53 protein-coding genes and 7 pseudogenes (1 of these 60 running past the window's edge) are annotated in these 56,423 nt (G+C 68.1%); 31 read left to right on the top strand and 29 right to left on the bottom strand.

The genetic code is table 11. The features are described 5' to 3' along the window. Positions 1–296 precede the first annotated feature (296 nt). From G6048_RS13880 to G6048_RS49485, 4 genes are all read right to left on the bottom strand, one after another. Positions 297–800 carry a GNAT family N-acetyltransferase gene (locus tag G6048_RS13880; RefSeq protein WP_165339867.1) on the bottom strand — a complete coding sequence of 168 codons (504 nt, stop codon included), beginning with the start codon at positions 798–800 and terminating at the stop codon, positions 297–299. 14 nt (positions 801–814) lie between these two features. Next, positions 815–1,216 carry a RidA family protein gene (locus G6048_RS13885; protein WP_235989740.1) on the bottom strand — a complete coding sequence of 134 codons (402 nt, stop codon included), beginning with the start codon at positions 1,214–1,216 and terminating at the stop codon, positions 815–817. 73 nt (positions 1,217–1,289) lie between these two features. After that, entirely contained in the window at positions 1,290–2,879 is a 1,590-nt protein-coding gene (locus tag G6048_RS13890) for an alpha/beta hydrolase (RefSeq protein WP_165339832.1), read from the bottom strand. 105 nt (positions 2,880–2,984) lie between these two features. After that, a complete protein-coding gene (locus tag G6048_RS49485) occupies positions 2,985–3,383 on the bottom strand; it encodes a transposase (RefSeq protein ID WP_235989747.1) in 399 nt (132 codons plus the stop codon). Between the two features lie 275 nt (positions 3,384–3,658). Between G6048_RS49485 and G6048_RS13900 the strand changes: the two genes are divergently transcribed. The 3 genes from G6048_RS13900 to G6048_RS13910 all read left to right on the top strand — a co-directional run bounded on the left by G6048_RS13900 (position 3,659) and on the right by G6048_RS13910 (position 5,873). Further along, the gene (locus G6048_RS13900; protein WP_165339833.1) at positions 3,659–4,360 is read left to right on the top strand and encodes a flavodoxin family protein; all 702 of its coding nucleotides are present in this window, start codon (positions 3,659–3,661) and stop codon (positions 4,358–4,360) included. Between the two features lie 30 nt (positions 4,361–4,390). After that, a complete protein-coding gene (locus G6048_RS13905; protein WP_165339834.1) occupies positions 4,391–5,227 on the top strand; it encodes a hypothetical protein in 837 nt (278 codons plus the stop codon). Positions 5,228–5,366: 139 nt separating this feature from the next. Then, positions 5,367–5,873 carry a DM13 domain-containing protein gene (locus G6048_RS13910; RefSeq protein WP_165339835.1) on the top strand — a complete coding sequence of 169 codons (507 nt, stop codon included), beginning with the start codon at positions 5,367–5,369 and terminating at the stop codon, positions 5,871–5,873. Positions 5,874–5,945: 72 nt separating this feature from the next. Here the strand turns inward: G6048_RS13910 and G6048_RS48670 are convergent, their stop codons facing one another. From G6048_RS48670 to G6048_RS13935, 5 genes are all read right to left on the bottom strand, one after another. After that, positions 5,946–7,289 (bottom strand): hypothetical protein, encoded by a 1,344-nt coding sequence (locus G6048_RS48670; protein ID WP_206341576.1) that lies wholly within the window; start codon positions 7,287–7,289, stop codon positions 5,946–5,948. Then, positions 7,282–8,916, bottom strand: a complete 1,635-nt coding sequence (locus G6048_RS13920; RefSeq protein WP_165339836.1) for an NAD(P)/FAD-dependent oxidoreductase — start codon at positions 8,914–8,916, stop codon at positions 7,282–7,284. Before G6048_RS13920 ends, G6048_RS48670 begins: the two co-directional genes overlap by 8 nt. Positions 8,917–9,406: 490 nt before the next feature. Further along, complete coding sequence (locus tag G6048_RS13925) at positions 9,407–9,634, bottom strand: anti-sigma factor family protein (RefSeq protein ID WP_165339837.1); 228 nt, start codon at positions 9,632–9,634, stop codon at positions 9,407–9,409. Beyond that, complete coding sequence (locus G6048_RS13930) at positions 9,631–10,302, bottom strand: RNA polymerase sigma factor (protein WP_165339838.1); 672 nt, start codon at positions 10,300–10,302, stop codon at positions 9,631–9,633. Before G6048_RS13930 ends, G6048_RS13925 begins: the two co-directional genes overlap by 4 nt. A gap of 134 nt (positions 10,303–10,436) precedes the next feature. Beyond that, the gene (locus G6048_RS13935) at positions 10,437–10,667 is read right to left on the bottom strand and encodes an anti-sigma factor family protein (RefSeq protein WP_165339839.1); all 231 of its coding nucleotides are present in this window, start codon (positions 10,665–10,667) and stop codon (positions 10,437–10,439) included. Positions 10,668–11,052: 385 nt separating this feature from the next. On the opposite strand from G6048_RS13935, the gene G6048_RS13940 reads away from it, so the two are divergent. From G6048_RS13940 to G6048_RS13960, 5 genes are all read left to right on the top strand, one after another. Beyond that, on the top strand, positions 11,053–11,316 hold the full coding sequence (locus G6048_RS13940) for a hypothetical protein (protein ID WP_165339840.1): 264 nt from the start codon (positions 11,053–11,055) through the stop codon (positions 11,314–11,316). Between the two features lie 733 nt (positions 11,317–12,049). Further along, positions 12,050–12,334 (top strand): hypothetical protein, encoded by a 285-nt coding sequence (locus G6048_RS13945; RefSeq protein WP_165339831.1) that lies wholly within the window; start codon positions 12,050–12,052, stop codon positions 12,332–12,334. Beyond that, positions 12,304–12,738, top strand: a complete 435-nt coding sequence (locus G6048_RS13950) for an ANL family adenylate-forming protein (RefSeq protein ID WP_328825898.1) — start codon at positions 12,304–12,306, stop codon at positions 12,736–12,738. Before G6048_RS13945 ends, G6048_RS13950 begins: the two co-directional genes overlap by 31 nt. Continuing rightward, positions 12,735–12,908, top strand: a complete 174-nt coding sequence (locus G6048_RS13955) for a hypothetical protein (protein ID WP_165339841.1) — start codon at positions 12,735–12,737, stop codon at positions 12,906–12,908. The genes G6048_RS13950 and G6048_RS13955 overlap by 4 nt, the downstream gene beginning before the upstream one ends. Continuing rightward, positions 12,880–14,205, top strand: coding sequence for a 3-deoxy-7-phosphoheptulonate synthase (locus G6048_RS13960; RefSeq protein ID WP_165339842.1), 1,326 nt, complete (start codon positions 12,880–12,882; stop codon positions 14,203–14,205). Before G6048_RS13955 ends, G6048_RS13960 begins: the two co-directional genes overlap by 29 nt. A 93-nt stretch (positions 14,206–14,298) precedes the next feature. On the opposite strand, the pseudogene G6048_RS13965 reads toward G6048_RS13960, so the two are convergent. From G6048_RS13965 to G6048_RS13980, 3 pseudogenes are all read right to left on the bottom strand, one after another. Continuing rightward, positions 14,299–14,580, bottom strand: a pseudogene (locus G6048_RS13965) (transposase); the annotation flags it as partial. 1 nt (position 14,581) lies between these two features. Further along, a pseudogene (locus G6048_RS13970) lies at positions 14,582–15,674 on the bottom strand (IS110 family RNA-guided transposase). Positions 15,675–15,889: 215 nt separating this feature from the next. Next, a pseudogene (locus G6048_RS13980) lies at positions 15,890–16,704 on the bottom strand (IS630 family transposase); the annotation flags it as partial. A gap of 611 nt (positions 16,705–17,315) precedes the next feature. Here G6048_RS13980 and G6048_RS13985 point away from each other — a divergent pair. Further along, positions 17,316–18,254 (top strand): polyprenyl synthetase family protein, encoded by a 939-nt coding sequence (locus G6048_RS13985; protein WP_328825903.1) that lies wholly within the window; start codon positions 17,316–17,318, stop codon positions 18,252–18,254. Positions 18,255–18,300: 46 nt separating this feature from the next. After that, positions 18,301–19,179, top strand: a complete 879-nt coding sequence (locus G6048_RS13990) for an SAM-dependent methyltransferase (protein ID WP_165339844.1) — start codon at positions 18,301–18,303, stop codon at positions 19,177–19,179. A 49-nt stretch (positions 19,180–19,228) separates the two neighbouring features. Here G6048_RS13990 and G6048_RS50920 read toward each other — a convergent pair whose 3' ends face one another. Beyond that, a complete protein-coding gene (locus G6048_RS50920; RefSeq protein ID WP_268978755.1) occupies positions 19,229–19,351 on the bottom strand; it encodes a hypothetical protein in 123 nt (40 codons plus the stop codon). Positions 19,352–19,452: 101 nt separating this feature from the next. Between G6048_RS50920 and G6048_RS13995 the strand changes: the two genes are divergently transcribed. The 10 genes from G6048_RS13995 (at position 19,453) to G6048_RS14040 (ending at position 32,405) form a co-directional block, all read left to right on the top strand. Further along, positions 19,453–20,622, top strand: a complete 1,170-nt coding sequence (locus G6048_RS13995) for a cytochrome P450 (protein WP_165339845.1) — start codon at positions 19,453–19,455, stop codon at positions 20,620–20,622. 5 nt (positions 20,623–20,627) lie between these two features. Beyond that, on the top strand, positions 20,628–21,557 hold the full coding sequence (locus G6048_RS14000; protein ID WP_235989784.1) for a 4-hydroxybenzoate octaprenyltransferase: 930 nt from the start codon (positions 20,628–20,630) through the stop codon (positions 21,555–21,557). Between the two features lie 43 nt (positions 21,558–21,600). After that, a complete protein-coding gene (locus G6048_RS14005; RefSeq protein ID WP_165339846.1) occupies positions 21,601–22,524 on the top strand; it encodes an arylamine N-acetyltransferase family protein in 924 nt (307 codons plus the stop codon). Beyond that, positions 22,505–23,527, top strand: coding sequence for a diiron oxygenase (locus G6048_RS14010; protein WP_235989766.1), 1,023 nt, complete (start codon positions 22,505–22,507; stop codon positions 23,525–23,527). Before G6048_RS14005 ends, G6048_RS14010 begins: the two co-directional genes overlap by 20 nt. Before the next feature lie 91 nt (positions 23,528–23,618). Then, positions 23,619–25,733 (top strand): aminodeoxychorismate synthase component I, encoded by a 2,115-nt coding sequence (gene pabB, locus G6048_RS14015; RefSeq protein ID WP_165339847.1) that lies wholly within the window; start codon positions 23,619–23,621, stop codon positions 25,731–25,733. 275 nt (positions 25,734–26,008) lie between these two features. Beyond that, the gene (locus G6048_RS14020; RefSeq protein ID WP_165339848.1) at positions 26,009–27,883 is read left to right on the top strand and encodes a 1-deoxy-D-xylulose-5-phosphate synthase; all 1,875 of its coding nucleotides are present in this window, start codon (positions 26,009–26,011) and stop codon (positions 27,881–27,883) included. Further along, entirely contained in the window at positions 27,880–29,019 is a 1,140-nt protein-coding gene (gene ispG / locus G6048_RS14025; RefSeq protein ID WP_165339849.1) for a flavodoxin-dependent (E)-4-hydroxy-3-methylbut-2-enyl-diphosphate synthase, read from the top strand. The genes G6048_RS14020 and ispG overlap by 4 nt, the downstream gene beginning before the upstream one ends. Before the next feature lie 129 nt (positions 29,020–29,148). After that, positions 29,149–30,126: a 4-hydroxy-3-methylbut-2-enyl diphosphate reductase gene (locus G6048_RS14030; RefSeq protein WP_165339850.1), complete on the top strand. Its 978-nt coding sequence runs from the start codon at positions 29,149–29,151 to the stop codon at positions 30,124–30,126. Positions 30,127–30,433: 307 nt separating this feature from the next. Then, entirely contained in the window at positions 30,434–31,573 is a 1,140-nt protein-coding gene (locus G6048_RS14035; RefSeq protein ID WP_165339851.1) for an AAA family ATPase, read from the top strand. Positions 31,574–31,877: 304 nt separating this feature from the next. Then, positions 31,878–32,405, top strand: a complete 528-nt coding sequence (locus G6048_RS14040; protein WP_165339852.1) for a hypothetical protein — start codon at positions 31,878–31,880, stop codon at positions 32,403–32,405. Between the two features lie 17 nt (positions 32,406–32,422). Here G6048_RS14040 and G6048_RS14045 read toward each other — a convergent pair whose 3' ends face one another. The 4 genes and pseudogenes from G6048_RS14045 to G6048_RS48675 all read right to left on the bottom strand — a co-directional run. After that, entirely contained in the window at positions 32,423–32,623 is a 201-nt protein-coding gene (locus G6048_RS14045; protein ID WP_165339853.1) for an integrase core domain-containing protein, read from the bottom strand. Positions 32,624–33,026: 403 nt separating this feature from the next. After that, positions 33,027–33,950 (bottom strand): sensor histidine kinase, encoded by a 924-nt coding sequence (locus G6048_RS14050; RefSeq protein WP_165339854.1) that lies wholly within the window; start codon positions 33,948–33,950, stop codon positions 33,027–33,029. Between the two features lie 251 nt (positions 33,951–34,201). Beyond that, a pseudogene (locus tag G6048_RS14055) lies at positions 34,202–34,351 on the bottom strand (IS1380 family transposase); the annotation flags it as partial. A 519-nt stretch (positions 34,352–34,870) separates the two neighbouring features. Then, positions 34,871–35,035, bottom strand: a pseudogene (locus G6048_RS48675) (IS5/IS1182 family transposase); the annotation flags it as partial. Here G6048_RS48675 and G6048_RS14060 point away from each other — a divergent pair. After that, positions 35,034–35,376 (top strand): annotated as a pseudogene (locus G6048_RS14060) (LysR family transcriptional regulator); the annotation flags it as partial. The pseudogenes G6048_RS48675 and G6048_RS14060 overlap by 2 nt on opposite strands. 85 nt (positions 35,377–35,461) lie before the next feature. On the opposite strand, the gene G6048_RS14065 reads toward G6048_RS14060, so the two are convergent. The 5 genes from G6048_RS14065 to G6048_RS14085 all read right to left on the bottom strand — a co-directional run bounded on the left by G6048_RS14065 (position 35,462) and on the right by G6048_RS14085 (position 40,818). Then, the gene (locus G6048_RS14065; RefSeq protein ID WP_165339855.1) at positions 35,462–36,970 is read right to left on the bottom strand and encodes a phytoene desaturase family protein; all 1,509 of its coding nucleotides are present in this window, start codon (positions 36,968–36,970) and stop codon (positions 35,462–35,464) included. Positions 36,971–37,031: 61 nt separating this feature from the next. Continuing rightward, the gene (locus G6048_RS14070; protein WP_165339872.1) at positions 37,032–37,583 is read right to left on the bottom strand and encodes a hypothetical protein; all 552 of its coding nucleotides are present in this window, start codon (positions 37,581–37,583) and stop codon (positions 37,032–37,034) included. 22 nt (positions 37,584–37,605) lie between these two features. Next, positions 37,606–39,459 carry an alpha/beta fold hydrolase gene (locus tag G6048_RS14075; RefSeq protein WP_165339856.1) on the bottom strand — a complete coding sequence of 618 codons (1,854 nt, stop codon included), beginning with the start codon at positions 39,457–39,459 and terminating at the stop codon, positions 37,606–37,608. A gap of 104 nt (positions 39,460–39,563) precedes the next feature. Beyond that, positions 39,564–39,863 (bottom strand): hypothetical protein, encoded by a 300-nt coding sequence (locus G6048_RS14080; RefSeq protein ID WP_165339857.1) that lies wholly within the window; start codon positions 39,861–39,863, stop codon positions 39,564–39,566. Between the two features lie 157 nt (positions 39,864–40,020). After that, positions 40,021–40,818, bottom strand: a complete 798-nt coding sequence (locus tag G6048_RS14085) for a class I SAM-dependent methyltransferase (protein WP_206341577.1) — start codon at positions 40,816–40,818, stop codon at positions 40,021–40,023. A gap of 248 nt (positions 40,819–41,066) precedes the next feature. On the opposite strand from G6048_RS14085, the gene G6048_RS14090 reads away from it, so the two are divergent. Together G6048_RS14090 and G6048_RS14095 are read left to right on the top strand one after the other, a co-directional pair. After that, positions 41,067–42,845: an ABC transporter ATP-binding protein gene (locus G6048_RS14090; protein WP_165339874.1), complete on the top strand. Its 1,779-nt coding sequence runs from the start codon at positions 41,067–41,069 to the stop codon at positions 42,843–42,845. A 180-nt stretch (positions 42,846–43,025) separates the two neighbouring features. Further along, entirely contained in the window at positions 43,026–43,310 is a 285-nt protein-coding gene (locus G6048_RS14095) for a hypothetical protein (RefSeq protein ID WP_165339858.1), read from the top strand. Between the two features lie 72 nt (positions 43,311–43,382). Here the strand turns inward: G6048_RS14095 and G6048_RS49490 are convergent, their stop codons facing one another. After that, a complete protein-coding gene (locus G6048_RS49490) occupies positions 43,383–43,553 on the bottom strand; it encodes a helix-turn-helix domain-containing protein (RefSeq protein WP_328825912.1) in 171 nt (56 codons plus the stop codon). Positions 43,554–43,557: 4 nt separating this feature from the next. Continuing rightward, positions 43,558–43,848: a hypothetical protein gene (locus G6048_RS49495; protein ID WP_235989769.1), complete on the bottom strand. Its 291-nt coding sequence runs from the start codon at positions 43,846–43,848 to the stop codon at positions 43,558–43,560. A gap of 681 nt (positions 43,849–44,529) precedes the next feature. Here G6048_RS49495 and G6048_RS14105 point away from each other — a divergent pair. From G6048_RS14105 to G6048_RS14130, 6 genes are all read left to right on the top strand, one after another. Continuing rightward, on the top strand, positions 44,530–45,219 hold the full coding sequence (locus tag G6048_RS14105) for a response regulator transcription factor (protein WP_328825914.1): 690 nt from the start codon (positions 44,530–44,532) through the stop codon (positions 45,217–45,219). Between the two features lie 30 nt (positions 45,220–45,249). Next, a complete protein-coding gene (locus tag G6048_RS14110) occupies positions 45,250–45,951 on the top strand; it encodes a flavodoxin family protein (protein WP_165339833.1) in 702 nt (233 codons plus the stop codon). 24 nt (positions 45,952–45,975) lie between these two features. Continuing rightward, positions 45,976–47,256 carry a molybdopterin-dependent oxidoreductase gene (locus G6048_RS14115; protein WP_165339859.1) on the top strand — a complete coding sequence of 427 codons (1,281 nt, stop codon included), beginning with the start codon at positions 45,976–45,978 and terminating at the stop codon, positions 47,254–47,256. Then, positions 47,253–47,726 (top strand): hypothetical protein, encoded by a 474-nt coding sequence (locus tag G6048_RS14120; protein ID WP_328825916.1) that lies wholly within the window; start codon positions 47,253–47,255, stop codon positions 47,724–47,726. Before G6048_RS14115 ends, G6048_RS14120 begins: the two co-directional genes overlap by 4 nt. Positions 47,727–47,941: 215 nt before the next feature. Then, positions 47,942–48,643: a PAS domain-containing protein gene (locus tag G6048_RS14125; RefSeq protein WP_206341578.1), complete on the top strand. Its 702-nt coding sequence runs from the start codon at positions 47,942–47,944 to the stop codon at positions 48,641–48,643. Between the two features lie 379 nt (positions 48,644–49,022). Further along, on the top strand, positions 49,023–49,487 hold the full coding sequence (locus G6048_RS14130; protein ID WP_206341579.1) for a GMC oxidoreductase: 465 nt from the start codon (positions 49,023–49,025) through the stop codon (positions 49,485–49,487). A 47-nt stretch (positions 49,488–49,534) separates the two neighbouring features. Here G6048_RS14130 and G6048_RS14135 read toward each other — a convergent pair whose 3' ends face one another. Then, positions 49,535–49,741 carry a hypothetical protein gene (locus tag G6048_RS14135; protein WP_165339861.1) on the bottom strand — a complete coding sequence of 69 codons (207 nt, stop codon included), beginning with the start codon at positions 49,739–49,741 and terminating at the stop codon, positions 49,535–49,537. A gap of 26 nt (positions 49,742–49,767) precedes the next feature. Beyond that, a pseudogene (locus tag G6048_RS14140) lies at positions 49,768–50,007 on the bottom strand (Rv2578c family radical SAM protein); the annotation flags it as partial. 184 nt (positions 50,008–50,191) lie between these two features. On the opposite strand from G6048_RS14140, the gene G6048_RS14145 reads away from it, so the two are divergent. Together G6048_RS14145 and G6048_RS14150 are read left to right on the top strand one after the other, a co-directional pair. Next, a complete protein-coding gene (locus tag G6048_RS14145; protein WP_165339862.1) occupies positions 50,192–50,635 on the top strand; it encodes an SRPBCC family protein in 444 nt (147 codons plus the stop codon). A 185-nt stretch (positions 50,636–50,820) separates the two neighbouring features. Beyond that, positions 50,821–53,358 (top strand): ATP-binding SpoIIE family protein phosphatase, encoded by a 2,538-nt coding sequence (locus G6048_RS14150; RefSeq protein ID WP_165339863.1) that lies wholly within the window; start codon positions 50,821–50,823, stop codon positions 53,356–53,358. 105 nt (positions 53,359–53,463) lie between these two features. On the opposite strand, the gene G6048_RS14155 is transcribed toward G6048_RS14150, so the two are convergent. The 3 genes from G6048_RS14155 to G6048_RS14165 form a co-directional block, all read right to left on the bottom strand. Continuing rightward, the gene (locus G6048_RS14155; protein WP_165339864.1) at positions 53,464–55,356 is read right to left on the bottom strand and encodes a S9 family peptidase; all 1,893 of its coding nucleotides are present in this window, start codon (positions 55,354–55,356) and stop codon (positions 53,464–53,466) included. A gap of 83 nt (positions 55,357–55,439) precedes the next feature. Further along, positions 55,440–55,628, bottom strand: a complete 189-nt coding sequence (locus tag G6048_RS14160; RefSeq protein ID WP_235989777.1) for a hypothetical protein — start codon at positions 55,626–55,628, stop codon at positions 55,440–55,442. 40 nt (positions 55,629–55,668) lie between these two features. Beyond that, a protein-coding gene (locus tag G6048_RS14165) for an MDR family MFS transporter (RefSeq protein WP_165339878.1) crosses the window boundary here: on the bottom strand, positions 55,669–56,423 show its 3' portion. Its footprint extends 928 nt past the window's final position; 755 of the gene's 1,683 nt are visible here — the last part of the coding sequence; the start codon falls outside the window, past its right edge — the gene reads right to left on this strand; its stop codon occupies positions 55,669–55,671.

Genomic DNA, 56,423 nt, shown 5'->3' on the forward strand with positions numbered 1-56,423 from the left:
GGCGAGGAACGGGTGCGCCAGCCTGCTACTGCACGGACGGATCGACACCCGCTCATATCAGCGACGAATGAGCGGCCTCACCCACGGCCGACGCTCGGGCGATTTTGAACGAGGCGTTGGCGCATCCGCTGTTGGCGGAGGCGGCTGCGGGGGCGCTTAAGCGGTTGCCTGTTCAGCGGGCTGGTCGGTAGCGGGGGGTGCGCAGGGCGGGGTTTTCGCCTCCTCCGCCCCTACCCATTCCCGTCCACCTGGGGCTCCGCCCCTAGCCCCGGGCCCGGCGCGCTGGCCCTGTCGCGTCAGCTGTCGCCCAGCGTCCTGACGTAGCGCACCTCCGGGACCGTCGCGCCGCCGACCTCCCACGGCTCCTCCGTGCCGTCCGGGGTGAAGCCCGTTTGTTCGTAGAAGTGGCGGGCTCGGGTGTTTTCCTTGAGCACCCACAGGAGCATTCGGGGGTGGCCTGCGGTGGTGCAGCGGGTCGTGGACTCTTGTAGCAGTGCGCGGCCCACGCCCTGGGAGAGGTGTCCCGGGTGGACGTAGATCGCGTACAACTCGGCCTCTCGTGTGGGGAGTTCGGCGTCTCGGTACGGGCCGTGGCAGGACCAGCCGACTAGCTTGCCGGATCTCTCCGCTACCAGGTTCACCACGCCATCGCCTGCCTGCTCGAAGTGGGAACGGCGGCGGGCTGTCTCGGTCGTGAGGTCGAGGTCGTCGAGGTAGGCCTGGGGGATCAGGCCCTTGTAGGAGTGTTGCCAGCCGCGTATGCGGATCTCGGCTACTTGCTCGCAGTCGGCGAGGGTCATTTCGCGGATGTGGATCACTCGGGAAGTATCGCGTACGCCTCTATCTCCATCAGCAACTCCGGGCGTACCAGACCTACGACCTGTACGGCCGTGGACGCCGGGAGGTGGTCGGAAGGTATGTGGGCGTCGCGGGCCGCTCGGACTGCCGGCATGTGGGCCATGTCCGTGACGTAGTAGGTCAGTTTGATGACGTCGTCGAACGTAGCCCCTGCGGCGGACAGGCAGCGGCGCAGGTTCTCGAAGGTTTGGCGGGCCTGGGCCTCAGGGTCGTTCTCGCCGACCAGCTTGCCGTTCTCGTCCAGCGCCACCTGGCCCGAGATCGCCACGAAGCGGCCCCTGCCCATGACGACATGGGCGTACGAGGAGGCGGGGGCGACCCCGTCGGGGGCGGGAATGCGGGTCAGTTCGGTCCTCATGGGTCCATCGTGGACCATGGCACTGACATCGCCCCCGACGGGCAGCCGCTGTCTACGGTTCACATGCCGAGGCTCAGCCTCGGAATCCGAGCAGGCCGTGCAGTTTCGCGCCGCGCGCCGCCGAGTCGTCCTGTGCTGTCAGCGGCTTGGGGTCCGGCAGGGCCTCGCATACCGCGTCGGCCTCGCCGTCGCTGCGCGGGACGTTGCCGGTGGACAGGTAGGTCGCCAGGTGCTTGTCCAGGCAGGTGTTCCCGGCGAGTGTGATGCCGTGGTTTCCGCCGTCCTGCTCGACCACCAGGCTTGAGTCGCGCAGCAGGTGGTGGACCGTGACACCGCCCTCGTACGGGGTGGCCGCGTCGTCGGTCGCCTGGAACAGCAGCGCCGGCGGCAGCGAGTCGTTGGCGACGTCGACCGGGTCGAGCGAATCCGTCGGCCAGAACGCGCACGGCGCGTTGTACCAGGCGTTGCTCCACGTCATGAACGGCGCCTTCCTGTGTACCTTCCAGTGGTCGTGACGCCACTCGTTCCAGTCCCGCGGCCAGGGCGCGTCACGGCACTCCACAGCGGCGTAGATGCTGTAGCCGTTGTCGCCCGCCGCGTCGACGGCGGCGAAGTTCTGGTACGCCTCGACCAGCGGGTCATCGTTCTTGTCGTTCACATAGGCCGCGAACGCCTCGGCGAGATACGGCCAGTAGCCGTTGTAGTAGCCGCCGGGGAGGTACGTGTCCTCGAGTTCGGAGGCGCCCACCTTGCCGTCCGCGGGCTTCTTCGCCAGTGCCGCCCGCATCGCGTACCACTTGGCCTCGATCTTGTCCGGATCGGTGCCGAGCTTGTACGTCGCGTTGTACTTGGCGACCCATGCCATGAACGCCTTGTGGCGGCTGTCGAAGGCGTAGTCCTGGTTGATGTTGTCGTCGTACCAGACACCGGTGGGGTCGACGACGGAGTCGAGCACCAGGCGTCGTACGCGCTCCGGGTAGAGCTTCGCGTAGACGGCGCCCAGGTAGGTGCCGTACGAGTAACCGAAGTAGTTGATCTTCTTCGCGCCGAGCGCACGCCGGATGGCGTCCATGTCACGGACCGCGCTCACCGTGTCGATGTACGGCAGCACGTCCGCGTACTTCTTGCCGCACTCCTCGGCGAAGGCCTGTGCCCGGGCGAGGTTGGCCTTCTCGAGGGCGGGGGTGCGCGGCACGGAGTCGGGGCGTACGGGCGCGAAGTGCCCGGGCCGGCAGTCCAGCGCGGGCTTGCTGTCGCCGACGCCGCGCGGGTCGAAGCCGATGACGTCGTACTGCGCCGCCACCTCCTTCGGCAGCGAGGAGGCGACGAACCCGGCGAGGGTGAGACCGCTGCCGCCGGGGCCGCCCGGGTTGACGAGGAGCGGCCCTTGGTACGTCTTGGAGGTGTGGGGGATGCGTGACAGCGCGATCGTGATGCGTTCGCTGTATGGGTTCGAGTGGTCGAGCCGCACTTTGAGGGACGCGCACTGGAGCGTCGGATAGTCCTCGGTGCCGCACTTCTTCCAGGTGAGCTTGGCCGCGTCGGCGGACCGGGTGGTGCGCTCTGCGGTCGTGGCACCCGCCTTCGCGTCGGCCGGAACCGCGGTCATCAACCCGGCCAGCACGGCGGCGGCACCGCACAGAGCGGTTGCTCTCTTCTTCATCAAGGCCTCCCAGGATGGAGGAGTTCGAGCCGTGCGCATCACGGCCCGCCCCGCATCGTCCCGGAATTGACCCTCCAGAAGGACAGGTTCTGTAAAGAGTTGACACTATTGGGCAGCGCGATGCCGCCGGATGCCGGGCAAAGGTGCTGGTCGGAGCAGGGATCGGAGCAGGGAAACGCCGGTCAGAGCAGAGTGAGTTGAGTGGGCGTCGGTATGGCCGGCTCCGGCTCGGGCTGCGGTTCGGGTCTCCCTGGCCTCGGCCCGCAGCCCGTCCAGCTCCGCGCGCTCACTCTCCCGCAGCCGACCACCGGGCGACGCCTCGGCCACCGGCCGGTCCGACGACGGTGACCCGTTACGCCTCGCCCGCGACACCCAGCTGTGCAGTGTCCCGGAATGGATGCCCAGATCCGCGGCCACCTCCGGGATCGACTTTCCGGTCTCCAACACGATCCGTACCGCCCCCTCGCGGAACTCCGCATCGTAGAGGCGCTTCTTGGATGCCATGACCCCAACTATCCCTCCGGTCACGGTCTCCACAGTAGGAGGGGAACCTCAAGGTCTCCTTCACCCAGCAGGTAGCGGCTTCTTCGCTGCACGTCAGTGCACGCCTCGACCGGCACGCGTTGGCTGAGCCCGTGCCGGAGCAACACCTCAAGGTGGGTGGCCAACCCGTGGCCAGGATCGGGAAGGGCTTCGGCAGGCTGCGCAGACCTGCCGTCACCGCACTCAACTGCCGGGCCTACTTGTAACGTTCGGCGGGCTGGCCGCACTGAGGGGGTATGAGCCATGACGACCTGCGTGCACTGTTTCTCAACTGCACGCTGAAGAAGAGCCCGGAACGCAGCCACACGCAGGGCCTGATCGACCTCAGCTCGCGGATCATGGAGAAGCAGGGCGTGCAGGTCGAGCACTTGCGGCCGATCGACCATGAGATCGCCACCGGTGTGTGGCCGGACATGACCGAGCACGGCTGGGAACGCGACGCGTGGCCGTCGGTCTACCAGCAGGTGATGGCCGCGGACATTCTCGTCATCGCCGGGCCGATCTGGCTGGGTGACAACAGCTCGGTCGCCAAGCAGGTCATCGAGCGGCTCTACGCCTGCTCCGGTCTGCTCAACGACGCCGGTCAGTACGCCTACTACGGGCGGGTGGGCGGCTGCCTGATCACCGGCAACGAGGACGGCGCCAAGCACTGCGCCATGAACGTCCTCTACAGCCTGCAGCACCTGGGATACACGATCCCGCCGCAGGCGGACGCGGGCTGGATCGGGGAGGCCGGGCCCGGCCCTTCCTATCTCGATCCGGGCTCCGGCGGTCCCGGCAACGACTTCACCAACAGGAACACCACGTTCATGACGTGGAACCTGCTGCATCTGGCCCGGCTGCTCAAGGACGCCGGTGGCGTTCCGGCGCACGGGAACCAGCGGTCGCAGTGGGACGCCGGGTGCCGGTTCGACTTCGAGAACCCCGAATACCGCTAAACCAGCCAAGTCAGCAACGAAAGGCCGAAAATGACCTCCGAGACCGTCCCGACCTGTGCCTATCCCGGCTGCACCAATGCGCCCGAGCCACCCGCACCCGGTGCGCAGGGTCCGGCGCCCCGCTATTGCCGGCACCCCGAGCACAACGCGCTCGGGGCGTTCAGGAAGTTCCGCGCCAAGCGGACACAGCGCAAGGAGGACAAGCGCTCGGTAGCCGCAGCCAAGAAGGCGGCCAAGGAAGAAGCGAAGAGTGCCCAGGCGCCGGTCGCCGAGCATTCGTCGCCCGCCTCCTTCGGGCAGGCGCCCGCCGCCGACGTCGTGTCCACGGACTTCGGACAGGCTCCCGCCGCCGATGCGTTGGAGGCGGCGCCGATGGCAGCCGTATCTGACGAACTCGCAATGGCGGGCGTCGACAGCACCTCTGCCGCGCAGTCACGCGACGCCCTCGTCGCGCTCATCAACCAGCTCGCCACCGACCTGCCCGCCTACATCGAAGAGTTGGCGATCATCACGGACTCCGCGGCAGCCGAGGCCCGGATCGAGACCGTCTCCCGCGCCTCCGCGCAGCGCATCCTGGCCGCCGAGCAGCGCGCCACGCTCGCTGAGGAGGCGGGCGACATGGCCGTCGCCGAACTCGACGCCGCAGAGCAGAAGTTCGCTGAGGAGACCGCTGCGATCCGCGCGGACACGGCCCGCCAGGTGGCAGACGCCGAATTCGTCCGGGCCGAGCTGGAGCGCTACCGCGAGCGGGTCGGCATGCTCGAGGTCAGGTTCGACGGCATCCGCGACGAGGCCGATGAGCTGCGCCGCGAGAAGACCACGCTCTCCATCGAACTCGAGCGCCTGCGCCCCGCGAAGCAGGACTGACGGGTCAGCCTTCGGCACACCGGGGCAGGGTCTGCGGCCGGCCGACTTCGGCACACGCTCCTGCTCGATCCGGCCTTCGCCTTTACCACCCGGTGAAGGCGGAGGCCCAGCTCATTGACTTACTGAAACGGAAATCCTCATGTGCCGAACCAAGCGCCCCGTCCTCTGGATCACCGCCGCTGTGGTCGTCGTGGCAGCTTTCGGGCTTTACCTCTTCCAGCCCTGGCGGCTGCTTACCACGAACCGCGTGGATGAGGCGGCTCCAGTGGCCACTGGCCGGCAAGGGGCCGCGGTGGCCGAGCAGTTGGCGAACGGTGACTTCATCTCCCACGAGCACGACACCAGCGGCTCAGTGGAGATCCTGCAGCTCGCGGACGGGAACACGACGCTGCGTCTGGCGGACCTGCGCACCTCCGACGGCCCGGCCCTGCACGTATGGCTCAGCGACCAGCCGGTCAAGCAGGACGGCGGCGGCAACCTCGACGACGGCCGGCACGTCGACCTCGGAGACCTCAAGGGCAACGAGGGCAACCAGAACTACGCGATCCCGGCGGGCACCGACCTGAACACGTTCTCCACGGTCACGGTCTGGTGCGAACGCTTCAGCGTGTCGTTCGGGGCGGCCGAGCTCACGCAAGCCACCTGACGGAGAAAGCGGAGGAAGCGGAGCGGGTGGCCATCGCCACCCGCTCCACGGCTTTCCAGATCCGGACAGGACTCACGACACCAGAATGGGAATGAGCAGGGCCACGCAAGTGATCAGGCTCCACAAAGCGGGCGCCGCGCTCAGCGTCTGCTCCTGACGCGCGGCCGCCCGGACCGCGGTCGCCTTACTGCGGGTCAGGTGCCACGGGCTGACCCGCTCCTCCAGCCGCTGGTACACCAGGCCGAGCACGGCGCCATATGCGAGGTGACCGACCAGGGAGGGGAAGGACAGGGCCAGCGCGACGTCGCTCCACTGGGGTGCGACGCCGAGCAGCACGGGAAGCAGCGTCAGATTCCCCAGGAACCACCAGAGGAAACCGTAGGACACACCCCAGCCGATCCCGGACGCCGGATCGAAGCTGCGGCGGCGGAAGAAGATCGCGTAGGTGACTCCGACGACCTGGGAGATCAGCAGGTGGATGACGAGGCCCACGACCGCGGACTCCGAGCCGATCAGGGCGGCAACAACCGGCAGGAATCCAACGGCGACCATGACACCGGTGAAGATCACGCCGCCGGCCAGCCCGGCGATGACGCCGTGCCAGATCGAGATCACCCGCCCACCGGCGAGGCGTGCGTCCTGGGCGTGCCGTACATCGTCGGAGAACACCGCCCGCGACAGGCCGCCCAGCCAGCAGGTGAGCAGGGCCGTACCGGCACCGAGCAGCACATAGCCGGGCAGCGACTCCACGGCGTCGCGCACCGCGGCCGGCGCCCAGTCCAGCCGGCGGCCGTCCAGCAGCGGCGGGATCGTCACCGCCGCGAGCACCCACCAGGCGAAGCCGAAGGCGGTGCCGCGGATCAGGGCGGGGCCGCTGCCCTCGTCGCGGTCGCCGAAGACCACCGCGTAGGAGGCGCCGACCAGCGCGCCGACGATCAGCCCGTTCCAGCCGAGGCCGAGCACCGGGGAGACGAGCAGCCCGGCGGCCGAGGCACGCACCACGAGACCGGGTCTGAACTGCCGCTCCCCGCCCGACAGCAGGGCCAGAACGGCGGCCGTGACCGCTCCGTAGGCCAGGTGACCGAGCAGGCTGGGGACCAGTTCCTGCGCCGTTGCCACGTCCCAGGCCACCGGCCTGCCCAGCAGAACAGGCAACAGCGTCAGCGGCCCGAGGAACCACCACAGCACGCCGTACGCCAGCCCCCAGAACAGCAACTCGCGCTGCCGACACACGAGCACACCGAAGATGCTCCCGATGATCGCCGCGATCAGCAGGTGGACGGCGAAGCCCACGGCGGACGAGTCGGTCCTGACGAGCGCCGCGACGGTGGGCAGGTACCCGATCAGCGTCATCACCCAGCCGAAGACCAGCCCTCCCGCGAGGCCGGCGAGGGCTCCGAAGCCGGCGTTACGCATGACGGTCATCCTTGGTCGAGAGGGCGATGTCCCTGGGGAAGACCAGGTCGAGGGTCCAGTCGGCGAGTACGCGCAGCCGTTTCTCCGCACTGGGCAGCTTGCTCAGGTAGACCGAGCGCCACAGCACCCAGGCGAGGAAACCGGAGATCTGCCGGCCGCCGATCTCGCCGGCCGCCGTGCGGTGCCCGAGCGAGACCAGCACGCCGAGCCCGCCGAAGCGGAACGGGACCGGACGGCGTCCGACGAGGACCGCGGCGATGTTCTTGGCCACCGCCTTGCCCTCGCGGATCGCGTGCTGCGCGGTCGGAGGGTGGAACCCGCTCACCGGATCGGGAATCCTCGCGCAGTCGCCCAGCGCCCACAGGCCGGGCATACCCGGGACCTGAAGGGTGGGATCCACGACGAGAGGCGCCTGCGTGATCTGCTGGACCAGCGGGTTCGGCCGGTTGCCCGCCGTCCAGGCCAGGGTGCGGGTGGGGATGGACTCGCCGGAGTCGAGCGTGATGTCCTCGGCGGTGGCCTTGGTCACCCGGGCGCCGAGGCGGAACTCTATGCCGCGTCCGTCGAGCTTGCGCTGCGCGTACAGACCGAGCTTCGGCGACAGCTCCGGCAGCAGCCGCTCACCCGCGTGCACGATCACGAACCTCGGCCGCAGCCCGTGCAGACGCGGATAGAAGTGGAGCACGTCGTGCACCAGGTCGAACAGTTCGGCGACCAGTTCCGTCCCGGCGAATCCGCCGCCTGCCACCACGAACGTCAGCAGTCTGGCCTGCTCGGCCGGGTCCGGCTCGAGGTCGGCCCGCTCCAGCGCGCGAAGCACCTGGTTACGGAGTCCGGTGGCGTCCTCGACGGACTTCATCGGGAAGGCGTGCTCGCCAACTCCCGGCAGGTCGAAGAAGTGCGGCACCGCGCCGACTGCCAGGACCAGCTCGTCGTACGGCACGCGGACCATCCCCTCCTGGCCGGCGGAGACGTACGCATTGCGCGTCCGCGTGTCGATCGAGACCACCCGCCCGTGGAGAAAGGAGGCCTGGTTGAGCCCGGCCCGCACCGGGGCGCTGACGTGCCTGGCCTCCACCGTGCTGGAGGCGACGCCGACCAGCAGGGGGGTGAACAGCAGGAAGTTCGAGTCGCTGATCAGCGTCACATGGGCATCGAGCCCGCGGGCGAGGCGTCGGTCCAGTTCGCGCGCGGCCCCCACCCCGCCGAAACCACCACCGACGATCACCACGTGGGGTTTGGCCCGCTGGGACACCGGCCGAGGGGGGCTCAAGGCCGACAGGACGTGGAAGGCGAGCCCGGCGAGCGCGCCGAACAGGGCGGCGCCCACGAGCTCGGGGAAGCGCGACACTGCCACCTCGATCGTCCACGACGGCGTCTTCCCCTCCATCGCGGGAGCGAGGGTGAGTGTCCAGGTCACCCAGTCGAGCAGGCCGATGAGCAGACCCACCGAGAAGGCCGAGCCGTTGCTCTGCCTGTGGTCGCCGATGAGGAGGCCGAGCACCGCTCCCAGCACCACCATGTGCGCCGCCCACGGGATCCACGACGGGTTCGTCACGACCCCCACGAGCGCGCCGGCGGGCAGTGCGGCGATGATGCCGAACAAGAGTCTTCTGAGGAGAGTCATAGATGTCTCCGGTAGTCACATCACCTCCGCCCAGGGGAGAGGGCGAAGGCCATACGAGATTCGGGGGGCTCCAACGCCCACTTCAGACGTTCAGAGCAGGCGGACCGCTCGAGCGTTACAAGACCACCGGTGAGAGACGCGACTGCGAGGATCGTCCACACATGGCGTGGATCCCGCGTGCCGGACGGCTGGCTGACCGGCCGTCCGGCACGGACCGGCCGGCTTGTCGCGGCCGAGGTCGCCCACGAGGGGTGGGGGCTACGCGCTGCGGCATCAGCGACAAGCGGAACGGGTTGGAGAGCCGGTGTGGTGAAGGCCGGATGCCAGCCCGGTAGGGAACGTTGACAAGCCTGGCGGGTCAAGCCCTTGGGGTTCTTGCCTGTGGAGTCGGCAGGTGGGTGTCGACGTATGGTGTGCGTGCCCTGCCACGGCCGCTGGGAGACGCTGTCCGGGAGTGGGCAAGCCGTCAACGGCTCCCCATACGGGCGTACTACCGCTGCCAGTCCCGGAAAGCGGTGAGCAGTTGCTGCCTGGCCTCCGGTGAGATGTCGTCCGGGGTCAGTTCGCCGGTCGTGGCGATCGTCTGACGGAACTGATCGAGGTAGCTCTCGCACCCGGAGCATTCCGGCAGGTGCTCGATGAAGCGCCGCTCGTCCTCTTCGGGGAGGGCGCCCTCGAGGAACTCGGTCACCAGCTCTACGAAGTCATCGCAGTTCACGCTCGTCCCCTCCCGCCCGCGACATGATGGGTACCGGACAAGTACTCCTCCAGCTTACGGCGTAACAAGGCCCTGGCCCGATGGAGGAGGACGCGTTGGTTTCCAGGCGAGATCTCCAGCAGGGAACACACTTCCTCCGAGCCGTACCCGGCGACATCGCGAAGGGTGATCACCGTGCGGAGGCGGGGTGGGAGTTCGTCGATCGCCTCCGTGATCACCTCGCGGACTTCGCCGCGCAGCACATGGTCCTCGGGAATGTGCCAGGGACGCGGTTCCTGCCCGACGGCCCAGTGTCCGGCGTATTCCTCGCCGGGGGCGCGGAACCGTGAGGCGTCCACCGTCGGCCCTTCTTCCTCCGGCAACAGGCTGGCGAAGGGAACGGTCCTGCTCTCCTTTGTGCCGCGCGCCTTGGCCGTGTTGACCAGGATCCGGTACACCCAGGTCTTCAGGGTTGAACGGCCTTCGAAGTCGCTGATCCCCCTGATGACCGCCAGCCATGTGTCCTGGACGGCCTCCTCCGCGGAGGCCTTGGTCGACACGAACGACATGGCCAGCCTGAGCATGCTGCCTGACCAGGCGTTTAGCACCAGAGCGAACGTCTCCTCGTCACCGTCACGCAGCCGCTGGACCAGGACCTGATCCGGGGGCAGTTCGCGTGCGCCCGCCATTCGTCTCTCCTTGCCGACTGTCAACTGGGAGCGTCAGCCTAGAGCAGTTCAGTGAGTGCGATTCGTATGTAGCGCGTTTGTTCATGTCCCGGTAAGGACATTCGCGGCCAGGAGACTGGGCGGCAGCGGGTCTGTCAGTCTCGCCGCAAGGCGCGGAACGCGCCGAGCAGTTGGTCGCGCGCTTCGGTGGGCAGGCTCTGGCCTGGCAGCGCATCCAGGATCGCGATGGTCTGCCTGAACTGGTCGAGATAGGTCTCGCAGCCGTCGCATTCCGTCAGGTGCACGAGGCAACGCAGCTCGGTCGGCTCATGCATGGAGCCATCGAGGAAGGTGGTCACCAGCTCAACGAACTCATCGCAGTTCATGAAACCTGCCTGTTCTCGCTCAGTGGACGGACGGTCGACTCCTCAGCCGGGCATCCCACCGAGCGGCCAGGTAGGCGCCCGGGTCGGGGACGGCAAGCCGTGCCGGGTGCGCCGCTCTGGACGAGAGGGAGGCAACTCGCAGGTGCGCAACGGGCGCTGCTGGTCGAGTACGATCAGGGGCGCAGAAACGATACCGCGTCGGACGGCGACCGGCCCGAGCGGCTTGCCGAACTCGCGTCGAGGCCGTAGCCCGAGACTACCCGCTCCCGTCACGACAGTGGACAGGACGTCCTCGGCGAGCCGGGATGGGCCGGCCTTCTCACGCCCGCCGACCGGCGGGGCCTGACCCTCGCTGTTCTGGTCCCACATCCGCCCCTACGGGGAGGTGAACCTCGACTTGGACGTCCGCCTGAACCTCACCGCGGTCACCGTGCGGACGGCATCGGCGTCCGGTCGGCCAAACCTGGAGGATGACCAGCTGGAGTTCACTGAGGGGGCGCTCGTCAATGCGTACAGCGACACCCGCCAGGTCCTGTGGGACGCCGGGCGTCCGCCCAACCCCGCGACCGTGGTGCGGGAGGTCGACACGGTCGCCCGCTTCGCGCCGGCCGCGCCTCGAAGCGGTGCACCGCATGGGCCGCGCCTGTGAACGGCATAGACGGCATACACCTGTTCACCTTCAAACCGATCAAGAGCGGTGTGCTCGCCACCTGTGCGACATTCCGCGAGTTCCTCTGAGCCCTGCTGAGTCCTTGTCTACGTGGCCAGGGTGTTCTGTCCCCTTGGGGTGTTCTTTAAGGCGGCGGGACCGCCCGTTCGGAGCCCGCGTTGAGCATCTGGAGAATCCGCCGCGACTGCCGTCTGAAACGCGACGGCGTTCACCGCTCCGTGCTCGGCATCGCCCGCCTGCCCAACCTCTGCCAGCGCCCCTGGGTGCCGGGCTCGAAATGCATCGGTCCCTAGTGATTTCCCTAGTTCCCATTGCCGCATCGTTGACACGACTGGGCCAGATCACCCAGACTCAAATCCGGTGCCGCCACTGAATCCCTGGATAACTCTGGATTCCGGGTTATGTGAAACTCGGGAATAGCATACCGGTGGCTTGCAGGGATGCTGGGTGATCACGGGCTTTTACATAAGTCTCAGCTTTTGCGCAAGCCTCCCAGCGTCGAGATTTCACTGCAGGCGAAGTGAAGCAGAAGGGTCATAAATCGTTGATCTCCGGCCGACAGTGCCGTCGCGGCTAGCGAAGTCCGTATTTTCTGATCCGGGCTGTCCCGCCACTCATGTCGATCCGAATGAGCGCGAAATCCGCGAAATCGAATTCCGAGCACGGTGACGCCCGCACCAGTCCTTTGCCGTCCACCGAGAAGAAGCTATCCGTGACCACCCTGCCCGACGTCGTACGGTCCGCGACAAGCACAGTCGCGCACGAACTCACCACAGATACGCTGCTCCAGCTGGCCAACCGAGAGATCGCCGCGATTCACGTGCGCAGCTATTACGCGATCGAGATCGCGGCCGAGGCCGCCAAGAAAGCAATCAATCTGCGGAGATACGAATCCGCGACGTGGACGACGATCGTGACGTCCCGCCCGGCCAGATCGGCTAGGTGTGCGTGCGGAGCCCGTCCACCATGCTCGGCTACTGCCGCGAACCGGAGTTGACCGCCGTGACCATCCGCGACGGCTGGGTGCACACCGGCGACCTCGGTTCCCTCGACGAGAACGGCTGTCTGCGCCTGCACGGCCGGATGGGCGAGGTGATGAAGACCAACGGCATCAAGGTCCATCCCACGGATGTGGAGAACGCGCTGCTGACCCATCCGGAGGTCGCCCAGGCCGCGGTGTACCGCGTGGTCGACGACGACCGCGTGGAGCACATCCACGCCGCCGTCGTGGTGCGGCCGGGCAGCACCGCCGATTCCGGGACGCTGGTCGGTCACGTCGCTGCCGAGCTGTCCCCGAAGCACGTACCGGCCGTGGTGACGTTCTACGACACGCTCCCCCTCACCGGTGCCGGCAAGCCGGACAAACAGAGGCTGGCCACGCGGCACAGCGGTGCGGCATGACACTCACCGCCGCGCCCGTACTGGCCGACTCCGCCGAGCGACGCCCCGACCACCCCGCACTTCCCGATGGCGTACTGCGGGGTGTTGGCAGGCCCGACTGCGTCACCCCGGCCGGAACCGAGGACGTGGACTCGCTCGTCGATGCGAAAAGCCGTGACCGACATGCGTAAGCCGGCTCTGCAGCAACCTGACTGGGACGACCCGTCACAGGTACGGCGCATCCGGGAGGTACTGGCCGCACGCCCGCCGCTGGTCAAGGTGGAGGACGTGCGCGTGCTGCGGACGCTGCTGGCCCAGGTGGCCCGGGGCGAAGCCCTGGTGGTGCAGGCCGGGGACTGCGCCGAGAACCCGGATGAGTGCGACGCCGAGTTCGTGTCGCGCAAATCCGCGGTGGTCGACCTGCTCGCCGCGACGCTGAAGACGGTCACCTACAAGCCGGTCGTACGGGTCGGACGCATCGCGGGCCAGTTCGCCAAGCCGCGGTCCAGGCCCTTCGAACGGATCGGAGATCTGGAACTGCCGGTCTACCGGGGCCACATGATCAACGGTCCGGAGCATGACCCGGAAAGCCGTCGGCACGACCCGATGCGCCTGCTGACCTCGTACATGACGGCCTGCGACGTCATGGAGCACCTGGGCTGGCGCGGGCCCGCGGCCCTGGGGCACCAGCCCCTGATCGAGCCCCGGTTGTGGACGAGCCATGAGGCCCTCGTCCTCGACTACGAAGTGCCCATGATCCGTGAGCTGGGTGACGGGCGCCGCTGGCTCGGCTCCACGCACTGGCCGTGGATCGGCGAGCGGACCCGCCAACTGGACGGCGCTCACCTGGACCTCGTCACCGGCATCGTCAACCCGGTCGCCGTGAAAGTCGGTCCGACCGCCACCCTGGAGGAGATCACCCTCCTGTGCGAACGGCTCGATCCGCTGCGGGAACCGGGCCGGCTCACCCTCATCGCACGGATGGGCGCCGAGACGGTCGCCGACCGGCTGCCCGCGCTCGTGGAGGCGGTCCGGATGGCCGGTCATCCCGTGATCTGGCTCAGCGACCCCATGCACGGCAACACCGTGGTCGGCCCTGACGGACACAAGACCCGCCTGTTGGAGACCATGGCACGGGAGATCCGGGGATTCCTCCGGGCCGTGACCGACGTCGGCGGCACGGCGGGCGGACTGCACCTTGAGACCACCCCCGATGACGTCCTCGAATGCGCCGAGGACGTCTCCGTGTACGAGGGGAAGGCCGTCCGCCGTACCAGCCTGTGCGACCCCCGGCTCAATCCGGAACAGGCTGTTTCGCTGGTCTCCGCCTGGTCCGACGGGGACGTCCGGCTCACCGCGTCGGGAGACGGGTCACGGATGGACCGGGAAGCGCAGACAATGCCGGGCGGACGGTCGCTGCCTGGCGGGCCGGAGTACAAGGAGTCCAAGGCCCGGAACCGCTCCGCATTGCGGCTCAACCAGACCTAGGGTGACCGTCCCATCGCTAGGGCGAGATCGACCGCCGCAAGCGGGCGTGGGCGGCCTGCGAAGTGCTGGGGACGGCGATTACTGAGCTTGAACTCATGGAGTCGTTGGGGTGAGGGATAGTCCGGTTCCGGCGAGGCATCCGTCGATGAGGTGGGGGCGGTACTGGATCTTCCTCATCCCGTGTCGGATGGTCTGGATGAGGTGTTCGGGGGTGGTGAAGGCGGTGTTGGACAGCCAGCCGCGTCGCAGCAGGGACCAGATGCCCTCGACGGGGTTGAGGTCGGGTGCGTAGGAGGGCAGCTGGTAGACGGTCAGCCAGTCCTGTCGGGCGATGAACTGCCGTATGCCGTAAGTGAGATGGACGTTGAGGATGTCCCTATGTTGCGTCAAGTGGCCGAAGACGAGGCCACAAGGCCGACGTCGCCTGGATCTGACGGTAGAGCTCGCGAGCGACGTAGCGTTTGAGGCAGCGGATGATCTCGCGTTTCGACATGCCCTGTTTCGTGCGTCGTTCGAGGTAGAGACGTGTGCGGGCATCACAACGGAGGCGGGTCACGACGATGCGGTAGAGGGCGGCGTTGGCCTGCCGGTTGCCCCGCGGTTCAGCCTGCGACGCTGAGTCTTTCCGGAGGACTGCTCGACCGGGTTGACGCCGCACAGTGCGGCGAACGATGCCTCGTTCACCAGCCGTTCCGGGTTGTCGCCGGCGGCGATCAGCAGGGCAGCGGCACTGTCGGGCCCGACTCCGATGATGTCCAGAAGCTGCGGATGGCAGCGACGGACGGCGTTGGTGAGCCGGCGGGCGAGTTCCTTCACCTCGGCGGTCAGCTGCTGGATGCGGCGGGCCAGCAGCCGGAGCGTGAAGACGGCAGCGTCGCCAGCGTAGGGAAGGTCGGCGCACTCGGCGATCAGGGCCGCGTTGCTCAGCTTGGAAAGCGCTTCGCGCAGCGTGGGATCGACTCCGAGGAGCACGGCCTTGAGCTGGTTCTTTGCCTGCGTGCGGGCCTTAACGGCCGACTCCTTCGCCAGCCGCAGCACGCGCATGTCGGCCGCCGGGCCCTCGCCGGTCTTGGGCGTGACGTCAGCGTGTCCGGACAGCACCGCGCGGGCGGCGGCCTCCGCATCGACGGCGTCAGTCTTGCCGCGCTTGCGTCGCATGGCGCGGTCGGGCTGATTCACTTCGACGACCTGGGTCTTCTCCCGGCTCAGGAAACGTGCCAGGGCAGCCCCGTAGGATCCGGTGCACTCCTCTCCGGCTCGGCGCAGGGCACCGAAAGAGCATGCCCAGGCTAGGAGTTGGCGGTATCCGGCGCCGGTGGCCGGGAACTCCTGATGGGCCAGGACCGACCCGAGCACAGTGATCGCGGCGGCGACGTGCACGTCCTTGTGGGTGTCCACCTCAAGATCACGTCCTCTGCCAGCGGTTCTTCCGGCTGTGCGGGCAGAGTCGGTTGGGGCATGCTGGTGATGGTCACGCGGCTCCTCGATCGGCAGCACGGGGCTGTGGCCGACGCCGGGCCGGTAGGCGGTCAGAACTGTGATGGTGCCTTGTGCGGCAAGGCCCCTATCGGGACACGCCCGCCGGTCCGGCGGCAGTAAGCGCCGCCCGGGACCTGGGTCGACAGATCCTCAACAAGGCAGCCTGGGCCAGTTGTCCCACGGGTCAGGCCCTGGCCCCGGACGGCGCCCCATGAGTCTCACAGTTGTCCCAGACGAGGACGATCGGGCCGCCGAGCTGGGTGTGGGCGGTGATGAGCAGGTCGCGGTAGTCGGTCCAGGCGAAGCTCTTGCGTCCGTCGCGCCGGCCGTCGTCGCGACGGGGCCGGTAGATCAGACGGGAGCGTTCGCCCGGCTTGTAGCAGGTCAGTGCGGCGATCGACATGCGGCGGCGGGAGCGGCCCCGGACCCGGATCACGGACGTCTTCCCGCGCCTGGCCCACGTGCGCGCAATCGGCGGCGTCATCGAGAAGCCGGACTCGTCCTCGAAGACGATCCACGCGTCAAGTGCCGCCGCGGTCCTTCCACCTGCGGCCAGGTCTCCTTCACCCAGCCGGTGACCTGATCCTCGTCGCGTTCGACGGCCCGTCTGGCCGGCACATGGCAGGAGAACCCGTGCCGGATCAGCATCTTGCGCACCCCCTGCAGGGTGTAGCTCTTGTGGAACCGACGGCCGATCACGGTCTTGACCCGGGAGAGCGTCCACCGCTGGTCCGGCCAGCCGTGTGCGACCGGCCCCTTCGCCAACTCCTGCTCCAGCTGGGCGAACTGGGCGTCGCTCAACCGGGGCAGAGAAGCAGATCCCGCTGAACGCAGGGCCCGCGGACCGCCCTTGTCCCATCACCTGCGCCACCGCTGGATGGACCGGATGCTGACCCGTAACTCCTTCGCGATCGCCGAGCTGGGCTCACCAGCAGCGAACCGTTCGGCGGCCATCATGCGAATGCCCTCGCGGAACTGCCGGCGTTCGTCCGACAGTCCGCCGCCCTGCGCGTACCTCATGACAACGGCGTACCGCGGGATCAAGGCCTGTCAGCGGCTACGACAACCCAAGTTCAAGCTCAGTAAGCCAGAATCCAAAAGGGAGCACAATCGATCGGGCGCGGATGGTGCCCGAATAAGGCGGTGGGCCCGCCCGTTCGGTGCCCGAGTTGAGCATCTGGAAAAGCTAGATTGTCGACAGCGGATCTCGAGCGGGTGGAACATCTGCCGGCGCTCCTGGGTGCCGGGCTCGAAATACATCGTTCCCTAGTGATTTCCCTAGTCCCCATTGCTGCATCGTTGACACGACTGGGAGAGACCACCCAGACTCAAATCCGGTGCCGCCACTGAATCCCTGGGTAACTCTCGATTCCGATCATGCGAAACTCGGGATTTCACTGCAGAGCGAAGAGAAGCAGGAGGTGAAGAGGTGTGATGGCGTGTATGCGGCATGTTCACCGCATTGACGAGTGTTTAGCGGTTCAATTCGCGAACGACCTGTGCCTTACTCGCGCGGCTGGAGGAGAATCGCGATGAGTACACACGTCGCCTCGGCTACCGGGTCCCAAGCCCTACTATCGCCGAGGGTAGTGCGATCCGCGGTATTGCCCGTCATTCAGCAGCAGATTTCTGTGTTGGAGCCGTCCCTGGCCCGGATATGCGGTTACCACCTGGGCTTCATCGACGAACACGGTGACCCCAGCAGGGGAGGGGACGGCAAACTCACCCGCGCCAGCCTCATGATGGCGGTGGCCGATGGAGTCGGCCTGCGGCCGGAGGACGTGCAGTCCCAGGCGGCAGCCGTGGAGTTGCTGCACAACGCGACCTTGCTCCACGACGACATCGCCGACACGGACGAGCTGCGTCGCAGCCGCCCAGCCGCGTGGAAGGTATTCGGCGCGAGTCTGGCCATACACGCCGGGAACGCGCTACAGATTCTTGGGCTGCGGATAGTCGTGGATGACTCCGGCCCCGGCCACAAGGAAATCGCCAGCTCGTTCACCGAGGCCATCGGTCTGGTTCACGCGGGCCAGGCTCGCGAGCTCACCCTCCAGCCGGGTTCGGACGCCGGCATTGCGGCGTACGAGCAAATGGTGAAGGAGAAGGCTTCAGCACTGCTGGAGTGCTCGCTGGGAACGCCTGCCATGCGGGCGGGCAAACCAGAGCATGTCCTGGCCGCCCTGCGCGGCGCGGGTCGGCACTTGGGCATCGCCTTGCAGATCTCCAATGACGTGGAGGACATCTGGGGCGATCCCGCGGTGACCGGCAAGCCCATCCGCGGCGACATCGAGCGGCGCAACCTGACCTTCCCTGTGCTGGTCGCCCTGTCCGCCGACAGCCCGGCCGGCGATCGACTGAGCCGGTTGTGGCACGCCGACAGCGTCACGGCGGAGCACCTCCAGGCCTTGGCCGACCTCATCGACGAGGCCGGCGGCCGCCACACGGCCCAGCGGCTGTCCCGCAGCCACCTGGACTCGGCCGTAGAACACCTCGGACGAGCCGGACTGTCCCCGACCGCGACCGCCGAACTGACCACCTTGTTCGACCGCATCGTCAATCGCGCAGCATGACCGGCGCCGCCCGACAGGGGCGGCATATGAATGGGAGTCCACCATCATGACCACCACCCACGACACACCGGCCCCCCCTGTCGTCCGCACCGAATTCGAGCGCCGGGCGCAGGCCCACTACGAAACCAAGACCCAGGACCCGATCAACCTGCTGCTGGGCGAAGAAGACGGGCTGTACCACCACCACTACGCCGTCGGCCCCTACGACAAGTCCGTGCTGGAGGTACCCGAGCCCGAGCGGGACGCGGCGATCCTCGCGGAAATGGCCCGCATGGAAAACGAGCAGGTCGAACTGGTGCTGCGAGGGCTGGCCCCGCTCTCGCCCGACGCGAGGGTCATGGATGGCGGATCGGGCCGCGGCGGCACGTCCTTCCTCGTCAACCGGCGGTTCGGGTGCGAGGTGGTCGGGGTCAATTTCTGCGCCCACCACATCGAGTTCGCCGAGCGCCTCGCCAAGGAGAAGCACGGCTGCGACGACAAGGTCTCCTTCGAATTCGCCAACATGTGCGACACCGGTCTGCCCGCTGGATCGTTCGACGCCGTGTACACCAACGAGACCACCATGTACGTCGACCCCGCGGAGGCATTCGTGGAGTTCGCCCGGCTGCTGCGCCCGGGAGGCCGCTACGTCTGCGTCACCTGGTGCGCCAACGACGCCGTGTCGACCACCAGCGAGGCGGTGAAGGCCATCGACGACCACTACGACTGCCACATCAACAACCGCAGCGACTACTTCAAGGCACTCGCTGACAACCACCTCGTGCCCTCGCAGGTCTGGGACCTGACCCAAGAGGCCATCCCGCACTGGGAGCTGCGATCCCAGTGGGGACTGCGCACCGGCGTGGAGCAGCCGTTCCTCGACGGGCACAGGAGCAACGAGCTCAACTACATAGTCGTGGTCGCCGAATACACCCCGCCGGAGTAGAGCAACCGCTCCTCGACGCACACCAGGAGCAACGAACTCGAATGCCTGGTCACTGCCGCCGGGCCAGGCTGGAGTTGCCCTCACCGCCCTCCGTGGCCGCACGGCGGGTGCCCTCGAGAAGACGCCCGGTGCTCGAGTGGTGCCCGCCGCGGTTGGCCACCTGGGTGGCCAAGGCCGCAAAGACGGTAGCCGGCCGGATTCTTCCGGGGCCTGATTGCAGGGCGCCGGCTCCGACGGAGGTTGTCACGGGTCATAACGACGTGGAGGTTGTCAGTGAACGCCCCAGCTCAATTGCCCTTCGAGCAGACGCATCTGCTGCAAGTCGCGCCACTGCTGCGCACGCTCCAGTCCCAGGGCACGGTCCATCGGGTCCGTACCCCCGAGGGGGACGAAGCATGGCTGGTCACCGGTCATGCTCAGGTGCAGCAGTTGCTGGACGATGACCGGCTCAGCCGCTCCAATCCCGAACCGGGGGCAGCTCGTGACAGCGGTTCCGCGCTTCTCGATAGCCTGCTGGGCAGCTTCGCCAACGACCACGCCAGGTTGCGTTCGCTGCTGGAGCCGCACTTCTCACCCAAGCTCATGCTGGCGCTGCGATCCCACGTCGAAACACTGACCGAGCAACTGCTGGACGAGATGGCCGGGCAGACGCCACCGGTGGATCTACGCCTGGCACTGGCACTACCCCTGCCGATTCTGGTGATGTGCGAGTGGCTCGGCGTGCCCCATCAGGACAAGGACCAGTTCGGCGCTTGGACCCAGGACGCCGCCAACGTACAGGACCGGGTCCGATCCAAGCAGGGGATGGCCGAGTTGTTCGGCTATTGCCAGCAACTCATAGCTGACAAGCGGCAAAATCCCGGCGACGACGTGATCTCCAGGATCGGCGCGACCGAAGGCATCAACGACCAAGAAGTCGTGGGGCTGACCGCGTTGTTGCTGTTCGGCGGCTATGAGACCACCGTGGCCCGAATCGGTACGGGCGCATTGCTGTTGCTGGCCAACCCTGAGCAACGGCAGGCATTGCTGGACGACCCGAGCCTCATCCCGAGCGGGGTGGAGGAAATCCTGCGGATGTCGATGCCGAACCCACACAACGGCGGAATGCCCCGTTATGCGTTGACGGATCTGGAGATCGACGGAACCACCATCCGAGCCGGCGACCTCGTGCTGCTGAATATCATCGCGGCCAACCACGACCAGACGGTCTTCACCGACCCCGAGCGGGTCGATGTCACTCGCCAAACCGCAGGCAGCCTCACCTTCGGGCACGGCACGCACTACTGCGTCGGCGCGCCGCTGGCCCGGATGCAGCTGCAAGTGGCGATTGCCCGACTCGTTGCGCGATTCCCGACCATGCGCCTGGCCGTCGACGTGAAGGAACTGAAACTGCGTCACGACACGTTGCTCGGCGGGCTGGTCGAACTTCCGGTGACGTGGTGACCGGCATGCCGGTGGCAGCGGGCCGCGACAATTCCCCGATGCTGCAACGAATATCTCATTGCCTGGTCCAGAAGAGCCCTGACTCCATCCGCGCCTATCTCATACTGATGCGACTGCACGCACCCACGGGTATCGTGCTCTACCTTCTTCCAGGGCTGTGGAGTCTTTCCCTCGCCTCCGGACGACGACCAGACCTGCCGGCGGTGGTGTTGCTCGCCCTTGCGGCCGCACTGGTGCGCGGCGCAAGCTGCGCAGTCAACGACGTCGTCGACAAAGACATCGATGCCCGAGTTGCCCGCACGGCGTCGCGTCCTGTCGCAGCGGGGACGATCAGCGTGGGGAAGGCACTCCTGTTCGGCGCCGTACAGGCTGTGGCTTCACTGGTGATTCTGGCGATGGTGAACAAGGAAACAGCCCTGGTCGTCGGGGCCTCGTACCCGCTCCTTGTCGCGTACCCCTACATGAAGCGCGTATTTCCGTGGCCCTCGGCATGGCTGGCGTTGGTGATCAGCGTTTATGCGCTGGCCGGCTGGACGGCGGTGACCGGGAGCATCGACTACCCACCGGCTGTGTTCGGCCTGTACGCATGCAATTTCTTCTGGACCCTGTTTCACGACACGGTCTATTCCCACCAGGACAAGGAGTACGACCGGAGCATCGGTGTCAGGTCCTCTGCTCTGATGTTCGGCAAGTCCAGCAAGGCGTGGCTGGCCCTCTTCATCGCGCTGAGCGTCGCCGGCGCCTTGTGGGCCGGCGTCGAGGCGGGAACGGGTTGGGCATTCTACGTGCTCGTCGTGTTCGCGGGGTTCCTGCTGTCATATCAGGTCGTACGCGTGAACCTGGATGATCCGAAATCCTGCTGGGACGCCTTCGTTGCCAACCGCTACTTCGGCTGGATCATTCTCGCGGCGACGGTAGCTGGACAGTTCACATAACAGAGCCGCGGCCCAGTCGGGCGGAGTGAAGGATGGGATACGAATGACGGATTCGATATGGCAGGGTTCTGGCGTAGACCTGGACGCCTATCTGGCTCGCGTGGGATACCTGGCCGACGTGGCTCCGGATCTCGCTACGTTGCGGGGCCTGCATGCCGCCCACGTTGAGGCGATCGCCTTCGAGAACATTGACGCGGTGCTCGGGCGGGCCGTGCCGTTGGACCTGGATAGTGTCCAGGAGAAGATCGTGCGACGTGGCCGTGGCGGCTTGTGTCTGGAACAGGTCGTCCTGATCGCAGCCGTGCTGGACCGAATCGGGTTTACCTTCTCGGCACTCGCGGCCAGATCCCGGATCCGCACCGGGAACAAGACGGGTCCCGCCGTCCATGTAGCTCTGTGCGTCGAGTTGGACGACAAACGTTGGCTCTTCGACGTGAGCTTTGGTGGATACGGGCTGCATGAGCCGATCCGCCTCGCTGAGGGCTCGCTACTGGACGGCGATTGGTCCTTCGACATGGTGCGGGAACCGCACGGCGAACACGTACTGCGATTCCTGCGGGCCGAGGGAGCGGCGGAACTCTACGGGTTCACCACGGACGCGCGCTATCCGGCGGACTTCGAGGTCCTCAACCACTACTGCCTGACCCACCCTCGCTCACCGTTCAACCACCGGATCATCCTCCAGCGCACACAGTCCACAGTGAGGCACGTCCTCATCGGCAACACGCTCACGGAAATGCGGCCCGGAGAGCCGGCAACCCATCGGGAACTCGACGAGGGCGAGGCGCTCTCTGCTCCCGAGAAGATCTTCGGGATCACGTTGGAACCGGGTGATGTCCAGTCCCTCAAGGGCCATGGCCGGCACGGCGCAGGTCGATCGGAACTGACCTGGACCGAGCGTCCGCCCGGCCCGTCCATCGGCAATAGGCGAGATCGTAAGGATCAATATGGACGAGATGCTCAATGAACCGGAATTCGGAGCATTACCCGTGGTGGAACGGCTGCGGTCGCTCCCGGAGCACGATCCGAATGATGCAGTGGAGAACGCCATCCTTAACAGGCTCGCCGACAACTGGTACCGGCGTGCCACGGTCAAGCGGCGCGAGGAGAGTCTGGATGACGTGTTCGAGCGGGACAGGCCGGACTTTCCCGTAGCCCTGCTGCCTTTCCGGAATCACCCTACGTATCTCGGTCTCGACGACGAGGTCAAGGCCAAGCTCCTTGCGTGGGGCTGGGTGGCGTTCAACAAGAACGTCATGGACATCGAGCAGCACGTGGTCAACCCGGGGTTCAGCTTGGTCGCCAAAGGCGCCTTCGACACAGGGCTGGGCGGTGAGACGATGGCAATCGCGGTTACTCAAGCCATGGTTGATGAGCAATACCACACGTTGATGCACCTGAACGCCAGCGCCGTAACGCGTCGGCAACGCGGCTGGCGAATGCCCGAGACCGCACTTCCACTCGGATACAAAGCACGCAAGCAAGCGCACCGGCTCGCCATCGCCAAGACACCTGAGCATCAGGCTCTGGTCTCACTCGCCTTCACCACAGTCGCGGAAATCTCAGTAAACGCCCACCTGGACCTCATCGCCGAGGATCACGAGATCCAGCCCGTCAACCGCATGACGGCCGTCCTGCACAACCGCGACGAATACTGCCACGCCTCAATCGCGGACACCGTCGCTCAGGAGGCATGGAAACGCTTCACTGACGAACAACGCGACTACTTCCTCACCGCGTTGGCCGACGGCATGGAGGCGTTCGCCGCCCACGACTTCACGACCTGGGCGAGGGTCATGGAACTTGTCGGAGTGCAGGGGGGCGGTCAGATGCTGCGAGACATCAAGAACACCTCAGGCGGTGGCCGGCTCCTTCAGGACTTCAGCGGCTTGCGGCACCTGTGCCAAGAGCTGGATGTCCTCGACTCCCTCCCCTTCGACTGGTCGACGGTGACGGCCGACGCCCCCTGACGATCACCGACCGCGCTGCCCCGATGTCTAAGCCAAGTACGCCAAGCAGCGATCCAACGGACCGCTTCCGACAACCATTTGGTGCTGACCCATGCGCGTCCTACTCATTGACAATTACGATTCCTACACCTACAACCTGTACCAACTCCTAGCAAAGGTGTATGGCATCACGCCCGTCGTCGTACGGAACGACGCCGCAGCCTGGGACCACCTCGATCTGAACGGCTTCGATGCTGCAGTCATCTCGCCGGGACCGGGGCACCCGGCTATCTCTCGCGACTTCGGCCGTTCCCGCGACGTCCTGGAGCACTCCCGGCTTCCGGTCCTGGGCGTGTGCCTCGGGCACCAGGGCATGGGACTCCTGTCGGCCGCGCGGGTCATCCCCGCCCCGCAGCCCCGGCACGGACACCTGTCCACGATCCGGCACAGCGCTGACGGACTCTTCGCCGGCATCCCGCAAGAGTTCACTGCCGTGCGCTACCACTCACTGAGCATCGCCGAACCTGGGCCCGCCCACCTTCAGATCACTGCGCGCGCCGAGGACGGAGTGGTCATGGGCCTGGCCCACCGCGATCGTCCCTGGTGGGGGGTGCAATTCCACCCCGAGTCCATCTGCACGGAGCACGGTGCCCGTCTCGTGGCGAACTTCCGTGACCTGGCACTCGCCTCCGGCTCACGCCAGGGCAGTACCAGCATCCGCGGCCGCCGAATCAGCACCGGCACCAATGGGATGACCGCGTCTGTCGCACCGTCGACTCCGCACCCACACCCCGCACAACTCCAGGCGCAATTCAGCATCCTGGACAGTGCCGTCGACACCGAGGCTGCGTTCCTGGCCCTGTACGGTGCCGGCGCACGCTCCTTCTGGCTCGACAGCTCGCACGTCGAGCCGGGCCTGGCCCGCTTTTCCTTCCTCGGCTCCGCGGAAGCGCCCGGAGCCGAGACGCTGACCTACCGGGTGGAGGACCAGCATGTCGTCGTGGAACCCACGGGAGGTACTTCTCGTCTGGAAGACGGCACCATCTTCGACGCTCTCAACCGCCGCACCGGCCGCGTGGTCGCTGGTGCCGAGGAGTTGCCCTTCGATTTCGTCGGCGGCTACGTCGGCTACTTCGGTTACGAGTTGAAGGCCGATCTCGGCGCCCATCGCACCCACCCGTCAAAGACCCCGGACGCCGTGTGGCTTCAAGCCGACCGCTTCATCGCTGTGGACCACGCCGAGAACCGTACCTATGTCGTCGCCGTGTGCCAGCAGCAGGACTCGGACGCCGCCCAGAAGTGGATCAGCATAGTAGTCCCCACATTGGCCGACCTGCCCACAGCACAGCCTGAAACGTCTCCGCCACCCCGAGCTGAGAACCATGACGCGTCGAGATGGCTGGCCCGCTCACGCACCCAGTACCTGGCCGACATCCGTGAGTGCGATCGACGCCTCCGTGAGGGGGTGAGCTACGAAATATGCCTCACCAACAAACTCCGCCTGCCCGCGCCGGCGAACGATGTCGCCTACTACCAGCGCCTACGCCGGCTGAACCCCGCTCCTTACGCCGCGCTTCTGCGCCTCAACGACGTCACGGTTTTCAGCTCGTCACCCGAGCGATTCCTCAAGGTGGACCCCGCTCGCACAGTAGAGACCAAACCGATCAAAGGAACAGCGCCCCGCCACCCGGACCCGCGAACCGACGACGAGAGACGGCGCTCCCTGAAGATGGATCCCAAGACGCGCGCGGAGAATCTCATGATCGTGGATCTGCTCCGCAATGACCTCGGACGGATCTGCGAGATCGACAGCGTCGCTGTCCCCTCCCTCATGGCGACGGAGTCGTACGCCACCGTGCACCAGTTGGTCTCCACGGTCACCGGGACACTGCGCGATGACACGTCCGCCGTGGACGCGATACGGGCATGCTTTCCCGGCGGATCCATGACGGGAGCGCCGAAGTTACGCACTATGGAGATCATCGACACTTTGGAGGGTGAAGCCCGCGGAGTTTACTCAGGAGCCCTCGGCTTTATTGGATACACCGGAACTGCCGATCTCAGCATCACCATCCGCACCGCTGTAAGCCACGATGGTGAATTGACCATCGGTGCGGGCGGCGCCATCGTACTCGACTCGGACCCCGACGCAGAGTACGAGGAGATGCTGCTCAAGGCCCAAGCGACCCTGCGGGCACTGCCGAAGGAGAGGGTCGTGGGCTCGTAGATGCCCCAGTGTGCCCGCAGCTGCGGTGCTGACACATCCCGAACGGGGGCACCTGAAGAAGCCTCACCCCCATAACAGCTACGCGGCCACAACGGTCCTTGCGACTCCTGCTGCGCTTGTCTGCGGCGGAAGGATGCTCATGTCCCCCTACAACTGTCCTGCCACGACACCCACTCAGCACCGCCCGCGCTCTCTACGCGGAGCTGCCGCCTTCGAAGCCCGGAACCGAACAGGCAGGCATACCGTACGCGGCGCTGCCCGGACCGGGAGGCATCATGACTGAGCTCTCCGAGGCTGTCGCCGGCGTGCAGCCCACCGCACCCGAGGGCGCACACCTGACCACGCTCCGCGGCCCGCACGACGTGCGTGCCCTGCCGACCGGACGGCTCGCGGCCCTGGCCCAGGACATCCGCACGTTCCTGATCGAGAAGGTCTGCGCATCGGGCGGCCATCTGGGTCCCAACCTGGGCGTCGTGGAACTGACCATCGCCCTGCACCGCGTCTTCGACTCGCCCCGCGATGCAATTCTCTTCGACACCGGCCACCAGGCCTACGTTCACAAGATCCTGACCGGACGCGCCGCGGACTTCGACCGGCTGCGTCAGGCCGGAGGACTGTCCGGCTACCCCTCGCACGCCGAGTCGGTACACGACTGGAGCGAGAACTCTCACGCCTCCGCCTCCCTCTCCTATGCCGACGGCCTGGCCAAAGCCAACGAACTGCGCGGATACCGGGACCGGTCGGTGGTCGCCGTCATCGGCGACGGAGCCATGACCGGCGGCATGGCCTGGGAAGCGCTGAACAACATCGGCGCGAGCGAGCGTCCGGTGGTCGTGGTCCTCAACGACAACGGTCGCTCCTACGCCCCCACCACCGGGGCCCTCACCAACCAGCTGCACGCCCTGAGGCAATCCGGCGCCCGCACAGCCGTATCGGACCAGGCCAGTGCGAATCTGTTCACCCAGACCGGCTTCACCTACCTGGGTCCCGTCGACGGCCACGACACCGAAGCCCTGCAGGCTGTCCTGGAGCAGGCCCGCATCCTGCGGCGGCCTGTACTCGTGCACGCGGTGACCGTCAAAGGCTGGGGATTCGGGCCTGCCGAGGGCGATGAGGCGGACTGCCTGCACGCGGTGGGCACCGTGGACGCGGTCACCGGCCGGCCCGCCCCCACCTCCGGTCCGCCCGCGGTGTCGTGGACCAGCCTGTTCGGCCAGGCCCTGCTCGAGTTGGCCGCTGAACGCGAGAACCTGGTGGCCATCACCGCCTCCATGCTCCGCCCCACCGGCCTGTATCCGATGGCGGTGAGGTACCCCGAGCGGGTCTTCGACGTCGGAATCGCCGAGCAGCATGCCGTCACCTCCGCGGCCGGTCTGGCCATGGGGGGCTTCCACCCCGTCGTCGCCCTCTACTCCACCTTCCTCACCCGGGCCGCGGACCAGGTCCTCATGGACGTGGCCCTGCACCGGCTGCCGGTCACCTTCGTCCTGGACCGGGCGGGCATCACCGGCCCCGACGGCGCCTCACACCACGGCATGTGGGACGCCTCCCTCCTCGGCATCGTGCCCGGCCTGCGGTTGGCGGTGCCCCGCGACGGCGGCCAACTGCGGTCGCTGCTGCGTGAAGCCACCGCGCACGAGGGACCCACCGCTCTTCGCTTCCCCAAAGGAACAGCCGAGCAGGGCCTGGAAGCCGTACGCCGCGCCGGGAGTGTGGATGTCCTGTCGGAGTCCGGGATCCGGGACGTCCTCCTGGTCTCCTACGGACCGATGGCCCATAGGTGCCTGCAGGCCGCCACCCAGCTCACCGAGAAGGGGATCGGAGCGACCGTCGCCGACCCCCGCTGGGCGATACCCGTCGCACCCGAACTGCTCGACATGACCGCCCGGCACCGGATGGTCATCACCGTGGAGGACAACTCCCGCACCGGAGGCCTCGGCAGCACCCTCGCCCAGACCTTGCGGGACAACGCGATCACCACCCCCGTCCACAATCTGGGGCTGCCGCGCGCCTTCCTCACGCACGGCCCCCGCGAACAACTGCTGGCCGATGCCGGCCTGTCGGCCGAGCAGATCGCCTACGCGGTCCTGCGCGCCCGTGCCGGAAAACCTCTCCAGCCCACTGCCACCACCGCCGGGAGCCCTCAATGACCGCCGTCGGCCTCCCCCTTCCCACCATTCCCCCTGCTCCGGTGCGCCGCCGCAGTCGGCAGATCCACGTCGCCGATGTCCCCGTAGGCGGCGGCGCACCGGTCTCCGTCCAGTCCATGACCACCACCCCCACCGCGAACGTGGACGCGACGCTGCAGCAGATCGCCGAACTGACCGCGGCCGGATGCGAGATCGTACGCGTCGCGGTGCCCTCCCAGGACGACGCCGACGCCCTGCCCGCGATCGCCGCGAAGTCGAAGATCCCCGTCATCGCCGACATCCACTTCCAGCCCCGCTACGTCTTCGCCGCCCTGAACGCCGGCTGCGCCGCGGTGCGGGTCAACCCCGGCAACATCAAAGCCTTCGACGACAAGGTCAAAGAGATAGCGAAGGCTGCCACCGCGGCCGGGGTGCCGATCCGCATCGGTGTCAACGCCGGCAGTCTGGACCGGCGGCTGCTGGCCAAGTACGGCAAAGCCACCCCCGAGGCACTGACGGAGTCCGCGCTGTGGGAGTGCTCCCTGTTCGAGGAGCACGGCTTCACCGACCTGAAGATCTCCGTCAAGCACCACGACCCCATGACCATGGTCGCTGCCTACCGCCACCTCGCCGCCGCCTGCGACTATCCCCTGCACCTGGGCGTCACCGAAGCCGGTCCGCCACCCCAGGGCACCGTCAAATCCGCGACCGCCTTCGCGATCCTCCTCAACGAGGGCATCGGTGACACGATCCGCGTCTCCCTGACCGCACCCCCCGTCGAAGAGGTCAAGACCGGCCAGCAGATCCTGCAATCGCTGGGCTTGCGCGCCCGCCAGCTGGAGATCGTCTCGTGTCCCTCGTGCGGCCGCGCCCAGGTCGACGTCTACGCCCTCACCGAACGCGTCACCGCTGCCCTGGACGGATTCCCCTACCCGCTGCGCGTGGCGGTCATGGGCTGCGTCGTCAACGGGCCGGGCGAAGCACGCGAAGCCGACCTCGGCGTCGCCTCCGGCAACGGCAAGGGCCAGATCTTCGTCAAGGGCGAGGTCGTCAAGACCGTCCCCGAGTCGAAGATCGTCGACGTCCTCGTCGAGGAAGCGATGCGGTTGGGCGAACAACTGGCCCTGGAAACCGTGGAGGTGGAGAGCCAGGCGTGAGTGCACAGGCCCCGGCCCTCGTCTTCGACCCTCTGGACGACCCCGGAAGGCAAAGTCACCGTCCATCCTCATCGACACCATCACGGCCGTATTGCGTTCCCTGGCCTTCACCACAACGTCGAGGACCACATGACCAACCCGCCCGCAGTACCCGAACCGGCCGCACGCCCCCGCCGCGTTCTGCTCGCCTCTCCCCGCGGCTGGTGCGCGGGCGTGGACCGCGCCGTGCTGGCCGTCGAGAAGGCCCTGGAACAGTACGGGCCGCCCATCTACGTCCGCCACGAGATCGTGCACAACAAACACGTCGTGCAGACCCTGGAGAAGAAGGGCGCCGTCTTCGTCGAACGCACGGACGAGGTACCCGAGGGAGCCATCGTTCTGCTGTCCGCCCACGGCGTCGCCCCAACTGTCCACGCCGAAGCCGCCGCGCGCAACCTCGCGACCATCGACGCGACCTGCCCGCTGGTCACCAAAGTCCACAGGGAAGCCGTCCGGTACGCACAGCAGGACTACGACATCCTCCTGATCGGCCACGAAGGCCACGAAGAGGTCATCGGCACCAGCGGCGAAGCCCCCGACCACATCACCGTGGTCGACGGCCCCCAGGACGTCGCGAACCTCTCGGTACGCGACGAATCCAAGGTCGTCTGGCTCTCCCAGACCACCCTGTCCGTCGACGAAACCATGGAAACCGTCAACGCCCTCAAGACGCGTTTCCCGAACCTGACCTCCCCGCCCAGCGACGACATTTGCTACGCCACGCAGAACCGCCAGACCGCGGTGAAGAAGCTCGCCGAGGACGCCGAAGTCATCATCGTCGTCGGCTCCAAGAACTCCTCCAACTCCGTCCGCATGGTCGAGGTCGCCCTCGACGCCGGCGCGCCCGCCGCCCACCTGGTCGACTTCGCCCACGAGATCGACGAAGCCTGGCTGGAGGGCATCACCACTGTGGGCCTGACCTCCGGCGCCTCCGCCCCCGACGTCCTGGTCGACGGCGTACTGCAATGGCTCGCCGAGCGCGGCTACGACCATGTCGATACCGTGACGACCGCCGACGAGTCCATCACCTTTGCCCTCCCACACGAACTCCGTCGCAATCTGCGATGACACCACGACTACCCCGGGAGCATGGACCGCGCGCTCCCCCTTCGGCGGGCACGCCGATCAGCTCGTGCAGGATGATCGGCGAGTACGGCAGCGCGAAGTTCCGGTGCAGATCGGCGGGTTGTTCCAGGCCGACGAAGTCCCCGGTGAGTGCCCGCGACTGCCGTCCCCGCGACCCACATGTGCCGCGACGGGACCGCGCACAATCGAGGAACGCCCCTGTTGATGCGTATGATCGGACAAGGCTTGGTTGGTCGATTCGCGCATTCCGCCAACTCCTCTGCGTGGCGGGGCGGTAACAGGAGGAGCGGTGGCCTTAACCCCGGGCCTGAAGGCGGAGGACGAGGAGACCACGCTCGTCGGCCGAGATCTTGAACTCGCTCTGATCAGCGAGCATCTGCGCGGCACGGGCGACGGGCGCGCGGTCCTGCTCCGCGGAGCCGCCGGCATCGGAAAGACCCGGCTGATGTCCGCCGAATTGGGCGCCGGCGCCCGCGTCCTCACCGTCAAGTGCCAGGAGAGCGGTGGCGCCGCCTACGAGGCCGTGCGCGGACTGTTCGCCCCGCTCGGCCTCACCGACGGCGACCCCGCGAGCCACCCCCTGCTCGCCGGGAGCGCCACACTCGCCCACAGTGCCACACTAGCCCTCCCGGCGGACGGCGCCCCCGACGGCCAACCGGCCGACATGTACGGCGTCATGCACGGCCGTTACTGGCTCACCGCCTCCCTTGCCGCCGAACGGCCCCTGATCCTCGCCGTCGACGACCTCCAGTGGTGCGACGAGGCATCGCTGCGCTGGTTCGGCTTCCTGCTTCGCCGGGCCGAGGGCCTGCCCGTCGCCCTGCTCCTCACCCTGCGCTCCGAGGTCGAGCACGCGCGTCCCGACATGCTGGACGAGATGGCGGACGTCGCCTCCTGCCTCACCGTCGACGTCGAGCCGCTCACGGACGACCCCGTACACGACATGCTCGCCGAGGCCCTCGCCAGCACGCCCGGCCCGTCCCTCGTCGAACGCTGCATGGAGCTCACCGGCGGCACCCCGTTCCTGGTCCGGTTCGTGGTGCACGAGCTGAGGGAGTCCGCTCCGGTCGCCGGACTCAGCGCCGCCGCGCTCGGAGACGGCCTCGGGCACGGCGCGGTGGCCCGCTTCCACCTCGACCGACTCACTCCCGAACGGCTTGCCATGGCGAAGGCCCTCGCCGTACTGGAGTCCGACGACATCGAAGCCGCAGCCCTCGCCGGCCCCGCCGCCGGCCCCGCCGCCGGCGCCGTCGACGCCCTGCGCGCCGCCGGACTGCTGCGCCCGACACCCTCGCCTACCGCCACGACCTCATGCGCCAGGCCGTCCTCGACTCCACACCCGCCGAGGAACGTCTCGCGCTGCGCGAGCGCGCCGCCCGCCTGCTCAACGACTCCGGGCGCCCCAGCGACCAGGTCGCCGTCCAGCTGATGCACCTGCCCGAGGTGCCCGAGCCCTGGATGGTCACCGCCTGCGCTCCGCCGCCCTCGGCGCCGAGCAGCGCGGCGCCCCCGCCGGCCAGTACCACTCCCGCGCCCTGCGGCACGACCCCGACGACATCGAACTGCTGACCGACTCGGCCCGGATCCTCGCCCACACCGACCACCCCACCGCGCTCAGCCGGCTGGAGCACGCGCTGTCCCTCGCCACCGACCCACGTCTGCGCTGCCGCCTCGTCCTGCAGTACGTCATCACCTCGCTCGGCGCCCAGAACTCACTGCGCGCCTTCGAGTTGGTGGGCGAGACGCTGCCCATGGTCGAGTCCGCCCTCGGCGACTCCCCCGGGGAACAGGTGCTGCGCACCCTCGTCGAGGCGATAGCACTGGTCTCCGGGCTCGACGAGAAGTCCACCGTGCGCCGCGTCAGGGAGCGCTTCCGCGACCGTGTGCCGCCGCCCGGCGAGACCGCCGAGGAGCGCCTGCTGCTCGGCATGCTGTGCGCGCTCGGCACCCTGGAGGGCCGCCCCGCCGCCGAGCTAGTCCCGATGGCCGAGCAGGTCCTGCGAGTCGGCGAGGTCTCGCTGGGCGGCTGGGGCGCCCTGGGCGCCAGCCTCACCCTGTACCTCGCCGACGAGATCAAGCCCGTCGAGTTCGTGCTCACCGCCCTGCTGGAGCACGCCCAGAAGAGCGGCCAGGCCTGGAGCAGCGCCCTCGCCTCCACCACCCGCGCCTCGGTGCACCTGTGGACCGGCACCATCTCACTGGCGCTGGCGGACGCGCAGCTCGCCTTGACCTTGTCCACTGAGCTGCCCCGAGTTTCGTAGAGTCCGGTGATCTTGTTTCAGGCGGACTGCGGGGCTTGCTGCTGGCTCTGCCAGAAGTCGCGTTCGTATTCGGCAGGCGGTACGTAGTCGAGGGCGGAGTGGAGGCGTTCTTCGTTGTACCACGTGACCCTCGGGAAGATCGCCCGCTCGACCTGGTCGACGTCCCGCCACGGCCCTTGCATCTCGATCAGAGCGTGCGGGCCTCCCAGTCGTTGCATCCGGAAAGTGATCCAGAACCACTTTTACAAGACCACCGACAGGTTCAGAAGCTCCACGAGCTCGGCGCCACGGTCACCGTCGCCGACCTGGGCCCCCGACAATGCCCGCACGAGGCACCCCGATTACATCGACGACCTACTGCTGCACCTGACCGAGTGACCTCGGTTCTCCAGCATCGCCCCCACCGCCTCGCCGCCTGCACCTTGGTCTCGAGGGTCATCGATGGCCGGGGGACTTTCAACTCCGAGACTTGGTGCGAGGCTGACTGGATCTTCCGAGCACTCGGGAGGACCTGACTTGCAGGACACAAAGGGGACACCCGGCGACTGGCTCCTCGGCGCGAACTTCCCCTGCTTTCTGCTTGAGAGGGGGCCAAGGTTACCGAGCGTCACAGCATACAGGTCACGCTCCGGTGATCTTCGAATCGTTGAGGGGGAGGGTGACACGTAGGCGGTACGTGCCGCGGGACAGCGGTCCGTGCTCCAGTTGCCCGCCCAGCGGTGTGATGCGCTGCTCCAGCCCGACCAATCCCGTGCCGCCCTCCATTTGCTGGCCGGACACCGGGCGCACTCCGTTGTTGACCACTTCGAGGGAAATCGTTCCTGGGCTCGGTGCGGTGAGGGTGATGGTGCAGGCAGTGGCCTCGGCGGCGTGCCGGATAACGTTCGTGGCCGCTTCCTGGACGGACCGCCCGAGTACGTCGCGCGCATCGTCCGACAGTGCCGGGAGGCGATGCTCATCGGCCACAGTGCACTGTATGCCGGAGGCGTGCAGGAGGGACCGGGCGCCTTCCAGTTCGTCCTGGAGAGAGGGGGGGCGGGCGGCGTTTGCCACCGCACGGATCTCACTTTGTGAACTTTGTGCCAGCACGCGCACTTCCTCGATCTCCTCCAGCGTGCCGGCGCGGGCGGCCAGTTCCGACTTGAGAGCGATGACGGCCAGATTGCGGCCCAGTGTGTCGTACAGGTCGTGGGACATGCGTAGACGCTCTTCGGTCACGGCGAGCAGCGCCGCCACGTCCGCTGCCGCCTCCAGCCGGGAGACGACTGAAACAAGCCACGTCGTCGAGTAGATGGCGGCGATGATCGCGAGGTGCACACTGCCGGCAGCGGCCGCCGCGGGCAGCGGGTGGGGAAGGGTGAAGACGGCGGTGGCCCCGACGCATGCCCCGGCTGTGTACACCTGCACGCGTAGGGGCAGTTCGGCCGTAGCGACGGCTGCGGGGACGATGGCGACACCGGCGAGCGGGGCGGCCTGCGTGGGCTCGAAGGCGCCTGCGAGAGGGGAGAGCCACAGACAGACCAGCCACACCAGGGTGGGGGACATCAGGACGAGCGGTGAGACCCGGTAGGGGTGACCGGTCCACACCGGCCACAGTAACGCTCCCAGATGAAGGACGTAGAGGAAGGATAAGAGAAGGAGGGGAAGGCGTGGTCGGGATAGGTCCGCAATGAACACGAGCGCCACGGGGGGAGCGGCCAGGCAAACGGCCAGCCCTTGGCGGGCGTGTTGGGCGACTTTCGCGGCGTCTCGGTGTGTGGTAGTCAATCGCGCGGGTCCCAACGGAAGGCGCGGCGGATCTTGCCCGGGTCGTGCACGGCCCGCGGCTTGCGCCACGGCGCCAATGCCACCGATATCGCGGTGTCCAGACCGGACTTGCGGACTGTCTCGACCAGAAAGTCCGCCCCGCTGCCGCCCTCGACGCCGACACGCGGGTACAAACCCAATACGTTTACTCACCTTGAGAGTGCTCCTTTCCGTGCAGCCAATAGGACCCTGGACAAGTCTCATCGTTGCAGTTCAGGAGCCCTCTCCGCTTATTTGGTCAAGGCGTGGACGAGTACGCTCATGAAAGCGCGATGCTAATGCAGTGCTCTTCGCCCGTGGCGTTGCGGTTGGCCCGCTCGGCGGCATGTGACGGGGAATTCATCCGCATGACACTATTCCTTCCGTCGCGGATGCTGTCTGGATTCGGGAACAGACGGGTTCGCATTTTCTGGGGAACTTTCACCCCTGGCAATGGTCATGCTAGGCACGGCCATTACGTGAGACAACGTAGGCGGCCCACCCCCGCCGTCCTCCAGGGGATCACCTAGACGAGGCGAACGCAGCCACCGGCGCCGGGTCCACGGGACACGCCCTCGCCTTGCGGTTGCCAGGAATTGCCTGGCGGCCAGTTCGGCGTACAGCTGGTCCTTGGCGACCAGCTCGTGGTGCGTGCCGACAGCGCGCCGCGCCGGCGTCGATGCACAGCCGCTGCCCAGAACGTAGATGATGGCCGTGAGCAGCGTCTCATCAGGCGTGTCCTGTGTTCCGCCGCCCTGCGACCGCACCCTCGACGGCGGGATCAGCGGCTTCGCGATCTCCCACAGCCCGTGCGGAACAATCCAACTCCACGTTCCCGGCCCCATGTTGAGTCAACGTCCGCCTCACCACACAGGACACCGTCTTAGGTTTCGCACCGGCCTTGACCTGCGCCTGGTCCGCTACATCACGGCCGTCGCCGAGCACCGGTATTTCGGCCGCGCCGCTGCAGCCCTGCACATCACTCAGCCGTCCCTGAGTCGTCAAGTCCGCTGTCTGGAACGGAAATTGGGCGCCAGTCTGCTGGATCGCACCCGCTCGAGGCACCCGGCTCACCGAAGCCGGAGAGGTCCTCCTGCCCCGCGCCAAGGCCCTGCTGCGCTCAGCCGCCCATGCCGCGGCGTACCTCGCGCCGCCGCCGAGCCATGCTCCTTGCGGGTACCTGGCCCCCGAGGTTCACCCCGGATTTCGCCGAGTGATCGCGTGAGGAGGGCGGCAGGCCGCAGCCGCGTTCCCGCCCTCCTCCCTCTTCCTTACGCCGTCGGTGGGGGTGTGCGGATGCCGAAGCGTTGGCGTAGGGCACGGCGGGCGGCGTGGGTTCCGGCCATGCCGTGGACGCCGGGGCCGGGCGGGGTGGAGGCGGAGCAGAGGTAGACGCCGGGTAGCGGGGTGGCGTAGGGGTCCCAGCGGAGCGCTGGGCGCAGGAGGGTCTGGCGCAGGGTCATGGCGCCTGCGGCGATGTCACCGCCGATGTAGTTGGGGTTGTGCCGTTCCTGTTCGGCGGCCGTGGTGGTGTGGTGGGCCAGGATCAGGTCGCGGAAGCCGGGGGCGAAGCGTTCGACCTGTGCGATGACCATCGGCGTGACGTCCACCGAGGAGTCGTGCGGCACGTGGGCGTAGGCCGACAGCGTGTCGGCTCCTGTGGGTGCGCGGGTGGGGTCGACTACGCCGGGTTGGACGGCCAGGACGTAGGGGCGGTCGGGGTGGCGGCCGGCCAGGATGTCTCGTTCCGCGGCCTGGGCCTCGCCGCGGGTGCCGATCAGGTGGAGGGTCCCGGCCAGGTCGCAACCCGGGGCGGTCCAGGGTACGGGGCCGGACAGGGCGAAGTCGACCTTGGTGGCACCGCCGCCGTGACGGAACCGGCGCAGGGCGCGGACGTAGCGCGCGGGCAGTTCGTCGCCGGTGATGCGGACCAGTTCCGCGGGGGTGACATCCAGGAGGATGGCCTTGGCGCGGGGCAGTTCGGCCAGGCTGGTCACCCGGTGGCCGGTGATGATCCGGCCGCCGTGCTCGTGGATCTGCTTGATCAGGGCGTGGGTGATCGCCCCGCTGCCGCCGCGGGGCAGCGGCCAGCCCACGGCGTGGGCCAGTGTGGCCAGCACCAGGCCGACCGCCGCCGCCGGCGCGGAGCCGGGTGGGCGGATGGCGTGGGCGGCTACGCCGGCGAGCATGGCCGGTGCCACGTGGTCCCGGAACCGCGCCCGCCCCCTCAGCCATGCGGGGGAGCTGTGCGTGAGGATGCGCCGGCCCAGGCGCAGGGCCGTGGCCGGGTCGTGCGGCGGGTGGCGCAGGTCGGACAGTGCGGCGTCGGCCAGGCCCTGCCAGTGCTCGGCCAGGGGGCCGAACAGGCGGCGCCAGGCCCGGCCGTCCGGTCCGAGGCCGTCGGCGGTGCGGTCCAGGTCGCGCCACGCCAGACCGGCTCTGCCGCCGTCCATCGGGTGGGCGTAGGCAACCGGTGGCTGGAGCAACTCCACCCCGTGGGCGGCCAGGTCGAAGGTACGGAAGAAGGGGGAGGCGGCGGCCATGGGGTGAACGGCGGAGCAGGTGTCGACGTGGAAGCCGGGCAGGTGCGCCTCGGTCGTTCGTGCGCCGCCGCCGGGCTCATCTGCGGCTTCGTGGACGGCCACGGTGAGCCCGGCGCGGGCCAGCAGCACTGCCGCGGCCAGCCCGTTGGGCCCGGAGCCCACGATCACCGCATCGGCCTGGCCGGCCGATGCGCTGCCGCCGGCCCAGCCGCTCTCGCTGTCGCTGCTGCTGCTCATGTGCAGGGATTCCCTCAAGTTCTGCGTGCGGGTCCGCGGTTGCGCTGCTGGTTCGTCAGCGTCAGCGCAGGTCGTGGAACGCGGAGGTGAGAAAGCCGCGCGGATCGTCGTCCTGGTCGTAGCCGGTGGACGTGACCAGCAGGAACTGGGTCTTTTCCGTGGCCGGGTCGTGCGGGCAGTGATGGGTCACGAAGTTCAGCACGATCAGATAAGGCACGGTGAGTTGCAGATACTCGATCCGCTGTTCCGTGGCCAGGATCTGCCGGAGCTGGTTCAACACATCGAACATCGCCTTCTCCGACCGGCGACCCGAGTGCCACACCATGTGCCGCAGCGTTCTCTTCTCGATGAGCTGGTACTCCGCCCACTCGGTGACGGTGCCGTCGGCGAGCTTGTCACGGACCAGGAGATGGGTGTCGGTGTTTCCCGGCCGCGGCGCGAAGAACGTCGAGATGGGAAGCGCGGCTCCGGTCGGATCGACACGTTGGCAGAGCTTGCGCGCCCAGGGCGACTGGAACTGCCGGACCACCGTCATGGACAGCCAGGCCCCGAAGAGCGCGTACAACGCGTGCCGTGGGGTGTCCTGGAGGGCGGGGGCGGCGGAAGATTTCATGGTCAAGGCGATCCTCCTCCGGTCAGGCGGCGGTGAGCGTGGTGCTCACCCAGTCGATGTGCGCCGCGACCCTCGCGGCGTGTTCCCGGCGCATCACCAGGCCGTCGTGGTCGGCGTCGTCGACGGTTTCGTGCCGGGACACCTTGGAGAGCCCGGCCAGTTCGCTCTGGAGCAGGCCGTGCACCGGATCGGCGGTCACGGTGTGCGCCGCTGTCAGCACGGACACCGGCAGGGGTGACAGGTCCGTCAGCCGCCGGGCGTCGGGCGCCCACGACCTGGTCCACTGACCGAACTCCTGCCGTGCAGCTGCCCACGGCTCCGGGAACTGCATGCAGTGCGCGGTCGCCTCTGCCATCGGGCCGGGCAGCTCGGTGACCGCGCCCACGTCGTGCGTGCGGCGGAGGACCGGGCGGGTCAGGGATGTCAGCCGCCGGCGGGCGAGGCGCTGTCTGGTCCAGGGAACGTTCTCGCGCTGGCGGCTGGAGCGCTCGATCTGGTCGGGGTGGGTCGAGTCGACGAACACCAGACCGCCGATCGACGAGGGGTGGCGCAACGCGAAGGACCGGATCAGCAGGCCGCCGAAGGAGTGGCCGACCAGGATGTACGGAGGCTTTAGCCCCAGCGTGTCGATGAGCTGCTTCAGCCGGGCCACGGAACGCTCGGCGTCGAGACCCGCGGCCGGGGCGCTCCAGCCGTTGCCGGGACGGTCGTAGGCCAGGTAGGGGGTGTCAGACGGCAGCTGGTCCAGCACCCAGGACCACTCGGTGGCGGGGCACGCCAGCGCGCTCTCGAAAATGACCGAGGGGCCGCCGCCCCTGGTCCGGGCCAGCACGTGCGCCCGGCCGCCCCCGGCCGAAACGAACTCGCCCGGCGCGGACTGCGCGAGCCGCGTCCGGCGCCGCTCCCCGAGGAACTTCGCCGCACCCGCACCGACGCCCACGGCCGCGGCGGCAACCCCCAGTGCGGCCGTGGCGCGGCCTGGCCGGGTGGTCACCGCCCGGACGGCCGACAGGGCCTTCCCGCGCACCGCGGGACCGATGCGCGACGACGCGTGATCGACCGCCGGGTAGGTGCCCGCGAACGACCAGACGAAGCGGTTCAGACCCATGAACCGGGCATTGGCGACGTGGAAGCTGAGCCCCATGCCCAGGATGCCGCGCGAGACTGGCTTGGGAGCGACCAGCGCCAGCGGAAAAGCCGTCTCCCCGACGATGGTGGTCCAGGCCAGCGCCTTGCACGCCCAGGGCCGGTCCCGCACGAACTCGTACAGGTCGGGGTCGCCGTAGGTGCCCGTGCGGAAGATCTGCGGGATGGCGCTGCCGTCCCGCCACGCGGGGGAGACCAGCTTGCTGACGCCCGCGGTGAAATACGAGAAGCAGCTGTGCGCGGCGATGAAGGCCGCTGCCGCCTCCCGCGCCCTGCGGTCGTGCGGAAACAGCTTCTCCAGCAGGGAGCCCGCGTAGTTGATGAACGCGAAGTGGTCGGAGCCGTCGAGCCCGTACCCCAAGCGCATCTGGGTGGCCATGCCGGTACCGCACATCGTGCCCGTCAACGCCCCGCGCTGGGCGCGGCTGGCGCCCGGAAGCACCAGCCCCGCGGCGGCCAGCGCCTTCGTCTGTATCAGGGCCACCACGTGCGGGTACTCAAGGGCCTTGGCGACGTACTTGCCCAGGCCGGTGGTGAGGTCCGGCCCGTTCAGGCGGAGGACCGGCCAGCCGAAGATCTCGTCGTCCGCGAGGGTGGACGCGGTGGTCAGCTGTTCCAGGGCGCCGATGAAGGCACCCACCGACGTGATGCCCTCCACCCGGCGGAAAACCCTGTCCAGTTCCCGGTCGGCGCCGCCGCTGCGATCGCCCGCCGCTGGATAGACGTGCATGACAACTCCTATCGGGCCTCGGGGCCCATGGGGGAAGACGGGGACCGGAAGAGGGGTGGGGTCGCCGGGAGGCAGGCTCCCGGCGACCCCACCCGCGGTGAGCGTCAGCCGACGGCGTCCATCAGGGCGCTGAAGGAAGCGCCCTCAGGGGCCGTCCGGCCCGTCAGCGCCGCCTCCGGGGCGTAGCCGGTCACCTGCGCGGCAGCCTGACCGGTTGCGACGGCCAGGGTGCCCGCCGCTTGGGTGGCGACAAGGACGCGGGCGGCCTGGGCGGCCGCCGCCGCGGCGGGGGTGGCCAGCACCGGGGTGACCTCCCTACCGCCCGCCCAGACAGAAGACTGCTCGCCCGCGGCAGCGTTGCGGTTGGCCCACTCGGCCACGTGTGTCGAAGTCATCAACGACATGTTTCTTCTCCTTGAATACCATTGCCCAGAATTCATGGGTCAGACGGACTCGGAATTCCGAGAGGATTTTCGCATCCGGATAATTTGGATCGTAGGCAGGCCTGATCAGGCAATGCAATGTCGAGCGGGCTTTCCCTCCCCCTCCCTAGAGAATCCCCTAGGAAGGCGGAGCGCTTTCAGTGGTGCCGCTTCCCGCGCTGATCTCGTAGACCGACACATGCCGGGGGCTGGCGGCGGTGTAGGGCTCCCGGCGCCAGCCGCCGAAGCGCTCCACCAGCCGCAGCCCGGCCAGTTCGGCGAGCAGGTCGAGCTCGTAGGGGAACGCGTAGCGCAGCACATGCTGCGTGGTGGCCGGCGGGCCGCCGTCGAGGATCGTGTGGTTGCCGATCAGCAGTTGCCGGGACCGGTCGATCAGATAGGTGTCCAGCATGACCGACTTCTCGTCGAGGTGGCGCATGGACAGCTTCGGCTCGCCCATCGCGTGGAACGGCGCCGGGTCGAACGCGTCCAGGACGAACCGGCCTTCCGGCGCCAGCTGTTCCCGGACCCTGGTCAGGCAGCCGATCTGCTGTTCCTTGGTGACGGCCGTGAAGAAGGTGTTGAGGACGATGGTCACAACATCGAAGTCGCTCCCGCTGCTGTCCTTGCCGAAGCGGTCCTTGGTGAAGTCGCCGAGCACCGCCGTCACCTGCCCCTGAGGGTCCCGCTTCCGCAACTCCTCCAGCATCGCGGGAGAGCCATCGATGCCATGCACCCGAAATCCCTGCTCGGCCAGCGGGAGTGCGACGCGGCCGGTGCCCACGCCCAACTCCAGGATCCGGCCACCGGCGGGGGTTAGTGCGGAGATGAAACCAACAGAAAGCTCCGTCTCGGACACATCCGGATACATGCGGTCGTAGAAACTCGCCAGCTTCTCGTCGTAGTAGGCGTTCTCGATGAACACGAAAGACTCCATGAGGTGAGGTCGCAGCACCCGTGCACGGTGAAGAATCCCCGATGACGCGACGGGCGGGAAACGCAATCGCGGACGCGTGTGCAGATTTGGGGGAATCCCTAGAACCGGCACCGGTCACCTGATTGAGGCCGAATTCTCGCCCACAATCTCAACCAGTCCTTCATCATCCGACCGAGGCGCAGGGGCTGTCCCGTAGCGCCCGCAACCCGGAGAGCACCTTGGCCCTCAGCTACGACGCCTCCACCAGCATGTCGCGTGAAACACCCGATCCGGCGCCACCCGACGAGCCCGAGGCGGCCCTGCCGCCGGCGTGGCGGGTCCTGCTGGGCTACATCCGCCCGCACCGGCACTGGCTGCTGCTCGGCGGCCTGCTGAGCCTGTTCACCGGCGGCGCCGGCCTCGTTCTGCCGCTCGCCGCCCGCCAGTTGGTGACGGACCTCGGCCAGGACCGCCCGGTGGCGGGCGTGCTGCTGCTGATGACCGCCCTGGTCCTGGTCAACGCCGCCGTGGGAGCGGCCGGTTCCTTCGTGCTCCAGCGCGCCGCCGAGTCCGTCGTCCTCGGCGCCCGCCACACTCTCGTGGCGCGCCTGCTGCGACTGCGCATCCCGGCCGTCGACCGGTCCGAGCCCGGCGAGCTGATGGCCCGGGTGACCGCCGACACCACGCTGCTGCGCTCGGTCACCTCCGACAGCTTCGTCGGCGCGATCACCGGATTCCTCACCCTGGTGGCGACCGTCATCCTCATGGGGATCCTGGACCCGGTGCTGCTGGCCGTCACCCTCGGCGTGCTGGCCCTCGCCGGCTCGGTCATGGGCCTCCTGCTGCCCCGCATCCGCCGCGCCAGCATCAGCGCCCAGGAGTCGGTGGGGCTGATGGGGGCCGCGCTGGAGCGAATGCTCGGCAGCCTGCGCACGGTCAAAGCCTCCGGCGCCGAACACCGCGAGGGAGACCGCATCCGCCGGGCGGCCGACGACTCCTACCGGGCCGGGCTGCGGACGGCCAAGTGGGTGGCGATCGCCGGGAACACCTCCGGGCTGGCCGGGCAGATAGCCTTCCTAGCCGTGCTCGGCGCCGGCGGCGCCAGGGCCGCCTCCGGCGCCATCGACATCGGCACGCTCGTCGCGTTCCTGATGTATGTCTTCTACCTGATCAACCCCATCAACCAACTCGTCATCGCGGTCACCCAATACCAGGTCGGCGCTGCGGCCGTGGCCCGGATCCAGGAGACACTGCGCCTGCCTGCCGAGCCGGAGCAGCCGCCCGCCGCCCCGCCGGAACCCGGTGCGAGGCCTGCCGAGGTCGCCTTCCACGACGTCCGCTTCTCCTACGGCCCTGATCTGCCCGAGGTCCACCGTGGGGTCACCTTCTCCGTTCCGCCGCGTGGCATGACCGCCTTCGTCGGCCCGTCGGGCGCGGGCAAGACAAGCGTCTTCTCCCTCATCGAGCGATTCTACGAGCCGACCGGCGGCCGGATCGTGCTGGATGGCACCGACCTCGGTGACTGGGACGTCGCTACGCTGCGGGCCACCCTCGGCTACGTCGAACAGGACGCCCCGGTCCTGTCCGGCTCGCTGCGTGACAACCTGCTGCTCGGCGCGCCCGGCACGGGCGACGACGAACTGCGGCGGATCCTGGCCATCGCCCGCCTCGACTCCCTCGTCGCTCGTCTTCCCGAGGGCCTTGAGACGATGGTCGGCCATCGCGGCACCAGGCTCTCAGGCGGCGAGCGGCAGCGCGTCGCCATCGCACGCGCCCTGCTGCGGCGGCCACGGCTGCTGCTGCTCGACGAGGCGACGTCGCAGCTCGACGCGGTGAACGAGGCCGCGCTACGGGACACGATCGCCGACGTGGCGCGGGAGACCACGGTGCTCACCACGGCCCACCGCCTCTCGACCGTGATGATGGCCGACCGCATCGTGGTCATCGACGCCGGCATGGTGCGCGCCGTCGGCACGCACCGCGAGCTGGTCGCCAAGGATCCGCTGTACGCCGAACTGGCCGCCACGCAATTCCTGGCGACTGCGTAGTGACTGCGTTCGCATTATCCAGGTGATTCCCTAAAGGGCGGCGGCGGCAGGGCTGTTGGCGTTGTCTCGCGTAATGGCAGTGCCTAGCATGGAAATGCCATGGGGGAAAGTTCCCCCAGGAAAAGTGAACCTGCTTGTTCCGGAATCCGGACAGCATCCTTGACGGAAGGAAATGGTGTCATGTCGATGATTACCACGTCCCGTGCTGCCGAGTGGGCCAACCACAACGCCACGGGCGAAGAGCACTCCACCTGGCACAGCGCGGTGGCCGCCCCGGTGCTGGGCACTCCCAACGTGATTACTCCCAACGTGATTGACCTCGAAGCCACCAACAGAGCCATTATCGACGAAGCCTTCGCCGCAATCACCGCCACCAGCGGTGTGCAGCCGGAGGCGTCGACCGTTCCGGGGCGGGTCGCCCCTCAGGGCAGTTCCTTCAGCGCCCTGATGGCCACCTACGCCTGACACCTCAATCCGGGTGGGGTCACCGGAAGCTGTCGTCCGGTGACCCCACCTGGTCCTCCCCCCCCCGGGTGTTTACGGTGTTCCGGTGCTCCCGGTACGACGCGCCGTATTGCCGCTCGACCGTGCGTACTCGGCAGGCGTTTGACCGTATTGCTTCTTGAAGAAACGGGTGAAGTGGCTGTTGTCCGCGAAATGCCAGCAGGCGGCGAGCTCCGAGACGCTCCGCGTCCCGGTCCCTTCCACCAGCTCAAGCCTGGCCCGTTCCAGCCGCGGCGGCGGATGTACGCGCTGACCGACTCCTCGGTCGCGGCGAACGCCCGGTGCAGCGTCCGTACTGAGACGTTGAGTTCGCGGGCCAGGGCCGCGGGGGAGATGTCGGCGTCGGCGAGGCGCCGTCCACGAGGTTCTTCGCCGCCTGGGCCAACGCGGGAGCCAGCAGGGGTTCCTGGTCGTCGATCCCCTCTCCCAGTACGCCCTTGCCCAGCTCGATCAGGAAGTCGCGGGTGGCCTGCACGCCAGCCGACGTCAGGTCGGTCACGGTGGCGTCGATCAAGCCTGCGTAGCCCATGAGCAGCCGCGGCCGATGCGGCAGACCGGACGGTCACACGGTCGCCGATCAGGGCTCCGATGTCCGCTGCGGGCAGGAACAGCAGCTTCGCCTCCATCCGCGCCCCCCACCCCGACCTGCCACGGCGGGCTGGTGCGCCACGCGACGAGCTGCCTCCACCTGGCTGGTGATCCTGGCCCGGAAGCCACGGGGCGTCGGCTCACAGGGCACCGGGAGGACTTCGCCGATCTGGGTCTCCCAGCTGTGCCGGAGGCAGGGGACGCCGTCCTCCGCAGCGCTGGGAGCCGTGAGATCCACGACGATCCTTCTGCCCGGTCCGGCGGCCCCTGGTTCGATGTTGATTACCATCGCTCACCGGCCCGACGCGCCACGTGACCACTGACCCGGTGTCCTCGCATCTTCCGGCGCGGTCCTCGTCAGCCATTCGTCACACAATGAAAGTACTCCACAATCCTTGAAAGGCTGTCGCGGACTTTGAAGTATTCCTGCACCTTCCCGTATTCATCCAGGAGGCTTTTGCAGCCGTTCGGCTTTCGTAAGGCAGTGAAACCCGGGGATTCTCCCGGGTGGCCGGACGACAAGCCGGCGGCGGCCGCTATGGTCGAGGACCGGGAAGCGAACGGTCATGGTCGTCGCGTGGGAGGAAGCATCGTGTCTGCGTTCATCCTCGTCGCCGAGGACGATGCCCGGCAGGCCGAGCTGATCCGGCGTTATCTCGTCCGCGAGGAGCACACCGTGCTGACCGTCGCCGACGGCAGGGCGGCGGGGGACGAGGTGCGCCCCCGGCGGCTGGACCTGCTGATACTCGACGTGATGCCGGCGATGGACGGCCTGGACGTCGTCCGGGCGCTGCGGCGCGACTACGACGTGCCGGTGCTGATGGTGACGGCCCGCTCGACCGCCGAGGACAAGCTGATCGGGTTCGACCTCGGCGCCGACGACTCCCTCGCCAAGCCCTACGACCCACGGGAGCTGATGGCCCGGGTGCGGTCGCTGTTGCGCCGCTCGCGGACGGCTGACGGTGCGCGGACGGAGCCGTTGCGGGTCGGACTGCTCGAACTCGACCGGGTGTGGCACGAGGTGAAGGCCGAGGGGCGGCGCATCGCGTGCACGTCGGCCGAGTTCCGGATCCTGGAGGCGGCTGCTGGGCAGCCCGGGGCAGGTGTTCAGTCGCGGCCGGCTGCTGGAGCGGGCGCCGAGTTGCGCGAGCTGCACGACGATCTGCTCGCCGTACTCCACCGCTACATGGAGCGCAGCCGCACGCCCAGCCCCGGAGCCCATCCCGTGCGATCGATCACTCGGGAGAAGCAGGACGCGGCCGACTGCCGGGCCTACTTGTAACGTTCGGCGGGCTGGCCGCACTGAGGGGGTATGAGCCATGACGACCTGCGTGCACTGTTTCTCAACTGCACGCTGAAGAAGAGCCCGGAACGCAGCCACACGCAGGGCCTGATCGACCTCAGCTCGCGGATCATGGAGAAGCAGGGCGTGCAGGTCGAGCACTTGCGGCCGATCGACCATGAGATCGCCACCGGTGTGTGGCCGGACATGACCGAGCACGGCTGGGAACGCGACGCGTGGCCGTCGGTCTACCAGCAGGTGATGGCCGCGGACATTCTCGTCATCGCCGGGCCGATCTGGCTGGGTGACAACAGCTCGGTCGCCAAGCAGGTCATCGAGCGGCTCTACGCCTGCTCCGGTCTGCTCAACGACGCCGGTCAGTACGCCTACTACGGGCGGGTGGGCGGCTGCCTGATCACCGGCAACGAGGACGGCGCCAAGCACTGCGCCATGAACGTCCTCTACAGCCTGCAGCACCTGGGATACACGATCCCGCCGCAGGCGGACGCGGGCTGGATCGGGGAGGCCGGGCCCGGCCCTTCCTATCTCGATCCGGGCTCCGGCGGTCCCGGCAACGACTTCACCAACAGGAACACCACGTTCATGACGTGGAACCTGCTGCATCTGGCCCGGCTGCTCAAGGACGCCGGTGGCGTTCCGGCGCACGGGAACCAGCGGTCGCAGTGGGACGCCGGGTGCCGGTTCGACTTCGAGAACCCCGAATACCGCTAAACCAGCAGCGAAAGGCTGGAAACAATGACCGTCGAGACCGTCCCGACCTGTGCCTATCCCGGCTGCACCAATGCGCCCGAGCCACCCGCACCCGGTGCGCAGGGTCCGGCGCCCCGCTATTGCCGGCACCCCGAGCACAACGCGCTCGGCGCGATCAGGATCTCCCGCGCCAAACGACAGCAGCGCAAGCCCCGGTTCCGCGGGCAGTTGCATGATCCACGTACCGCGACCGTGATCGGCCGCTGGTTGGGCGCGGCTGTGCTGGTGTGCTTCGTCACCGGTGTGGTCAGCCATGTCCTGCAGGAGCCGCCAGGTGCGGTCGCGGACCGGTTGCCGACGCGGCCGGTGTGGGGCTACCGATTCAGTCAGGGCCTGCACGTGGCCAGCGGTATCGCGGCGGTGCCGCTGCTGCTGGCCAAGCTCTGGGCGGTGTATCCGCGGTTGTTCGTCTTCCCGCCGGTGCAGGGGGTGAGGCACGCGCTGGAACGGTTTTCAGTGGCGGTGCTCGTCTCCTCCGTCTTGCTGGAGCTGTTCCTGGGGCTGCTCAACATCGTGCAGTGGTACCCGTGGCCGTTCTCCTTCCGGCAGGTTCACTGGGCGCTGGCCTGGGTGATGGTCGGCGCGCTGCTGCTGCATCTGGCCGTCAAGGCACCGCTGATCGCCGCGCACTGGCGGCACCGGTCGCCGGGCACGCGGCAGTTGCCCGCCGGGGACGCGCCCGACCGGCGGTCGCTGCTGCTCGGGGTGGGCGCGGCCGTCGGCGCGGTGACGGTGGTCACCGCCGGGCAGGCCTTCACCCCGCTGCGGCCGCTGAACCTTCTCGCACCCCGCCAACCGGACCACGGCTCACAGGGCCTGCCGATCAACCGCACCGCTGCCCAGGCCCGCGTCTCCGCCACCGCCGTACGCGACTGGCAGCTTCGGGTCGCCGGACCTCGCCCCTACACCCTCACACTCTCCGAACTCGCCCGACTGCCGCAGCACACCGAAGAACTCCCGATCGCCTGCGTCGAGGGCTGGAGCGCGTCAGCACACTGGGAGGGCGTTCGCGTACGGGACCTCCTCGACCGCGCGGGCGCGCCCCACGACGCGCGGCTGCGCATCGTCTCGCTACAGCGGGCGGGCGCCTACGGCGTGACGGAGATGGGCGCCTCCTACGCCCGCGACCCGCTGACGCTGCTGGCGCTGCGGGTGAACGGCCGCGTACTGAGCGCCGATCACGGCTACCCGGCGCGGATCATCGCGCCGAACCGGCCCGGAGTACTGCAAACGAAATGGGTCTCACGGATCGAGGTACTGACGTGACCGCGCTGCGATGGACACTGGGAACCGCGGGAGCGGTGCTGCTGGGAATCGGCGGCTGGCTCCTCGTCACCGAGACCCGCGAGGACACGGTGCCGCAGGTGCTGCTGTGGCTCGCCGGCGCGGTAGCGGTACACGACGGGCTCCTGGTACCGCTGGTGCTGCTGGCAGGGCTCGCACTGCGACGGCCGTACCACAACGCGTACGGAAAGGGGGACGCCGCCGGTGCCGGTGCGAGTTCCGGGTACGGCGTGCTGCGCGGCGGCCTGATCGTGGGCGGCTGTCTCACACTGATCGCACTACCCCTGCTACTACGCCAAGGCCAGGGCCGCAACCCCACTGCACTACCCCTCGACTACGCCACGAACTGGCAGCTCCTACTGGCCGTGACCTTCGCGGTCACCCTCGCGCTGCTACCGGTCCGCCGCCTATGGGGCCTGGCACGCCGCCCTCGTGGCACCCCACGCGAGTAACTCCGGGCAGCGAAGTCCAGCGGGCTGCGCCCGCCCGCCACGCCGCCCGTCCGGACCCGGCGGGGCGTGGCGAGGGCATTTTCCTCCGGAAGTGAGGCGAGCATGAATCGGGGGCGTTGTTTGGTTGTGCTTGGGCCTCTGGCGGAATCCTGGTGAAGGCATTCAACCATTCGCGAATAGCTCCGAACACCTGAGAATTAAAGGATGGCGTTCCCTTGATCATTTCTCCATCCACCGACCAGTCAGGGCTCTACCTGGCGTATCTGGATACCACGCTGACCATACGACAGGCGAACAGGGATTTCTTCGGGAAGTTCGGCGGCTCTTCGACGAAGGTGCTCGGCCGCAGCTTCTGTCATCTGGTGCACCCCAACGTTAGGCGCCCGCTGGGTGACCGGGTCGCCCGTCTGCTGGCGGGAAGGCGACCCCAGTTCTCCATTCAGGCGGTGATCATGCTGCCGGAAGGCAGGACGTTCACCGGTGTGCTCACCGCCGTGGCGGTGCACGGCGATTCGCACAGAGTCGCCGCCGTCTTGGTGGTGATACGTGCGAGGAACGAAGGGGAGGAGAGGGAGGCAGAGGTCGAGACAGAAGAGGAGGTCAAGGAAGAGGCCGAGGAGAAGAAAGAGGGGGATGAAGGGGAGGCCGAGGTCGTCACTGATCAGGAGATTCTGGAGAAGGAGATTCTGATGAAAGTCGACGCTCAGATCATCGAAGGAATGGCGGAGGGCATGTCGACCGCTGCGCTGGCGGAACGCGTCCATTTAAGCCGGCAAGGTGTCGAGTACCGCGTGACCGGTCTACTGCGCAGGTTTGCGGTGCCCAATCGGACTGCGCTGGTATCCAGTGCCTATACCAGGGGAATACTCCTCACGGATGCCTGGCCCCCAAGGGTCAACTCGGACTTCTCCGAGTGATCGACCAGGACCACCTTGCCGGCACGTCACTCCCACGGAGCACGCCGGGGCAGGGTCGGCTGCCATGCGCCCCACGCCTGTCCTGCGCGACGGCTGGACCCGACCCGAAGTTCCTACCGAACCCCGGACGTTGGTGGGGGGTGCGAATGCCGAAGCGTTGGCGAAGTGCGCGGCGGGCGGCCTGAGTTCCCGCCATACCGTGGACGCTGGGGTCGGGCGGGGTGGAGGCGGAGCACAGGTAGACGCCGGGTGTTGGAGTGGCGTACGGGTCCCAGCGGAGGGCTGGGCGGAGGAGGGTTTGGCGCATGGTCATCGCGCCGGCGAAGATGTCGCCGCCGACGTAGTTGGGGTTGTGTCGTTCTAACGACCTCGTGCACGGTTGGCCGCGCCACCTCGAGGCGTCGGCCTGGGCTGGTTCTGCGCGAAGGACGTACGGGCCGAGGACCGCGTGACGTTCGACGACACCCTGCATGACGCCTACGGCATGCCCGCGATGCGCATCCACTACAAGCTCACCGAACGCGACCACGCCTCCCTCGACGCGGCGCGGGCGGCCGTTCGCCGCGTCGCCGAGGCCCTCGGCGACCCTCTCGACGACGCACCCCGCACCCTCGCCCTCGGCGCGTCGCTGCACTATCAGGGCACCGTCCGCACCGGCCCCGCCGAAGACGGCACCACCGTGTGTGACCCCGTCGGCCAGCTTTGGGACGTACCTGGCCTGCATGTCGCAGGCGACGGCGTCATCCCCACGGCGACCGCCTGCAACCCGACGCTGACCTCGGTCGCCTTGGCCGTCGCCGGTGCCCGCCACATCGCCCGCACCCTGCCTCTTCAAGGACGGTGACACCTTGCCCGGCGACACCCTGAGCGTGGCCCTCGTCGGACACGCCTTTACAGGCGCTTCGCTGTGTGGTCGCGCAGCAGCAGCCACTGACTCGCGTCGGCGTCGCCTGAGCGCGCAGCCGGTCCATGCAGCAGCACGGCGTAAGCCGTCCTCTCCGCCTTGCTCGGGGCGGCATACTGGTCTGGCGCCTCCGGGGTCGGGAATGACTTCGTCATGCCTTTCCAGGCCTTGTCCGCGTTTGGAGTGCTGAGCATCGGCCCTCCCGGGCTCAATAGGGTCATGCAGTGCAGTACACACACGCGTGCGTGCAGCCTCGGTACGGGTTGACCGTCCACTCGAAGGGCATGCGTGAGGCGCCCGGCACCCGGTTCACGATCGACCGGGCCCGGATCTCGTGGAAGGTGATCCCGCGGAACTCCGGCGTGTCGAAGGTACGGGTGGTCACCGCGTCCGCGCCGAACAGCGCGGGGTTCTCCGGCGGATTGCCGCCGGACTCCACTGTGAGGTTTTCCCAGCGCATGAGGCCTCCTCGGTAGCACTGAGCAGAGAATAGAACACTTGTTCCCTTGATCGTGCGACCTCAACACGACCTGCGTGTCCGCCACCCTTTCTGCACTCCTTGGGGGACCCCGATTTGGGCGACTCGGCCGCCTGGTGGTTGGCTGACCGCGAACCCCCGAGTTTCCAAGTGCTGGAGGAACGCAATGGCGCAGGTCGAGGCCACCACGGAGCGAGTTGTAGCGGCTCAGCCGGACGACGTTTTCGATGCCCTGGCCGACTACAGCGGCACGCGCGGGAAGATCCTGTCCGAGCACTTCAGCGAGTACGAGGTCCGCGAGGGCGGCGACGGCGAAGGCACCCTCGTCCACTGGAAACTCCAGGCCACCAGCAAGCGCATCCGTGACTGCCTGCTCGAGGTGAGCGAGCCCACCGACGGCGAACTCGTCGAGAAGGACCGCAATTCCTCCATGGTCACCACCTGGCGGGTCACCCCGGCCGGCGAGGGCGCGGCCCGCGTCGTCGTCACCACCGTCTGGAACGGCGCCGGCGGCATCGGCGGCTTCTTCGAGAAGACCTTCGCCCCCAAGGGCCTCGCCCGGATCTACGACACGGTGCTCGCGAAGCTCGCCGCCGAGGTCGAGAAGTAACCCGAGCAACAAACAGCGGTGCAGGGCGCGTTGAACGCGCCCTGCACCGCTGCGTTTCCACCGGTCGCGCTCCGTCGCGTACGCCGGAGCAATTCCCGGATTGCCACACATCGCAACCGTACGCGCCCGTACCGTGGTGGGTGCGGCACAGATCTTGCGGGACCGTGGGGAGAAGGGGCCTGGCCATGGACCGTGGCACCGATGGGGGTGCGGCTTCAGGCGGCGGAGCCGGGAACGGCGCCGTGGTGGAGAGCGCCGCGGCGGGCCGCATCCCGCTGGCCGTGGTCGTCGTCGACCGCGAGGGTCTGGTCTCCCACTGGAGCCGGGGTGCCCGGCGGTTGTTCGGGACCCCCAAGGAGGAGGCGGTGGGCCGCCCCGCCGCCGATCTGCTCCCCGTGTCCGGCGCCCTGACCGAGGACGACGAGATCACGCCGTACGGCGCGTATGCCGCGTACGACGGACTCGGCCCCGACCTCGGATCGTCCCTCGACGGGCGGCTGTCCTACCCGGCGGCGGGCCGCGCGCGACTCTCGGTGCCGGGCTCCGACCGGGTCGACGTCCTGTGGTGGGCGTATCCCTTGGTGGGCCCCGGCCAGGAGCGGCTGCTTGTGCTGGCCGCCGATGCGGACGGGGCGCGCCGCGACGACGTCGACGCGGACGGCACGGGCCGCGATGACGCCGACGCTGTCGATGGCACGGTGGCGAGCGAGGCCGTCGAGCGCATCGCGCCCGGCTTCGCGCTGCACACCGACTTCCCCGGCGCCGAGGACCTCGCCCGCCGGCTGCCCGAGATCCTGCCCAGCATGAGCGTCGGCGAGAGCGCCCGCATCGTCGGGCAGGTACTCGAACTGGGCTATCCCATCCTGGAGTTCAGCCAGAACGAACGGGTGCCCGTCACGCCCGACTGGGGTGTGCCACGGCGCGTCGAGCGGTTGGCCCGCCGGGAGCGTGCGGCCCGGGCGGCGGCGTCCGGTCAGTCCCCGCTTCCGGAGCACCCGGACTTCGAGGACGACGGTGAGGACCTCGAGTACGCCGCGGTGCGCGAGCGTCTGGAGTTCCTGAACGAGGTCAGCGGGCGCATCGGCAGCTCGCTTGACCTGTCCCGCACCATCGTCGAGGTCAGCAAGGCCGTGGTGCCGCGCTTCACCGATGTCGCCGGGACGTACCTGCGTGAACAGGTCGTCGCCGGTGAGGGCTTCCCCGACGGTGTGCCCGACACGACCACCATGTGGCACCGCGTCGCCCTGGAGCACACCGACGAGCCGGGCCGCTGGGACGATGTCGTACCGGTCGGCGAAGCCATGCCGTTCCCGGCGCACACGCCGTTCTTCCAGTGCATGACCACCGGCGAACCCGTCCTCGTGCCGCGCATCAGCGAGCAGATGGGCCACATGATCGCCGCGCAGTTCGAGAAGCGCGACATCCGGCCCCTCATCACCGGCCGCTCCATGCTGGTCGTACCGCTCAAGGCCCGCCATGTGGTCCTCGGGTTCATGATCCTGCTGCGCCACCCGGAGCGCGTCGAGTTCAACGACATGGACCGGGTGACGGGTGCCGAACTCGCCGCCCGCGCCGGGCTCGTGCTCGACAACGCCCGCATGTACACGTACCAGGAGAGCGTCGCCGAGACCCTCCAGGACAGCATGCTGCCGCACATCGCGCCCCGTATGGCCGGCTGCGACATCGCCACCCGCTATCTGCCGGGTACGTTGCTGGGGCGGGTCGGCGGCGACTGGTTCGACTCGGTGAAGCTGCCCGGCTCACGGACCGCGTTCGTCGTCGGCGATGTGATGGGGCACGGGCTCAACTCGGCCGCGATGATGGGCCAGTTGCGCACCGCCGTCCAGACCATGGCGGGCCTCGACCTGCCGCCCGCCCAACTCCTGCGGAACCTCGACGACTTGGCGCAGCGGCTCGGTGAGCACTACCTCGCGACCTGCCTGTACGCGGTGTACGACCCCATCGCGAGCGAACTCCAGATCGCCAACGCGGGCCACATTCCACCGGTGTTGGTCCGCGCCGAGGACGGCCGCAGCGATCTCCTCGACCTGCCGACGGGGGCGCCCATCGGGGTCGGCGGGGTGCCCTTCGAGACCGTACGGGTACGGGTGTCGCCCGGCGACCGGCTGGTGATGTGCACGGATGGGCTGGTGGAGGTGCGCGGCGAGGACATCGGCGTCGGGCTCGCCACGCTGTGCGAGTCCGCCGCGCATCCGGCGGCGTCGATGGATGACGCCTGCGACACCATCATCCGGGCCCTGGCCGAGACGTTTTCGAAAGCGGGGCGTGGCGGGCGTAAGGACGACGTGGCGTTGCTGATGGCGCGGCTCGGTGGCATCGATGCCGAGGACGTCGCTACGTGGCGGCTTGCGTCCGAGCCGATCGAGGTGAGCCGTGCTCGTGCTGTGGTTCGTGAACAGCTCCATGCGTGGGGGCTCAACTCGCTTTGTGATCAAGCCGAGTTGATGGTGGGCGAGCTGGTCACCAATGCCGTGCGGCATGCCCGGAGTCGGCGGATCGAGTTGCGGCTGGTGCGCGGGGACGCGTTGCTGTGCGAGGTGGACGACGAGGATGCCACGCTGCCGACGCTCCTCAGTACGGGGGCGACCGATGAGTTCGGGCGTGGCTTGCGGGTGGTGAGCCGGCTGGCTCGCGAGTGGGGCAGTAGTCGTACGGCTGCCGGGAAGACTGTGTGGTGTGAGATGACACTGCCTCGCCGTTGAGTTCCGCGCCAAGTTCAGCATGTTTTTTGCGCCGACCGCCGACCGCCGACCGCCGACCGCCGACCGCCGACCGCCGACCGCCGACCGTCACGGCCCGGACGGCGGCTATGTCTCGTCCCGGCCGTGGCCTAGGTGCTCGTCCAAGAAGCGCTCCACGGTGCGGTACAACGCGATCAAGTTCTCCGGGTTCTCGACGGAGTGACCTTCGTCCGCCATGAGTATGTACTCGACGGGGACCCCACGTGCCCGGAGGGCCTGGACCATGTTGTCGGATTCTGCCTGCACTACCCGGGCGTCGTTGGCGCCCTGGGCGATGAGCAGCGGTGTACGGACCTGGTCCACCCGGCTGATCGGTGAGCGGGCCAGCATGTCGGCCTCCTGCTGCGGATCCGCGGGGTCGCCGACCCAGCGGAACCAGTTGGAGGCAAGGGCCGGCCGGACGAATTCCGGCTGGTTGCGCATGAAGTTGGCGAGGTCGGAGATCCCGAAGATGTCCACCGCAGCGGCGAAGACATCGGGTGTGAAGGTGACTCCGACCAGTGCCGCATAGCCACCGTAGGAGCCGCCCAGGATCGCCACCCGGTCCGGGTCCGCGTATCCCTGATCGATGGCCCACTTCACACCGTCGATCAGGTCGTCGTGCATTGTGCCGGCCAGCTCCCCGATGCCGGCCTTCATGAACGACTTGCCGTACCCCGTGGAGCTGCGGAAGTTCACCTGAAGCACCGCGTAGCCCCGGTTGGCCAGCAGCTGGGCGACAGGGTTGAATCCCCAGCTGTCCCGGTCCCAGGGACCGCCGTGCACAAGCAGGACCAGCGGCAGTCGGTGCGGCTCTGTCCCGACCGGCAGTGTCAGGTGGGAGGGGAGCGCGAGACCGTCCCGAGCGGTGATCGTCACCGGTGTCATCGGCGCCAGCTGCTCGGGATCCAGGTGACCACGGGGGCGGAACAGCAGGCGACTCTCGCCCGAGGAGTGGTCGTAGAAGTATGTGGCCCCGGGATCGCGGTCGTGGGTGAAGCTGACGACCCACCGCTGCTCGCTCTCGTCGGACGAGATGTGGGCCAGGTCGCCATCGGACAGGTTCCTCAGGTTCTCCAAGACCTCGGCGAAGTGCGGGTCCAGTGCGTTGATCACCAGTCGATCCCCGAGGTAGCGAACTCCGATGAGCTCGCCGGTACGCCGGCTGAAGATGAGAGGCGAGGGCAGTGCGGGAAAGACATGGGCTCGTGTGTCCAGGTCGTAATGCGGGTGGGAGTCGACCTCCGTTTCCTCGCCGGTCGCTGTATCCAGCCTGGCCAGGCGGAGTCTGTCCGAGCCCCGGTACGAACCGAAGAGCACGCCGCCGGCGTCGGCGGTGACCTCCAGTGGATAGACGCCCAGCGGATAGTCCGTACCCTCGAACTGCGCGATGTGGCGCGACGTCTGCGAGGCCTCGTTCCAGCGCGAGAGCCGGAGGTCGCCCTGTTCGGTGACGTCGATGGTGAAAGGGTCTCCGCTGCCGCCATAGAGAAAGGTGGTAGGAGCGCCTGCGGTGTTCTCCGCGAGGGTCCGCAGGTCACCGGTGGCGATGTCCAGCTCGAAGAGGTCGAACGCGGCGGGATTGCGGCTGTTCGAGGAGAACACCGCCTTACCCGGCCGCTCGGCGGGCAGCTTCAGATCCGCGATGCGTGCGCCGGGGAAGGGAGTCAGGTCGGTAGCCGCCGCGTCCGGGTCTTCGAGATCGACGCGGTACAGGTGCCGGTTCTCGTCACCCCCCTGGTCCCGGGTATAGAGCAGCCACCTCGGATCGTCGGTCCAGTGGTAGCTCAGCAGGTTGCGGTCCTCGGAGGTGACCCGCCGCGCATCCTCGGGCGCGTCGACACTCTCGATCCACAGGTTCAGGTGGTTCTCCCAAGGAGCCAGGTACGCGATCTTGGTGCCGTCCGGCGAGAGGGACGCTCTCGAACGGACGGGAGGGGCGAAGAGCTCCTCGACGCTGATGGTCTTCGGCAATGCCATGTCGGTCCTTCCTGTGGCTGTCTCCGACAGCGAGTGGTGACGCCCCGCGGCTGAATGGCAGGGGCATAGGTGGATCCGGTCGCTCAAGTGGTGACGGGGTCCCCCACAGCTCCGCCGGTGGTCCTGCGTACCGCTCGTGCGATCCGGGCAGGCGCGTCGGCGTGGTCCCGGGGGTCGGCGCCCTCCAGGACGCCGATGTCCTCGTTGAGGACCCGTAGGGCGGCTGAGGCCGCGGCGGCGTGCAGGCGCACGTCGAGGTCCTCGTCGCTCATGCCGCCCCGTCCCTTGGTCGATGCCGTACCGGCCGTCCCATTACTCCTTGCTCCCGACTGCAGGCGCCGGAATGACATTTAGTGATGCCTGACCAGCCCGTGAATCCGACGTAGCCGGCCCCCTTGACGGGTCGTACTCGACGGCTCCCGTGGCCATGGCAGGGGGTGTGTCGGCGGAGGTGGGCAGGGCACGGCCGCCGGCGGCGATGGCGCTCTCCTCGGCGAGTCGCTCCGTGCTGGTGGTCGTCTTGAGCGGCTTCTCCTCGATGAACAGGACGGCGATCAGCGCCAGCAGGGCGAACGGGGTGGCCCAGAGGAAGAGTTCGGCGGTGGCGATGCCGTAGGCGTTCTCCACGAGCGCACGCAAGGAGGCGGGCAGGGTCGTCGCGTCGGGGACACCGTGCCCGGCTCCGCCTCCCGGCGCGTCACCTCCTGCCGCGCGGCCGTCGGCCAGTTCGGTGGCGACGCGGTGGGCGAGGACCGCCCCGAGGACCGTGGTGCCCACGGTCCCGCCCATGCTGCGCGAGAAGGACAGGACGGAGGTCGCGCTGCCCAGAGCGTCGGCGGGCACGTCGTTCTGCGCAGCGAGGACCAGGTTCTGCGTCAGCATGCCGACGCCCGTCCCCAGGACGGCCATGTGGACGCTCAGCAGAACGAAGGGCGTGTGGGATCCGATGGTGGACAGCAGGGCGAGGCCGGCGGTCATCAGGACGGTGCCTGCCACGAGGTACCGCTTCCACCTGCCGGTCGCGCTGATCCGGTGTCCGGCGAACGTGGAGGCGGCGAGCGATCCCA

It is taken from the genome of Streptomyces ureilyticus, assembly GCF_011045025.1.
Classification (GTDB): Bacteria; Actinomycetota; Actinomycetes; order Streptomycetales; family Streptomycetaceae; genus Streptomyces; species Streptomyces ureilyticus.

Excerpts from the sequence above, each read along its gene's own strand:
- G6048_RS13880 (WP_165339867.1), bottom strand. The coding sequence starts at position 800 with ATGACCCTCGCCGACTGCGAGCAAGTAGCCGAGATCCGCATACGCGGC.
- G6048_RS13885 (WP_235989740.1), bottom strand. The coding sequence starts at position 1,216 with ATGAGGACCGAACTGACCCGCATTCCCGCCCCCGACGGGGTCGCCCCC.
- G6048_RS13890 (WP_165339832.1), bottom strand. The coding sequence starts at position 2,879 with ATGAAGAAGAGAGCAACCGCTCTGTGCGGTGCCGCCGCCGTGCTGGCC.
- G6048_RS49485 (WP_235989747.1), bottom strand. The coding sequence starts at position 3,383 with ATGGCATCCAAGAAGCGCCTCTACGATGCGGAGTTCCGCGAGGGGGCG.
- G6048_RS13900 (WP_165339833.1), top strand. The coding sequence starts at position 3,659 with ATGAGCCATGACGACCTGCGTGCACTGTTTCTCAACTGCACGCTGAAG.
- G6048_RS13905 (WP_165339834.1), top strand. The coding sequence starts at position 4,391 with ATGACCTCCGAGACCGTCCCGACCTGTGCCTATCCCGGCTGCACCAAT.
- G6048_RS13910 (WP_165339835.1), top strand. The coding sequence starts at position 5,367 with ATGTGCCGAACCAAGCGCCCCGTCCTCTGGATCACCGCCGCTGTGGTC.
- G6048_RS48670 (WP_206341576.1), bottom strand. The coding sequence starts at position 7,289 with ATGCGTAACGCCGGCTTCGGAGCCCTCGCCGGCCTCGCGGGAGGGCTG.
- G6048_RS13920 (WP_165339836.1), bottom strand. The coding sequence starts at position 8,916 with ATGACTCTCCTCAGAAGACTCTTGTTCGGCATCATCGCCGCACTGCCC.
- G6048_RS13930 (WP_165339838.1), bottom strand. The coding sequence starts at position 10,302 with ATGGCGGGCGCACGCGAACTGCCCCCGGATCAGGTCCTGGTCCAGCGG.
- G6048_RS13935 (WP_165339839.1), bottom strand. The coding sequence starts at position 10,667 with ATGAACTGCGATGAGTTCGTTGAGCTGGTGACCACCTTCCTCGATGGC.
- G6048_RS13950 (WP_328825898.1), top strand. The coding sequence starts at position 12,304 with ATGCTCGGCTACTGCCGCGAACCGGAGTTGACCGCCGTGACCATCCGC.
- G6048_RS13955 (WP_165339841.1), top strand. The coding sequence starts at position 12,735 with ATGACACTCACCGCCGCGCCCGTACTGGCCGACTCCGCCGAGCGACGC.
- G6048_RS13960 (WP_165339842.1), top strand. The coding sequence starts at position 12,880 with ATGCGAAAAGCCGTGACCGACATGCGTAAGCCGGCTCTGCAGCAACCT.
- G6048_RS13990 (WP_165339844.1), top strand. The coding sequence starts at position 18,301 with ATGACCACCACCCACGACACACCGGCCCCCCCTGTCGTCCGCACCGAA.
- G6048_RS14000 (WP_235989784.1), top strand. The coding sequence starts at position 20,628 with ATGCCGGTGGCAGCGGGCCGCGACAATTCCCCGATGCTGCAACGAATA.
- G6048_RS14005 (WP_165339846.1), top strand. The coding sequence starts at position 21,601 with ATGACGGATTCGATATGGCAGGGTTCTGGCGTAGACCTGGACGCCTAT.
- G6048_RS14010 (WP_235989766.1), top strand. The coding sequence starts at position 22,505 with ATGGACGAGATGCTCAATGAACCGGAATTCGGAGCATTACCCGTGGTG.
- pabB (WP_165339847.1), top strand. The coding sequence starts at position 23,619 with ATGCGCGTCCTACTCATTGACAATTACGATTCCTACACCTACAACCTG.
- G6048_RS14020 (WP_165339848.1), top strand. The coding sequence starts at position 26,009 with ATGACTGAGCTCTCCGAGGCTGTCGCCGGCGTGCAGCCCACCGCACCC.
- ispG (WP_165339849.1), top strand. The coding sequence starts at position 27,880 with ATGACCGCCGTCGGCCTCCCCCTTCCCACCATTCCCCCTGCTCCGGTG.
- G6048_RS14030 (WP_165339850.1), top strand. The coding sequence starts at position 29,149 with ATGACCAACCCGCCCGCAGTACCCGAACCGGCCGCACGCCCCCGCCGC.
- G6048_RS14045 (WP_165339853.1), bottom strand. The coding sequence starts at position 32,623 with ATGCAACGACTGGGAGGCCCGCACGCTCTGATCGAGATGCAAGGGCCG.
- G6048_RS14050 (WP_165339854.1), bottom strand. The coding sequence starts at position 33,950 with ATGTCCCCCACCCTGGTGTGGCTGGTCTGTCTGTGGCTCTCCCCTCTC.
- G6048_RS14065 (WP_165339855.1), bottom strand. The coding sequence starts at position 36,970 with ATGAGCAGCAGCAGCGACAGCGAGAGCGGCTGGGCCGGCGGCAGCGCA.
- G6048_RS14070 (WP_165339872.1), bottom strand. The coding sequence starts at position 37,583 with ATGAAATCTTCCGCCGCCCCCGCCCTCCAGGACACCCCACGGCACGCG.
- G6048_RS14075 (WP_165339856.1), bottom strand. The coding sequence starts at position 39,459 with ATGCACGTCTATCCAGCGGCGGGCGATCGCAGCGGCGGCGCCGACCGG.
- G6048_RS14080 (WP_165339857.1), bottom strand. The coding sequence starts at position 39,863 with ATGTCGTTGATGACTTCGACACACGTGGCCGAGTGGGCCAACCGCAAC.
- G6048_RS14085 (WP_206341577.1), bottom strand. The coding sequence starts at position 40,818 with ATGGAGTCTTTCGTGTTCATCGAGAACGCCTACTACGACGAGAAGCTG.
- G6048_RS14090 (WP_165339874.1), top strand. The coding sequence starts at position 41,067 with ATGTCGCGTGAAACACCCGATCCGGCGCCACCCGACGAGCCCGAGGCG.
- G6048_RS14095 (WP_165339858.1), top strand. The coding sequence starts at position 43,026 with ATGTCGATGATTACCACGTCCCGTGCTGCCGAGTGGGCCAACCACAAC.
- G6048_RS14110 (WP_165339833.1), top strand. The coding sequence starts at position 45,250 with ATGAGCCATGACGACCTGCGTGCACTGTTTCTCAACTGCACGCTGAAG.
- G6048_RS14115 (WP_165339859.1), top strand. The coding sequence starts at position 45,976 with ATGACCGTCGAGACCGTCCCGACCTGTGCCTATCCCGGCTGCACCAAT.
- G6048_RS14135 (WP_165339861.1), bottom strand. The coding sequence starts at position 49,741 with ATGCTCAGCACTCCAAACGCGGACAAGGCCTGGAAAGGCATGACGAAG.
- G6048_RS14145 (WP_165339862.1), top strand. The coding sequence starts at position 50,192 with ATGGCGCAGGTCGAGGCCACCACGGAGCGAGTTGTAGCGGCTCAGCCG.
- G6048_RS14150 (WP_165339863.1), top strand. The coding sequence starts at position 50,821 with ATGGACCGTGGCACCGATGGGGGTGCGGCTTCAGGCGGCGGAGCCGGG.
- G6048_RS14155 (WP_165339864.1), bottom strand. The coding sequence starts at position 55,356 with ATGGCATTGCCGAAGACCATCAGCGTCGAGGAGCTCTTCGCCCCTCCC.
- G6048_RS14160 (WP_235989777.1), bottom strand. The coding sequence starts at position 55,628 with ATGAGCGACGAGGACCTCGACGTGCGCCTGCACGCCGCCGCGGCCTCA.